The organism is Streptomyces sp. NPDC044064 (assembly GCF_056434245.1).
In genome coordinates, this window is record NZ_JBWKFN010000006.1 from 1 (window position 1) to 57,671 (window position 57,671).

Below are 57,671 nucleotides of genomic sequence, written 5' to 3' on the forward strand. Positions count from 1 at the left end.
GTGGGGGGGGTTCTCGTCGGTGCTGGATGTTTGTCTTTCTTTTGTCTCGTCTCCTCCCCCTCCCCCCCCCCCCCCCCCCCCCCCCCCCCCCCCCCCCCCCCCCCCCCCCCCACGGCCGTACCGCCGGCTGCGGCGTACGGCCACGGCTACCAGGCGAAGGCCTCCGGGGACGGCCCCGGACCCGGGAAGATCTCGTCGAGGCCCGCCAGCAGCTCCTCGCCCAGCTCCAGCTCCACGGCCCGCAGGGCCGACTCCAGCTGCTGCGGGGTGCGCGGGCCGACGATCGGGCCGGTCACCCCGGGCCGGGTGAGCAGCCAGGCCAGGGCGGCCTCGCCGGGCTCCACGCCGTGCTTCTCGAGCAGGTCCTCGTACGACTGGATCTGCGCACGGATGCCGGTGTTGGCGAGCGAGTCGGCGGCCCGGCCGGAGGCCCTGCGTCCGCCCTGCGCCTCCTTCTTGATCACACCGCCGAGCAGCCCGCCGTGCAGCGGCGACCACGGGATGACCCCGAGGCCGTACTCCTGCGCGGCCGGGACGACCTCCATCTCGGCGCGCCGCTCGGCGAGGTTGTACAGGCACTGCTCGCTGACCAGCCCGATGGTGCCGCCGCGCCGGGCGGCGATCTCGTTGGCCTGGGCGATCTTGTAGCCGGGGAAGTTGGAGGAGCCGACGTACAGGATCTTGCCCTGCTGCACGAGCACGTCGACCGCCTGCCAGATCTCCTCGAAGGGGGTCCTGCGGTCGATGTGGTGGAACTGGTAGACGTCGATGTGGTCCGTCTGCAGCCGCTTCAGACTGGCGTCCACGGCCCGCCGGATGTTGAGGGCGGACAGCTTGTCGTGGTTGGGCCAGGCGTCCCCGTCGGCGGCCATGTTGCCGTACACCTTGGTGGCCAGCACGACCTTGTCGCGCCGGTCCCCGCCCTTGGCGAACCAGTTGCCGATGATCTCCTCGGTACGGCCCTTGTTCTCACCCCAGCCGTACACGTTGGCGGTGTCGAAGAAGTTGATGCCCGCGTCCAGCGCCGCGTCCATGATCGCGTGACTGTCGGCTTCGTCGGTCTGCGGGCCGAAGTTCATGGTGCCGAGGACGAGTCGGCTGACCTTGAGTCCCGTGCGTCCTAGCTGCGTGTACTTCATGGGCAACCAGCCAACGGCTTGGAGTGCGCTCTATGCAAGCGACTTGGGGTCTAGTCGCGGGGGAAGTCGTCGGTCCTGAGGGTGAGGCCCAGATCGGTGGTGGTCATGTCGATGTCCGCTCCGAAGGAGACCGTCAGCTCGCTGATGTACTCACCGTCCTTCGGCTGGCTGTAGAGGTGGCACTTGCCCTGGTAGGGATCGGCGACGAGGTAGACGGGGACCCCGGCGGTGGCGTAGGCCGTCTTCTTGGGGCCGTAGTCGTTGTGTCCGGTGCCCTTCGAGACGACCTCTGCGACGAACTCGACGTCGCCACAGAGCCAGAGGCCCCCGGGCGTCTTCTCGGCGCCCTCGGCCACCAGGGTCACGTCGGAGCAGAAGCCGTTGAGGTGTCCCGGGTAGTCGATGCGGACGTCCGACTTGACACGCTTGCGCGGGTACTTGGTGCGCAACTGCTCGACGATGTCCAGGATGATCTCCCAGTGGGTGTCCCGCTGCGGCGACATGAAAATGGCCCCCTCGACGATGTCGACCTTGTATCCCTCGGGGGTGGTCCGCTCGAGCGACTCGAACAGGTCGTCCAGAGTCGGCTCGCCGCTCTCCTCGGCCATCTCGATCCTGTCTTCAAGGACGGTCATCGTGGCGCTCCTCCCCGGCTGCCCCACGGACAGGTGCAGCCGCGCATTTCAACGATACGCACCGTGACCGGGAGACGCCGGAATCAGGTCAATCTGTTCCGGCCGCGTACGCCTGTCCGATTCCCCACGCCTCCCACATCGCCGCCGCGAACGCCCCCGCGATCCGGTGCTCCCCGCTCGCGTTGGGATGCGTCCCGTCGTAGGTGTCGGCGTGGATGTCGTACGACTGCGGCGGCGAGGCCAGCAGGACCGGCGACCGCGGCTCGTCCAGGTCGGCGACCGCCTTGGCGAGCAGGACGTTGAACCGGTCCACCTGCTCGGTGAAGGCCGCGTCCGCCTGGGCGCGGATGTTCGGGATCACCGGCAGCAGCACCATGCGGATGCGCGGGCGGGCCGCACGGGCGCAGGTGACGAAGGCCCGCACGTTCTCCGCCGTCTGCTCGGCGTTCGTGTAGAAGCCCAGGTCGATCAGGCCGAGCGAGACCAGCAGCACATCGGGCCGGTGCTCGCGTACGGCCTCCCCGATCAGCGGAGCCATGTGTAGCCAGCCTTCGCCCCAGCCGGCCAGATGGGCACGGGGGAAGCCGGGTTCGGCGTAGGCGCACGACGTCGGTGCCTCGGCCGTCTTGTCGTACAGCTCCTCGCGCGGGCCGACGAAGGTGAACGGTCCGCCGTACGACTCGCACAGGTGTCGCCACAGCCGGTAACGCCATGTGTGCTCGCCCGCGCTCCCGATCGTCATGGAGTCGCCCACGGGCATGAACCTAAGCATCCGCTCATAATGGACGATCACGGCAGTGTGTGGAGTGTGAGGCCCACCACGCCCCCTGAACCCCCGGAGGGGATGGCAGGCTTGGTGTCATGCGCCGACCGTTCGCCCTGCTCGCCGGGGTCCTGCTCGCGGGTGCCTGCGCGCTGCCCGCCTCCGCCGCCGAAGGTGACAGCACCGGTGATCAGGGGTTCACCATCAAGGACCCCCGGATCACCGAGTCCAGCGGCCTGGCCGCCTCTCACCTGCACCCCGGTATCTACTGGACGCACAACGACAGCGACGACGGGCCGTACATCTACGCCGTGGACAGCGCGACCGGGAAGACCGTCGCCACGGTGACCCTGCGCGGCATCGGCTCCCCGCGCGATGTCGAGGCCATCTCCATCGGGCCGGACAACCAGATCTACGTCGGCGACATCGGCGACAACCTCGACGGCAAGTGGCCGTACGTCTGGATCTACCGGCTGCCCGAGCCGAAGGTGCTCAAGGACCAGACGGTCCGGGCCACGCAGTACGTCGTGAAGTACTCCGACGGGGCGAGGAACGCCGAGTCGCTGATCGTGCACCCCAGGACCGGGCGGGTCTACATCATCGACAAGAAGGAGGACGGCGGGCATCTCTACGAAGGGCCCGCGCAGCTCTCCACCACCGGCGCGAACATCTTCAAGCCTGTCGCCGCGATCGACCTGTGGGCCACCGATGCCGCCTTCTCCCCGAACGGCCGACAGCTCGCGGTCCGGGGGTACTTCGGCGGCATCTACTACGACTGGAACGGCGGGAAGATCGAGCGGCGGGGGCGGCTGGACGTCCCCCTGCAGGGGCAGGGGGAGTCGGTCTCGTACTCCGCCGACGGCACCAGGCTGATGTACGGCAGCGAGGGAGCCGACAGTTCGGTGGAGGCGCAGGACGCGCCGGCCGGCGCGGCGAGCAAGAAGCCCTCCGGCAACGGGAGTTCCGCCTCCGACGGCGCGGGCGGGACCGGCACGGGCAACAGCGGGAGCGTCAAGGTCGGGGCCGTCGTCGTGGTCGTGGGCGCGGCCGCCCTGTTCGGGTTGCGGCGGCTGCGGCGCAGGCGCTGAACCGGCGGGTACGGCGTCGTCGCGTTCTTCAACTCCCTCATCGATCAGGCGCATTGGCCGGTCGGACGCACTGACCGAGACCGGTTGCCGTCGTTGACATGACGTGAGGGCCGTGTGGCCTGTCGTTTTCCTGTGGATACATCCCGGATGCGTCCGGGGAGAGGAGACGTCGGTGGGGGACGATGACCGCGCTGAAGGAGCCTTCGGCGATGCGGCCTTCGGTGACACGGAGGGCTTCGAGCCGCTGTCGGGAGAGCTGCGTCCTGAAGTGCGTGAGCTGGCCGAGGCGTTGCGCCGCCTGCTGAAGGGCTCGGGGAAGTCGCAGCGGCAGTTCGCGGTCTGTCACCACATCGGTGTCTCCACGGTCTCGCGCTGTCTGAGCGGGGAGCGCATCCCGGACAAGCACTTTCTCGACGGGTTGATGAAGTCGGCCTGCAAGGCTCACGGCAAGGAGGTCGGCGAGGGGCTGCAGGGCCTGATGTACCGGCTGCACGGGGACGCGTTGCTGGCCGAGGACCCGGCCCGGTACCGGGAGCAGATGGCCAGCGACCGGCTGGAGGACGCCGTTCTGCGCGAGGAGGAGGCGCAGCTGGAGGTCCGGGAGCTGAGGAAGTCCGCGAAGGGGCACAAGCAGCAGCTGTGGGCACTGGAGTCCCAGCTCCGTCAGCTGGAGGCGGCGGAGCGGCAGGAGCGGGGCTCCTTACGGGCGGATCCGGAACGGCACCGGATGCGCAAGGAGGAGCTGGAAAAGGCGTGCGCACGGCTGCGGGACCAGGTCGCTCGTCTGGAGAGGGCGCTCGAGGAGGCGGAACGGGAACGGGACGCCGCGCGGAAGCGTTGCCGGGAGCTGGAAGCCGAACTGGCCAGGGCCGCCGAGGTGGCCAGGACCCAGGCCGACGAGTTGCTTCAGGAGGCGGCGCTCGGAGCCACTAAGGTCCGGCCTTCGGTGCTCAGGAGATCAGCGGCGCTGCGCCAGTTGAGAGAAGCCGTGCAGCGGATGGCCGAGGTCCGGCTGCCCGAGCTGGCCGAGCAGCTGTCGCAGGAGCACCCGCAGGATGTGGACATCGTGGTGCGGCCCATCGGCATCCACAGCCTGGACGACATCGGGCAGACGGCCCAGGCGCTCGACACCGTCCACCGCGCCTACGTACAACTGGCCGTCGACCAGGCCCTCCTGCGGAGCAACGTCAACGCGATGTTCGTCAACCTCTCGCGCCGCTCCCAGAGGCTGATCCTGCGCCAGTTGTCCCTGATCTCCGACCTGGAGGAGTCCGAGACGGACCCGGACCGGCTGTCGTCGTTGTTCGGGCTGGACCACCTCGCCACCCGGATGCGCCGCAACTGCGAGAACCTCCTCGTGCTCGCCGGTGAGGAGCCCGGTCGCAGCTGGACCCGGCCGGTCCCGGTGGTCGACGTGCTCCGCGCCGCCGCGTCCGAGGTGGAGCAGTACGAGCGCATCGAGCTGACCGCCGTGCCCGCCGTCGAGATCACCGGCCGTGTGGTGACCGACCTCGTTCACCTGCTCGCCGAGCTGCTGGAGAACGCGACGTCCTTCTCCGCGCCGCAGACCAGGGTCAAGGTCACCGGTCACGCGCTGCCCGACGGCCGGGTGCTGATCGAGATCCACGACACCGGTGTCGGTCTCTCCCACGAGGAACTCGCCGAGGTCAACGAGCTGCTCGCCTCGCCGCCCACCCCGGACGCGTCGGTCGCCCGTCGCATGGGTCTGTTCGTGGTCGGCCGGCTGTCCCGCTGCCACGGCGTCCGTGTCCAGCTGCGCCCGTCCGGCACCGGTGGTACGACCGCGCTGGTCATGCTGCCCGTCGGTGCCATCGAGAACGGCGGCGGGTCCGTCACCTCTCAGCGGGAGCCCAGCTACCTCGACAACGGCGTCGCCCCGCCGCCCACGGCCCACCTGTTCACCATCTGCGACTCCGGCCGTCTGGCCATCGAGCGTCCGCACTCGTAGGCGGCGGTGCCCGGCATACGGCGAGGGGCGCCCCGGCGGACCCGGGGCGCCCCTCGCGACGTACGCAGGAAGAAGGTCAGAGCTTCTCGATCACGTAGTCGACGCACTTCGTCAGCGCCTCGACGTCCGCCGGGTCGATCGCCGGGAACATCGCGATGCGCAGCTGGTTGCGGCCGAGCTTGCGGTACGGCTCGGTGTCCACGATGCCGTTGGCGCGCAGCACCTTGGCGACGGCGGCCGCGTCGATCTCGTCGGAGAAGTCGATCGTGCCGATGACCTGGGAGCGCTTGGCCGGGTCCGTGACGAACGGAGTGGCGTACTTGGACTCCTCCGCCCAGGTGTAGAGGCGGGTCGAGGAGTCCTTCGTGCGGGCCGTGGAGAAGGCCAGACCGCCCTGGCCGTTGAGCCACTCCAGCTGCTGGCCCAGCAGGAACAGGGTGGCGAGAGCCGGGGTGTTGTACGTCTGGTTCTTGCGGGAGTTGTCGATCGCCGTCGGGAGCGAGAAGAACTCCGGGACGTGGCGGCCGGAGGCGTGGACGCGCTCGGCGCGCTCGATCGCGGCCGGGGAGAAGACGCCGATCCACAGGCCGCCGTCGGAGGCGAAGGACTTCTGCGGGGCGAAGTAGTAGACGTCCGTCTCGGTGATGTCGACCGGGAGGCCGCCGGCGCCGGAGGTGGCGTCCACGAGGACGAGCGCGCCCTCGTCGGCGCCGGCCACGCGCTTGATCGGCATGGCGACACCGGTGGAGGTCTCGTTGTGGGTGAAGGCGTACACGTCGACGCCCGCCTCGGCCTGCGCCTCGGGGTGGGTGCCCGGGTCGGCGGCGATGACGGTGGGCTCGGCCAGCCAGGGGGCGAGCTTGGCGGCCTTGGCGAACTTCGAGGAGAACTCACCGAAGTTGAGGTGCTGGGACTTGTTCTCGATCAGTCCGTGGGTGGCGATGTCCCAGAAGGCGGTGGACCCGCCGTTGCCGAGGATGACCTCGTACCCCTCGGGGAGGGAGAACAGGGAGCTGATGCCTTCGCGGACCTGGCCCACCAGGTTCTTGACCGGGGCCTGGCGGTGGGAGGTGCCGAGCAGAGAGCTTCCGGTGGCGGCGAGTGCCTCGAGGGCCTCGGTACGCACCTTGGAGGGGCCCGCGCCGAATCGTCCGTCGGCGGGCTTGATGTCAGCGGGAATCTGGATGTCGGCCACGAGTCGGAGGGTATCGCCCAGGCGAAACGGGACGGAACCGTGTCCGTCCGATGAGACAAGATCGCTGAACTGTGGACTTGTGAGGTTGTACGACGAAACCTGCGGGGCTGTGGAAAAGTTACGGTGACTGTGCGTGATCGGATGCATCCTGGACGCATGACGGATCTTTCGGGCCTGGAGGCGGAGCTGCGCGGGGTCGTCCGGGGCGAGGTCGGCTTCGATGTCACCGCCCGGGCGCTCATGACCATGGACGCGTCCAACTACCGGCGGGTCCCGGCGGGGGTGGTTGCCCCGCGGGACGCCGAGGACGTGGCTGCGGTGCTGGAGGTGTGCCGGGCACGCGGAGTGCCGGTGGTGGCGCGCGGCGGGGGCACCTCGATCGCGGGGCAGGCGACCGGCACGGGCGTGGTGCTGGACTTCACCCGGCACATGAACGGCCTGCTGGAGCTGGACCCGGCCACCCGCACGGCCGTCGTCCAGCCGGGTCTGGTCCTCGACCGGCTCCAGGAGGCCGCGGCCCCGCACGGCCTGCGCTTCGGCCCCGACCCGTCCACCCACAGCCGCTGCACGCTCGGCGGAATGATCGGCAACAACTCCTGCGGCTCCCACTCGGTCGCCTGGGGGACGACGGCGGACAGCGTCCGGGAGCTGTCCGTCATCACCGCGCGCGGCGAGCGGCTGCGGCCGGGCCATGACTGGGCCGGAGCGCCGGACGGGCTGCGCGCCCTGGTGGAGGGCGACCTGGCCCGCCTGCGCACCGGCTTCCCCGACCTGCCCCGCCGTATCTCCGGGTACGCCCTGGACGCCCTGCTCCCCGAGAAGGGCGCCGACGTCGCCCGCTCCTTCTGCGGCTCCGAGGGCACCCTCGGCATCCTCACCGAGGCGGTCGTAGCTCTGGTGGAGGCGCCACGGGCACGGGCCCTCGCGGTGCTGGCGTACGGCGACGAGTCCGGCGCCGCCGAGGCCGCCGCCGGACTCCTGCCTCTCGGACCGCTCACGGTGGAGGGCATGGCGGCCGACCTGGTGCGCTCGCCGGCCGGGCTGCCCGAGGGCGGCGCCTGGCTCTTCGTGGAGACCGGCGGGCAGACACCGGCCGAGGCACGCGCGCGTGCGGAGGCGATCGTCCGCGCGGCCGACGTCGTCGACTCCCTGGTGGTCACGGACCCGGCGGCCCAGCGCACCCTGTGGCGCATCCGCGAGGACGCTTCGGGCACGGCGACCCGCATGCCCGACGGCAGGGAGGCCTGGCCCGGCTGGGAGGACTGCGCGGTGCCCCCCGCCCGGCTCGGCCCCTACCTCAGGGACTTCCGCGCCCTGCTCACCGACCACGGCCTGCGCGGCACTCCGTACGGCCACTTCGGCGACGGCTGCATCCACGTCCGCATCGACTTCGACCTGCTCACCGAGGCGGGCGTCGGCCGCTTCCGGCGCTTCTCCGAGGAACTGGCCGACCTGGTCGTCGCCCACGGCGGCTCGCTGTCCGGGGAGCACGGCGACGGCCAGGCCCGCGCGGAGCTGCTGCCGCGGATGTACGGCGAGGAGACGGTGCGGCTCTTCGAGCGGGCCAAGGCGCTCTGGGACCCCGACGACCTCCTCAACCCCGGCATGCTGGTCCGCCCGGCCCCGCTCGACACCAACCTCCGTTTCTCCGTCCTGCCCCGCCGCCCGGTGGACGTGGCCTTCGGCTATCCGGCCGACGGCGGCGACTTCGGCGCGGCCGTCCGCCGCTGCGTCGGCGTCGCCAAGTGCCGTACGACCGCGGCCGCCGGGCCCGCCGTGATGTGCCCCTCCTTCCGGGCGACCGGCGAGGAGGAGCACTCCACCCGCGGGCGCGCCCGGCTGCTGCACGAGATGCTCGCGGGCGAACTGGTCACGACGGGCTGGCGCTCCACAGAGGTCCGGGACGCCCTGGACCTGTGCCTGTCCTGCAAGGGCTGCCGCTCGGACTGCCCGGTGGGAGTCGACATGGCCACCTACAAGGCCGAGTTCCTGCACCACCACTACGAGGGCCGACGCCGCCCCGCCGCCCACCACACGATGGGACGGCTGCCGCTGTGGCTGCGCTGGGTGGCACGGACGCGCACGGCCCCACTGCTCAACACACTCGCGTCCCTACGCCTGCCGGCCCGGGCAGGCAAACGCCTGGGCGGAATCGCACCGGAACGGCAGATCCCGAGGATCGCCCGGGAGCCGTTCACCCGCTGGTGGCGACGGCGGAAGCGGCGCACCACGGGGGACCCGGTCGTCCTGTGGCCGGACACCTTCACCGAGCACCTCTCGCCCTCGGTCGGACAGGCGGCCGTCCGGGTGCTGGAGGCCGCCGGCCTCAGGGTGGTCCTGCCGCCGTCCCGCCCGCTCGGCGGCGCGGTCTGCTGCGGCCTGACCTACGTCTCCACCGGCCAGCTCGACCGGGCCCGCGCGGTGCTGCGCCGCACCCTGGACCTGATGGAACCGGTGCTGCGCCGGGGCACCCCGGTCGTCGTCCTCGAACCGAGCTGCGCGGCCGCCCTCCGCGGCGACCTGCCGGAACTCCTGCACGACGACCCGCGAGCGCCCCGGCTGGCCTCGTCGGTCCTCACCTTCGCCGAGGCACTCGAACGGCACGCCCCCGACTGGACCCCGCCCGCCGTCGACCGCCCGGTCGCCGGCCAGACCCACTGCCACCAGCACGCGGTCCTCGGCGACACCGCCGACCGGAACCTGCGCGCGTCCGCGGGCCTGACCGGCGAGCTGAGCGGCGGCTGCTGCGGACTCGCGGGCAACTTCGGCTTCGAGAAAGGACACTTCGAAGTGTCGAAGGCGTGCGCCGAGGAGCAGCTGCTGCCCTCGGTACGGGAGGCGCCGCAGGGCGCGGTGATCCTGGCGGACGGCTTCTCGTGCCGCACCCAGCTGGAGCAGCTGGCGGGGGTGCGGGGGCGGCATCTGGCGGAGGTGCTGGCCGAGGGGCTGGAGAAGACGGAGAAGGAAACGGGGGCCGGGAAGTGACCGAGGAACACGGCCGGCTGGCGGTCCTCTCGGACATCCACGGGGTACTCCCCGCCCTGGAGGCGGTCCTGGCAGAGCCCGAAGTGGCCGCCGCCGACCGCATCGTCCTCACCGGGGACATCACGGCGGGCCCCCAGCCGGCCGAGGTGCTGGACCTGCTGCGGTCGTTGGGTGAGCGGGTGCTGTGGGTCGGCGGGAACGCGGACCGGGAGCTGGTGGAGTACCGGCGGGGCGAGCGCACGGAGATCCCGGATCCCATCGGCCCGTTCGCGGCGCGGGCGCTGCGCGAGGACCAGGTGGACTTCCTCGCCGCGCTGCCCGGAACCCTCACCCTGCGCGTCCACGGCCTGGGCAAGGTGCTGTTCTGCCACGCCACCCCGCGCGACGACGAGGAGGTGGTGCTGGTGGACTCCCGCCTCGAGCGCTGGACCGAGGTCCTCTCCGGCCTCGACCCGGGCATCGGCACGGTCGTCTGCGGTCACACCCACATGCCGTACGTCCGCCTGGCCCACGGTCGTCTGGTGGTCAACCCGGGCAGCATCGGCATGCCGTACGGCCGTCCGGGCGCCCACTGGTGCCTCCTGGGCCCCGGAGCCGATCTGCGCATGACGCCGTACGACATACCGGGGGCGGTGGCCAGGCTCACCGCCGAATGTGCGTACCCGGAGATCGCCGGCTGGGCCGACTTCTACCTGAACTCCCGGGTGACGGACGCGGAGGCGCTGACCGCGTTCGGGCCGAGGGACGGCAGGGAAGCCTCCGGGATTTCGTAGCGGCGGATTCATAGGCTGGCGGAACCGAGCGACCCCGAAGGAGCCGAGTCCGCATGACACCCCTCCGCCTTCAGGCCATCAGCCGCGCCGAGCACCTGTCCTTCGTGGCCTCCCTGCCGTCGGTCAGCCACATGCAGCTCCCGTCCTGGGGCGATGTGAAGCCCGACTGGCAGGCGGAGAGCCTGGGGTGGTTCGACGGGGACGGGCGGCTGGTGGGTGCCGGACTGGTGTTGCTGCGGCCGTTGCCGAAGGTGAAGCGGTATCTGGCGTACCTGCCCGAAGGGCCCGTCATCGACTGGCACGTGCCCGACCTGGAGCGCTGGCTGGAGCCGATGCTCGCCCATCTCAAGAGGCGCGGCGCCTTCTCCGTGAAGATGGGGCCGCCCGTGGTCGTGCGGCGGTGGAGTCCCGAGGCGGTCAAGGCCGCGATCGCCGACCCGGGCGCGCACCGGCTGCGGGACACGGAGCCGACGTCGGCCGAGCCGCGCGCCGAGGAGCTGGCGGAGCGGCTGCGGGGTATGGGCTGGCGGCAGGCCGAGGCGGGCGGCGAGGACGGGTTCGCCGCCGGGCAGCCCCGATACGTGTGCCAAGTGCCGTACACCGGGCGCTCGTTGGAGGACGTCCGGAGCGGGCTCAACCAGCAGTGGCGGCGCAACATCAAGAAGGCCGAGAAGGCCGGCGTGCAGGTCGTGCGCGGGGGATACGAGGACCTGCCGGTCTTCTACGGCCTCTACACGGAGACCGCCGAGCGCGACCGGTTCATCCCGCGCCCGTTGCCGTACTTCCAGCGCATGTGGACGGCGCTCGCCGCCGAACACCCCGACCGGATGCGGCTGTACCTCGCGCGCCACGAGGGTGAGGTGCTCGCCGCGGCCACCATGCTGATCGTCGGCGGCCACGTCTGGTACTCCTACGGTGCCTCCACCAGCCGCAGGCGCGAGGTCCAGCCCAACAACGCCATGCAGTGGCGGATGATGGCCGACGCCCACGAACTCGGTGCCCACGTCTACGACTTCAGGGGAATCACCGACACCCTGGAGGAGTCCGACCACCTGCTCGGGCTGCTCCGCTTCAAGGTGGGCGCGGGCGGCGAGGCGGTGGAGTACGTGGGGGAGTGGGACTTCCCGCTCAACCGGCTGCTGCACAAGGCGCTCGGCGTCTACCTGTCCCGGCGCTGAGCCCCGGCTCTCAAGGCCGCTCTCAGGTTCGTGCCCGGTTCATAAGAGAATTCTCAGGTTCGGCGGCACTCCTCAGGAATCACCAAGGTACTCCCAGGTACTCACAGCACCCCTTTGCCATTTTTGCCGTTCGATGCCTCGGGTGGCGTGTAGGTTCTTCGACATCGGGTTCCGGACGCGGAATTCCCGGACCATAGAACTGCGAAACACTAGGAGTCGGAATGAGCTTCAAGAAGCTTGCCCCGCTGCCCCCGAAGCCCAAGTCGAAGCAGCTCCCGCCGCCGCCGAAGCCGAAGCCCCGGAAGCACGCCCCCAAGCCGCTGCCCAAGCCGCTGCCCGGCCGGGACCTGTGATCCGACGCTGATCCGAAAGGGGTCGACGGTGCACCGTCGACCCCTTTCCGTCCTCATTCGGAAAGGTGCTTCGGAAAGGAATTCCGGTGACTGTGGACAGTGCAGAATTCGAGTACGAGACACCTGTAATTCCAGCCCGGACGGCTTTCCGTCGTTTCTGGCCGCTGACCAGGGGACTCAGGAAATGGCTGCTGCTCGTCTGGGTGTGCACGGTGCTCGCCGCGCTCGCCGAGACCGAGGCCATCCTGCTCTTCGGCGACCTCACCGACCACGCCCTGCAGAAGGGCTCGTTGGCCGCGTTCTGGAGTCCGGCCGTCAAGTGGCTGGGCGTCGCCGTGGTCGGCGCTCTGGTCGCCTACACGGGCAACTCCCTTGCCGCGTGGGCGACCGAGCGCTTCGTGATGCGGCTGCGCGAGCACGTCTTCGACCATGTCCAGCAGCTGCCCCCGCACTTCTTCCAGCGCCACCGCCAGGGCGATCTGCTCTCCCGTCTGACCAGTGACGTCGAGGCCATCGAGACGATGGTCGTGTCCGGCCTGGTCGGTGCCGCCTCGGCCGCCTTCTCCGCCCTCTTCTACGCGGCCGCCGCGTTCTGGCTGCGCTGGGACCTGGCCGCCGCCACCTTCGTCCTCGCGCCCCTGTTCTGGCTGGCCGCCCGCCGCTTCTCCGGCTCCATCAAGGACGTCTCCCGCGAGGGCCGGGTCGCCGACGGCGCGATCACCTCCGTCGTCGAGGAGTCCCTCGGCAACATCGTGCTCACCCAGGCCTACGACCGCCGGGACGCCGAACGCCGGCGGCTGGGCGAGGAGGCGAACGCCTGGTTCCGCGCCTCGGTCCGCTCCACCCGCCTCAACGAGGCCTACGAACAACTCGTCCAGGTCATCGAGACGGTCTGCGTGCTCGCCGTGATCGGCATCGGCGCCTGGGAGATCTCCACCGGCCGGATGACCCTCGGCCAGCTCCTCGCCTTCGCCGCGTTCCTCGGCTATCTGTACCCGCCCGTTCGGGGCCTGGCCCAGCTCGGGCTCACGGTCACCGCGGCCACGGCGGGCGCCGAGCGGCTGATCGAGATCCTGGACGTGCGGCCCTCGGTCACCGACCCCCGGCGGGGCACGGAGACCGGCCGCCCGGACGGCACGATCGAGGTCCGCGACATCTCCTTCCGCTACCCGGGCGCCGACCGCACGGCCCTTGGAGGACTGTCCTTCACGGTCAGCCCCGGCGAACTGGTGATCGTCACCGGCCCGAGCGGCGCAGGAAAGTCCACGGTCTCCAAGCTCCTGCTCCGCTTCTACGACCCGGATGCCGGCGAGGTCCTGCTGGACGGCGTCCCGCTGCGCGACTTCCCGCTGGCCCGCCTGCGCGAGTACGTCACCCTCCTCCCGCAGGAGACCCTGGTGCTGCACGACACGGTCCGCGCCAACATCGCCTGCGGCCGGCCCGGTGCCAGTGACCAGGCCATCGAGGAGGCGGCGCGGGCGGCCGACGCGCACGACTTCATCGTCCGGCTCCCCGACGGCTACGACACCAGGGTCGACCCCAACTCGGCCCGGCTCTCCGGAGGCCAGCTCCAGCGCCTGGCCATCGCCCGCGCGATCCTGCGTGACGCCCCGGTCCTGGTCCTGGACGAGCCGACCACCGGCCTGGACGCGATGGCCGCCCGCCGGGTGGTCAAGCCGCTGCGCCGCCTGATGACCGGCCGGACGACGATCATGATCACCCACGACCTCAACCTCGCCCCCGACGCCGACCGCATCCTCGTCGTGGACCGCGGCCGCATCGTCGAGACGGGCCGCCACGAGGAACTGCTCGCACGGGGCGGGGCCTACGCGCGGCTGCACCGCTCGCAGAACAACGCGGTGACGGACACGGCCGAGCTGCGACTGCCGCTGTTCGAGGAGGCACAGCCGCCCGCGCCGGCGCCGGTGTACGAGTATGCGCCGGTCCAGCAGTACTCGTACGGCCACGGCCACGGCTACGACCCGTACCCCGCCCAAGCCGCGCCGTGGCCCCAGCCTGCGCATGAGGAGCCCTGGTCCGGCATCTGACCGCCACGCATCTCAGCATCCAGGACAGCTACATAAAGGGTTCACACTCCTGACGAGGTCTATTACCCTGGACTCGGTAGTACATCGAGATGAACAAGATCTGATCCGAGCCAGCCCCCAGGACCGCCCGTGAGCACCCCCAGCGCCACCGCACCCTCGACGCAGCACGCGCCCGCACCCTCAGGTGGCGCCCCGGGCCGCCTCGGCTCGCTCGGACCCGTCGGGCTGGTGCTGGCCGGCGGGATCTCGGTCCAGTTCGGCGGTGCGCTCGCGGTGACCCTGATGCCGAGGGCCGGCGCACTCGGCGTCGTCACCCTGCGGCTTCTCGCGGCGGCCGTGGTCCTCCTGGTGGTCTGCCGGCCCCGGCTGCGCGGTCACTCGCGCACCGACTGGGGCACGGTGGTCGTCTTCGGCATCACCATGGGCGCGATGAACGGCCTCTTCTACGAGGCGGTCGCCCGCATCCCACTGGGCCCCGCGGTCACCCTCGAAGTCCTCGGCCCGCTGGCCCTGTCCGTCCTGGCGTCCCGCCGCGCGATCAACGCGGTATGGGCGGGCCTCGCCCTGGCCGGCGTCTTCCTGCTCGGCGGCGGAGGCTTCAGCGACCTCGACCCCACCGGTGTCGCCTTCGCCCTGGGCGCCGGCGCCATGTGGGCGGCGTACATCGTCTTCAGCGCCCGTACGGGCCGCCGCTTCCCGCAGGCGGACGGACTGGCCCTCGCGATGGCCGTGGCGGCCGTGCTCTTCCTGCCGCTGGGCATCGCCGAGGCGGGCACCCGTCTCCTCGACCCCACCACCGTCGCCCTCGGCTCGGCGATCGCGCTGCTCTCCTCGGTGCTGCCCTACACCCTCGAACTCCTGGCCCTGCGCCGCCTGCCCGCCTCCACCTTCGCCATCCTGATGAGCCTGGAACCGGCCATCGCGGCGACGGCCGGCTTCCTGATCCTCGGCCAGGCCCTGTCCGCCACGGAGGCCGCCGCGATCGCCCTGGTCATCGCGGCGAGCATCGGCGCGGTACGCACCCAGGTGGGCCGCGGGAAGATCCGGGCGCAGACGCCGGAGGCCTGACACCCGCTCCGCGGCCGGGTTCGATCGCCCGGCCGCTTCCTGGCCGGGCCCAGCCGTCAGTCCCCCGGGCGCTCCCTGCTACCGGGCTCAGTGAGCCGGCTTCTCCCGCACAGCGCTCAGCCGTCCGCCTTCTCCCACACCGACACGTGCTGCCGGCTCTCGCTCGTGAACGGCTCCCTGCTCCAGCCGTCCCAGCGCTCGCGCAGCCGCAGCCCCGCGAGCCGGGCCATCAGATCCAACTCCGCCGGCCACACGTACCGGAACGGGACGGACAGGTACGTGGCGTCGCCGCCCACCACCCGCACATGGTGCGAGCTCATCGACTGCGTCGCCACGTCGTACAGGTCGAAGCCCAGCCGCCCGTTCTCCACCCGGAACGGCACCGCGTTCTGCCCGGGCGGCAGCCGGCGCAGGTCGGGCACCATGACCTCGACGACGAAGCGGCCGCCGGGCCCGAGATGGTTCGCGGCGTTGCGGAAGCAGTCCACCTGGGCGTCCTGTGAGGTCAGGTTCATGATCGTGTTGAAGACCAGGTAGGCGACGGAGAAGTCCCCGTCCACCCGCGTCGTCGCGAAGTCCCCGATCGTCACCCCGATCGCCGCACCGCCCGGCTTGTCGCGCAGCCGCTCCACCATCGCCCGGGACAGGTCGATGCCGTGCACCTCGACCCCGCGCCGGGCCAGCGGCAGCGCGATGCGTCCGGTGCCGATGCCCAGTTCCAGGGCCCGGCCGCCCTCACCCGTCAGCTCCGCCAGGAAGTCGACGGCCGGGTCCACGACCTCCGGCTCGAACATCTCCCCGGACGACTCGTCGTACCGCGCCGCGACCGCTTCTCCGAAGTAACCGTCCTCATCGAGCACCGGCCGACGGTACTGCGGCGACGGCCCGCCATGCGCGTGGTTTTTCCGAGGCGGCCGCACAGCCTTGGAACTGGGCACCGATCATTCGTCAAGTGAATCGAATAGAGTTCATTCGCACGTGTGATGTGTAACGGGCTGCTACAGGAAGGCGGTTGACGGGGGATGGGCTACGTCCTGCCGGGATGGCTCGACGAGATCCTGGACTTCATCGGCATCAACTTCCCGAACGTGGACGAGGACGACTACCGCGAGATGGCCGACGCCATGCGGGACTTCGCCGACAAGTTCGAGGGGCACGGGGCGGACGCGCACAAGGCGGTGGAACGCATCCTGGCCTCGTCGCGGGGCTGGGCCGTCCACTCGATGCAGTCCCACTGGTCCCAGGTGAAGGCGGGCCACCTGGACAAGATCCCGGAGCTGGCGAGGCTGTTCGCCGAGGCCTGTGACGTGGTCGCGGACGTCATCTTCGGCATGAAGACCAAGGCGGAGGCCGAACTCGCCATCATGGCAGGCTCGGTGGGCCTCTCCATCGGGTTGTCGTTCGTCACCGGCGGCCTGTCCGCCGTCCTCGGCGCGGCCGAGACCGCAGCCATGCGGAAACTGGTGAAACGAATCATCGACGAAGCGGTCGACCGCATCGTGGACGAATTGATCGCCCGGGTCACCGAGCCGGTCAACGCCAAGCTCGAGGCGATGGTCGAGGACGTGGTCCTGAACCTCGCGGAGGACGCCTTCTCCCTGCCGCCCGACCCGGCCGGCGCGGGCGGTGGCGGCGGTGCCGGCGGGCACGGCCACGGCCACAACGGCATGCAATTGGCCTCGGCAGGCGGCGCGGGCAGCGGCTTCGTCCTCGCCTCCGCAGGCGGCGGCGGTGCCGGCGCGGACCTGCACATCGACCACGACGAGTTCGAGAGCGGCGCCGGCAAGGTCTCCTCGCATGGCAGCGAGTTGCACCTGGCCAGCTCCTCCCCACTCGGCCGCGCCAAGGGCGCCTTCGGCCGTACGAGGGGTAAGGACCCCTTCACCCAGGCCTTCGACTCGGTCCTCGAAGGCGCTTTGCACGGCTCCGAGAAGGCCCTCGGCAAGATCGCCAAGCATGTCACCGAGACCGTTCCGGACCGGGTGAAGGCGGCCTCGCGACTGCACAAGCACAACGACCACGGTGTCCGGGACAAGGTCGACTCGATCGGGCTGGGGAAGGGCGACCACGGCCGCGGCGGCTCCCACGACCGGGGCACCGGCGAACGGAGTACCCGGACCAGGCCCGATTCCCTGCAGGGCGCCTCGGCGGACCCGCGCCGCAACGCCATCCCGCTGACCAAGAAGAGGTGCGAGAACGACCCGGTCGACGTCGCCACGGGCGAGATGACGCTGACCGACACGGATGTGGCGCTGCCCGGCGCGTTTCCGCTCGTGCTGCGGCGAACGCATCGGTCGGAATACCACTACGGGCGCTGGTTCGGGCGCAGTTGGGCCTCCACACTGGACGAGCGCATCGAGCTGACCGGCTCCGGGGCGGTCTGGGCCCGCGAGGACGGCTCGCTCCTCGTCTTTCCGCGGCTGCCGGCCGAGACCGATGCGGAGGGTGTGGTGCCGTCGGAAGGCCCGCGCCTGACATTGACGGTCGAAGACCGTCACGACGCCACCACCACCTACCGCATCACCGACCCGGCGTCCGGCGTCGTGCGCCTGTTCACCGGTAGCCCGTACCACGCCTCGTCCGCCTACTGGCTGACCAGGATCGAGAACCGCAACCACGTCGGCATCACCATCGAGCGCGAGAGCGACGGCGCCCCGGGCGCGGTGGTGCACGAAGGCGGATACCTCGTGCTGGTGACCGTGGCGGACGACCGGGTCGACGCGCTCTCACTGCGTACTCCGTCCGGGCCGGAGACGGTGCGACGCTTCGGCTACGACGTGCACGGCAACCTCGAGACGGTGGTCAACTCCTCCGGTCTGCCTCTCCGGTTCACCTACGACGAGGACGCCCGCGTCACGTCCTGGACGGATCGCAACGACTCCAGCTTCCGTTATGTGTACGACGAGCAGGGGCGCGTCGTGCGCACCGTCGGCCCCGACGGCTTCCTCTCCTCGTCCTTCGCCTACACCAGGCACCCGGACACCGGCGACAGGATCACCCGCTACACCGACTCCACCGGCGCGGTACGGGTCTTCCACGTCAACTCCCACCTCCAGGTGGCCGCCGAGACCGACCCGCTCGGGCACACCGCATGCTTCGTGTTCGACGCCCAGGACCGGCTCATCGAGCACACAGACGCACTGGGCAACACCACTCGTCTCGAACGCGACGGGAACGGCAACCTCGTCGCTCTCACCGCTGCCGACGGTGTCCGGACCACCGCGACGTTCAACGAACTCGGCCTGCCCGTGACCGTCACCGAGCGCGGCGGCCGCGCGCGCCACCACGAGTACGACGCGCGCGGCAACCTGATCGCCGTCACCGAACCGGACGGGTCCCGCACCGAGTACGAGATCGACGGGCACGGCCATGTGACGGCCATCCGCGACGCCGCCGGACGGGTCACCGGGATCCGGACCAACTCCGCCGGCCTGCCTGTCGCGGTCATTGCACCCGATGGCGCCCGTGCCACCTTCGTCCGGGATGCATTCGGCCGCGTCACCGGGGCCACCGACGCCCTGGGCGAGACCCTTCGGCAGGGCTGGACGGTCGAGGGCAGGCCCGCCTGGCGCCAACTGCCCGACGGTACCCGGGAGGAGTGGACCTGGGACGGAGAGGGCAATCTGGTCAGCCACATCGACCGGGCCGGACGTACCAGCGCGCACGCCGTCACCCACTTCGACCGCCCTGCGGCCACCCACACGGCGGACGGCGGTGACTACCGCTTCACCCACGACACCGAGCTGCGGCTGAAGACCGTCACCAATGCCCAGGGTCTCGAGTGGCACTACCACTACGACGCGGCGGGCCGCCTGACGTCGGAGACGGATTTCGACGGGCGCACCGTCGCCTACGAACACGATCCGCTCGGCCGCCTGATACGCCGCATCAACGCCGCGGGGCAGTCGCTCACGTACGAACGCGACGTCATGGGCCGGGTCGTGAGTCTGCGCCACGACGACGGCTCCGCGTCAGTCTTCACGCGTGACGTCGTCGGCCAAGTCGTCCAGATCAACAACCCCCACGCCCGCATCGACCTCGAACGCGACGTGATGGGCCGCATCGTGTCCGAGTGCGTCAACGGCAACACCCTCACCCGTGCCTACGACGCTCTCGGCCGCCCCACCCACCGCCGCACCCCGTCCGGTGCCGACAGCACCCTCACCTACGACGAGCGAGGGCTGGCCGCGTACACGGCGGGCGAGCACACGTTCCGATTCGAGCGCGACGCGCTCGGCCGCGAGACCGCGCGGCGCCTGGACGGCACACTCACCCTGCGGCAGGACTGGGACCCCGTGGGCCGGCTGGTCGGCCAGTCGCTCACCGGTCCGCAGGACACACTTCTGGAGCGGTCCTACTCCTACCGCGCCGACGGCACCCCGGACACCGTCGAGGACAGTCTCACCGGGCGGCGCAGCTACAGCGTCGACGAGGCCGGCCGAATCACGGCCGTCAGCGCACGGGGCTGGAGTGAGCGCTACGCGTACAACGCAGCCGGTGACCAGACCCACAGCGTCCTGCCGACGGGCGCGCCGGGCCAGGACGCCACCGGGGACCGCCACTATGCGGGCAGCCGGGTCACCCGGGCCGGTCGTACCCGCTACGAATACGACGCCCAGGGACGCCTCGTCCGGCGCCGCACCACCACCCTGAGCGGAAAGACCCTCACCTGGACCTTCACGTGGGACGCCGAGGACCGCCTCACCCAGGTCGAAGCTCCCGGGGACTCCCACTGGCGCTACCTGTACGACGCCCTGGGCCGCCGCATCGCCAAGCAGCGCATGGACAGCCAGGGCCGGATCGCGGAAGCCACCACCTTCTGCTGGGACGGGGCCCAGCTGGCCGAACAGCAGGGCAACGGCATCACCCTGGTCTGGGACTACGTGGGTCTGCGTCCGCTGGCCCAGCGCGAGTCCAAGGCCGGCCGCACGCAGGAGGAGACCGGCCGGCGCTTCTTCGCGATCGTCACGGAACTCTCCGGAGCTCCCGGCGAACTCGTCGCGCCCGACGGCTCCCTCGCGTGGCGCGGCCGGAGCACGGCTTGGGGCGCCACCCAGTCCCACCGCACGGCCACGGCGTACACCCCGCTGCGCTACCCGGGCCAGTACTTCGACCAGGAGACCGGCCTCCACTACAACGTCAACCGCTACTACGACCCCGACCTCGGCCGCTACGCATCCCCCGATCCACTGGGCCTGGCCCCGGCCGTCAACCACTACGCCTACGTACCCAACCCGCTCACCCTGGTGGACCCCCTGGGGCTCGCGGGCTGCGAGGCCGACCCGACCTGGGGAGGACGCGTTGTATGGGTCGAGGACGAGCACGGCCGTCCGTACGAGATGCACGCCACGATCACGAGGGCCATGCTCGACGAGGGAACCGATGCGCGGCAGTCCATTCGGCCGCCAGGGTTCGTGCATGGGACGGATCACAACCAGGGCCGTGGGCACATGCTGGCTCGTATGCTCGGCGGATCGGGTGATATTCCGGACAACCTCTTTACCATTACCCAGAATCCCACCAACTCGCCTCATATGCGGGATCTGGAGCAGTCCATATACGACGCCGTGGACAAGCGCGACGGGGAGATCGTGCAGTACAGCGTCTACCTCGAGTACACGGATGACGAGAAGACCTCGGTGCCGAAATGGATCACCATGGAAGCTGACGGGCACAAAGGGTTCAATCTCCAAGCCGACTTCGAGAACCCCGACCACGCCGCACAGCAGAACCGACGCAGACTGGGTATCGAATGACCTCCTCCATCGACGACCTCATCCGACTCTGCCCGCCGCCGACTGCGCCCCCTTCCGTCGACTGGGCGGCGATAGAGGCGCGACTCGGCATGCCGCTCCCCGCGGACTACAAGCGACTTGCGTCCGTCTACGGTCCCGGACGCTTCGCCGATTTCATCCACATCTACCATCCACTCGGATACACCCAGTACGTCGACCTCACCGGCCCCATGCCTGCCCGTATCCGGGAACAGCTCCAGAAGGACTACGAGCAGGGGACGCATCCCGTGCCGTACGACCCGCGGCTCCTGTTTCCCATGGGGGCAACCGACAACGGCGAGCATCTCTTCTGGGTCGGCGCTCCGCCGGACTCGCCGGATGCCTGGCAGATCGCCGTCAACGAGGCTCGTGGGCCTCGCTGGTTCAGCTTCGCCGGCACGCTCTCGGCGTTCCTCGTGGCCGTTCTGAGCGGAGAGACGGCCGTACCCATGTTCCCGAAGGACCTTCTTCAGGGAGACATCGGCTTCACGGCTTCCGTTCCGAGCGAAGGAGTGCCCCCCATGCCTCGCGTTCGTCCGCCCGTCAACCCTGACGACATCCGAGCATGGGCCAGGGCCAACGGCTACGACGTTCCTCTCCGGGGCCGCATCCCCGCAGCGGTCCGTGACGCCTGGGAACGGGCCACGGGAGACAGCTAAACCTGATCGAGCCACGCCTACATCAATGTGCCGCCGAAGGTGAAGGGCGGTCACGCGGAGCAGAACATCCTCGCCTACCTCCACCCGTTGAAGGCGGGGAAGGAGAAGCCGGACTGGCTGCCCACCCACGGCGTCGCATCCAATAGCGTGTGCACGAACTTCTGCTCCCCCTCGCCACCACCATGGACTACGCACGTACCAACGCCGAACTCCTCGCGGAGGAAGAACTCCCGGGGCGCACCGCCCGCGCCCGCGAGAACCTCGACACCTTCCTGGTGCGCCACCAGGCCTGCTGGCTGGTCGCGGAGCACGGGGGCGAGATCGTGGCGGGCCGGGTGGCCGCGGAGGGCTCCCGGGTCTTCGCCGAGCGGCGACGCCTCCCCTCCACCGAACCCGGCGCGTCACGGGGATTCGTGTCGCCGCTGCCCGACGGCGGGCTGGCGGTGGCCGTCAACGGGCGCGTCACGGTCTACGACGCCGATGCGCGGGTGCGGTGGACGCATGATTTCGAGCCGTGGCCCGACGCGAAGACCGGAGGCCCCGCATGCGTCACCGACGGCGGGGGCAGCCGCCTGCTCGTCACGACCACCGGGCCCGGCATGACGGACCGCTCCTATCCCGGTGACCGGTGTGTCGTCCTGGAGCTGAGCGACGGCCGGACCGTCACGCACACGACGCTGCCCTCCGCGAGCGCGGGCTACATCTTCCAGCAGTCGCTCACGGATCCCGCGCAGATCTTCCTCGACGCCCTGCAGGACGACACGTTCTACTCACGCATGCTGACCCTGGAGGGCGACACCGTACACGCCGAACCCTTCGGCGACGACGAACCGTTCGCCGGAGTGAGCCTCGACGGCGCGGTCCTCCAACTGGACGTCGGAGGTGAGTGGATGAGCCGCTGCGAAGTCGGCTCGGACGAGGTCCTGGTCGAAGCCGAGGACGTCCTGCCCGAAGGCCTGCGCTTCGTCGGCCAACGCCCCGGCTTCCTCGACCGGGAGCGCATCGTCGTGGCCGTCGCCGAGGAGGAGGGCGCGGAGGACAACCGTCACCTGATCCTGGACGGCCGCACGCTCCAGCCGGTCTGCGAACTCGACTACCCCGGCACCACCTGTTCCGATCCGCTCGCCCTCGGCGACGGCACCTGGCTGACCACGGAGGGGGACCTGGTGCGCAGATGGCGGGTGGCCGGCTCCGAGTGACGCCGTCAGTCGCCGGATCAGCCCTTCACCGACTCCAGGAACGCCGACCAGGCACGGGCCGGGAACACGAGGGCGGGGCTCTGCGGGTTCTTGGAGTCGCGGACGGCTGTGCAGGGGGTGAGATCGGCGACCTCCACACAGTCACCGCCGGTGTCGCCGCTGTACGACGACTTACGCCACGCTATGCCCGTCAGGTTCAGGGTCGTTCCCATACCGTTCCTCCATTACGCGGGCGATCAGGGCCGCCGAGTCGTCCATGGAGAGGGCGGCCGCTTGCAGGTGATCGTAACGGACCGAACCCTCCTTGAAAGCTTGTGGATTGGCCGTCATGTGCCCTTGGAGGAAGTCCTCGGTGTAGACGATGTCGGGGTCTTTCTCGAAGCGCAGAAGATTGAACGAACCCATCAACCCTGTGTGCGCCCCGGCCTCGAACGGCAGCACTTGGATGTCCAGCCAGGTGCGCTTCCGCATTTCCAGCAGGTACGTCAGTTGTTCCCGCATGACCTCCCGGCCGCCGACCTCCTGATGCAACACCGCCTCGCTCAGCACCACCCACGCGACTGGAGGTTGATCACGGTCCAGGATGCGCTGGCGATCCAGACGAGCGGCCACCTTGCCGTCGAGATTGCCGTCGTCCCGGATGCCGAGCACCGCTCTTGCGTAGGCCTTTGTCTGGAGAAGCCCGTAGACCAACTGCGCCTGGTACGTGGAGATGTACGCCGCCTTCGCCTCCATCTCCGCATACGGCTGAAACCAACTGGGCAACTGGCTCCGCAGCACCAGTCCGACCAGCCTGGAGAACAACCCATCCGTCCCCAACGCCGCGTCGAGCCGCTCGGAGAAGTCCCGTTGCGGCACCCTCGTCGCCGTTTCGATCTGGCCGATCAGCGACCCCGTGCAGAAGACGATCGAACCGAGCTGCGCCAGCGTCAGCCCCGCCGCCTCCCGCGCCCGCCGCAGCTCATAGCCGTAGTAGTCCAACGGCGACGCGCTCGGATCCAGTTCACGGCTGCGCACACCATCACCTCCCCTCACTGACGGTAGCGGTGTCCGTGCTCACCGGAGTCGGTGATCGGAGAACGTCACCCTGTCCCGGGACCCGCCCGAGTCCGGCGGATCGTGCAGCCCGTCCGGCAAATTAATGCAAGCATGCTTGATTGTTTCTCGGGCCGCTGCCATGCTCCCTGCCATGGCCGACCCGACGCCCGTCATCGACGACCTGCGTGCCGAAAGCGACGAACTCGACCTGCTTGTGGCCGAGTTGAGTACCGAGCAGTGGAGGCTTCCGACTCCCGCGCCCGGCTGGACCGTCGCCCACCAGATCGCTCACCTCGCCTGGACCGACCGCTCGGCGCTGCTGGCCGTCACCGACGCCGACGCCTTCCAGGCGCTGGTCGAGAAGGCGCTCACCCGTCCCGGCTCGTTCGTCGACGAGGGTGCGGAGGAGGGCGCCCGGCTCCCGGTCGCGGAGCTGCTGTCGACGTGGCGCGCGGGACGATCCGCCCTGGACGCGGCTCTCCGCGAGGCGCCGGCCGGCGCTCGTTTCCCCTGGTACGGCCCACCCATGTCGGCCGCCTCCATGGCCACCGCCCGGCTCATGGAGACCTGGGCCCACGCACTGGACGTCGCCGACGCCCTGGGTGTGGTGCGCCACCCCTCCGACCGGCTCCGGCATGTGGTCCGGCTCGGGGTGCGGACCCGCGACTTCGCCTTCGGGGTGCACGGACTGACCCCGCCGGCCGAGGAGTTCCGTGTCGAACTGACCGCACCCTCCGGCGCCCTGTGGGCCTTCGGTCCCCAAGACGCCCCGCAACGCGTCACCGGCTCCGCCCTCGACTTCTGCCTCCTGGTCACCCAGCGCGCCCACCGTGCCGACCTCGCCCTCCACGCCGAAGGCCCGGACGCCGACCGCTGGCTCGGCATCGCGCAGGCCTTCGCGGGCCCGCCCGGCACCGGCCGCCCGCCCAAGGAGGACGGCCGGTGAACCCGTTGCGCATCGGCAACTTCTCCGGCTTCTACGGGGACCGCGCGGACGCCCTGCGCGAGATGCTCACCGGCGGCGAGGTCGACGTCCTCACCGGCGACTATCTCGCCGAGCTGACCATGCTGATCCTCGGCCGGGACCGGCTGAAGGACCCGGCCGCCGGATACGCACGCACCTTCCTGCGGCAACTGGAGGACTGTCTCGGCCTCGCCCACGAGCGCGGGGTGCGGATCGTCACCAACGCGGGCGGTCTGAATCCGGCCGGACTCGCGGCCGCTGTGCGGCAGGTGGCGGACCGGCTCGGCATTCCGGTGCGGGTCGCCCATGTCGAGGGTGACGACCTGACCGCCGAACATCCCGGCGCCCTCGCCGCCCATGCCTATCTCGGCGGGTTCGGGATCGCCGAGTGCCTGCGGGCCGGTGCCGACGTCGTGATCACCGGCCGGGTGACCGACGCGGCGCTCGTCACCGGGCCCGCCGCCGCCCACTTCGGCTGGCAGCCCACGGAGTACGACCGCCTCGCCGGGGCCGTCGTCGCCGGGCATGTGCTGGAGTGCGGGACACAGGCGACCGGCGGGAACTACTCCTTCTTCCGTGAGGGTGACGTACGCCGCCCCGGCTTCCCGCTCGCCGAGATCCACGCGGACGGCAGCAGTGTCATCACCAAGCACCCCGGCACCGGCGGCTTCGTCGACGTCGGCACGGTCACCGCGCAGCTGCTCTACGAGACCGGCGGCGCCCGGTACCTCGGCCCCGACGTCACCACCCGGCTGGACACCGCACGGCTGAGCCAGGAGGGACCGGACCGGGTGCGGATCGAGGGGGTGCGCGGGGAGGCGCCCCCGCCGACGCTCAAGACCGGACTCAACCGGCTCGGCGGCTTCCGCAACGAGGTCGTCTTCGTGCTCACCGGACTCGACATCGAGGCCAAGGCGGATCTTGTGCGGGAGCAACTGGGCGACGCGCTCACCAAGTCGCCGCCCAAAGAGGTCCGTTGGGAACTCGTCCGCACCGACCGGGCCGACGCCGACACCGAGGAGACGGCCGGTGCGCTGCTGCGGCTCGTCGTACGGGACCCGGACCAGCAGGTCGTCGGGCGGGCGCTGAGCGGAGCCGCCATCGAGCTGGCGCTGGCCAGCTACCCCGGGTTCCATGTGCTGGCGCCACCTGGAAAGGGCGCACCCTATGGGGTCTTCGAGGATGTGTACGTCCCCCATGGTGCCGTCGACCATGTGGCGGTCCTCCACGACGGGCGCCGGGTGGCCGTGGCACCGGCCCAGGACACCCTCGTGACCGACGACCTGCCGCAACCGCCGCTCCCCGAGCAGCTCCCGCCCGGGCCCGTCCGCCGTGCCCCCCTCGGCCTCGTCGCCGGTGCCCGCAGCGGGGACAAGGGCGGGAACGCCAACGTGGGGGTGTGGGCGCGGTCGGAGGAGGCCTGGCGGTGGCTCGTCCACGAGCTGACCGTGGACAGGTTCCGGCAGCTGATCCCCGAGAGCCGGGAGCTGCCCGTCGCCCGGCACGTGCTCCCGAACCTGCGTGCCCTCAACTTCGTCGTGACCGGCATCCTCGGTGCCGGCGTCGCCGCCCAGCACCGCTTCGACCCGCAGGCCAAGGCCCTCGGCGAGTGGCTGCGCTCCCGCCACCTGGACATCCCGGAGGCCCTGCTGTGACCGTTCTCGAGACGGCCCTGGACACCCAGCATCCCGACTACCAGGCCCACCGCGAGGCCATGCAAGAAAAGCTCGCCGGCCTGGAGGCCGAGCACGCCAAGGCGCTCGCGGGCGGCGGTGAGAAGTACGTCCAGCGGCACCGTAAGCGCGGCAAGCTGCTCGCCCGCGAACGCATCGAGCTGCTCCTCGACCCGGACACCCCGTTCCTGGAGCTGTCCCCGCTGGCCGCCTGGGGCAGCGACTACACGGTCGGCGCCTCCCTGGTCACCGGAATCGGCGTGGTCGAGGGCGTGGAGTGCCTGATCACCGCCAACGACCCGACCGTGCGCGGCGGTGCCAGCAACCCGTGGAGCCTGAAGAAGGCCCTGCGCGCCAACGACATCGCGCTCGCCAACCGGCTGCCCTGCATCAGCCTCGTGGAGTCCGGAGGTGCCGACCTGCCGTCCCAGAAGGAGATCTTCATTCCGGGCGGCGCCATCTTCCGGGACCTCACCCGGCTGTCCGCCGCCGGCATCCCGACCGTCGCCGTCGTCTTCGGCAACTCCACCGCCGGCGGGGCGTACGTCCCCGGCATGTCCGACCACGTGATCATGGTCAAGGAGCGGGCGAAGGTGTTCCTCGGCGGGCCGCCGCTGGTGAAGATGGCGACCGGCGAGGAGAGCGACGACGAGTCGCTCGGCGGCGCCGAGATGCACGCGCGCGTGTCGGGCCTCGCCGACTACTTCGCCGTGGACGAGCAGGACGCCCTGCGCCAGGCCCGCCGGGTCGTCGCCCGCCTCAACCACCGCAAGGCGCACGGCGATCCGGGCCCGGCGGCCCCGCCCAAGTACGACGAGGACGAACTGCTCGGCATCGTCCCCGGCGACCTGAAGATCCCCTTCGACCCGCGCGAGGTCATCGCCCGTCTGGTCGACGCCTCCGACTTCGACGAGTTCAAGCCGCTGTACGGGACGAGCCTCGCGACCGGCTGGGCAAGCCTGCACGGCTATCCGGTCGGCATCCTGGCGAACGCCCAGGGCGTCCTGTTCAGCGCGGAGTCGCAGAAGGCCGCCCAGTTCATCCAGCTCGCCAACCAGCGCGACATCCCGCTCCTGTTCCTCCACAACACCACCGGCTACATGGTCGGCAAGGAGTACGAACAGGGCGGGATCATCAAGCACGGCGCGATGATGATCAACGCGGTCAGCAACAGCAGGGTCCCGCATCTGTCGGTGCTGATGGGCGCGTCGTACGGCGCCGGCCACTACGGCATGTGCGGGCGGGCCTACGACCCCCGCTTCCTGTTCGCCTGGCCCAGCGCCAAGTCGGCCGTCATGGGCCCGCAGCAGCTCGCGGGCGTGCTCTCGATCGTCGCCCGGCAGTCGGCGGCGGCGAAGGGGCAGCCGTACGACGAGGACACGGACGCGGCCCTGCGCTCCATGGTGGAGCAGCAGATCGAGTCCGAGTCGCTGCCGATGTTCCTGTCCGGGCGGTTGTACGACGACGGCGTCATCGACCCGCGCGACACCCGCACCGTCCTCGGCCTGTGCCTGTCCGCGATCCACACCGCCCCCTACGAGGGCGCCCGCGGCGGCTTCGGCGTCTTCCGGATGTGAGGCTCATGATTTCGACTCTGCTGGTCGCCAACCGGGGCGAGATCGCCTGCCGGATCTTCCGCACCTGCGGTGAGCTGGGAATCCGGACGGTCGCCGTGCACTCGGACGCCGACGAGAACGCGCTCCACGCGCGCGTGGCCGACACGGCGGTACGGTTGCCGGGGGCGACGCCCGCCGAGACGTATCTGCGCGGCGACCTGATCGTGAAGGCGGCGCTGGCCGCCGGCGCGGACGCCGTGCACCCCGGGTACGGCTTCCTCTCCGAGAACCCCGAGTTCGCCCGTGCGGTCCTCGACGCGGGCCTGGTCTGGATCGGGCCGCCGCCCGAGGCGATCGAGGCGATGGCGTCCAAGACACGCGCCAAGGAGCTGATGGGGATCGCACCCCTGGGCGAGGTCACCGAGGCCGACCTGCCGGTGCTCGTGAAGGCGGCCGCCGGTGGCGGCGGGCGCGGGATGCGCATCGTGCGCGCCCTGGAGGAGCTGCCGTCCGCACTGGAGGGCGCGCGCGCCGAGGCCGCGAGCGCCTTCGGCGACGGCGAGGTCTTCGTCGAGCCGTACATCGAGGACGGCCGCCACGTCGAGGTGCAGATCCTCGCCGACACCCACGGCACCGTCTGGACGCTCGGCACCCGCGACTGCTCCCTGCAGCGCCGCCACCAGAAGGTGATCGAGGAGGCTCCGGCACCGGACCTGACCCCCCGGCTCACCGAGGAGCTGTACGCGCTGGCCGTGCGCGCCGCCCGGTCCGTGTCCTACACGGGCGCCGGCACGGTCGAGTTCCTGGTCGCCGCCGGCAGGGCCCACTTCCTGGAGATGAACACCCGCCTCCAGGTCGAACACCCCGTCACGGAAGCGGTCTTCGGCCTCGACCTGGTCGCCGAACAGCTCCGCGTCGCCGAGGGCCACCCCCTCCCCGCCGAACCGCCCCGCGCACAGGGGCACGCCGTCGAAGCCCGCCTGTACGCCGAGGACCCCGCCCGCGACTGGGCCCCGCAGACCGGCACTCTGCACCGCCTCGCCGTACCCGCAGGCAGCCGCCTCGACACGGGCTACACCGACGGCGACACCATCGGCGTCCACTACGACCCGATGCTCGCCAAGGTCGTCGCTCACGCCCCCACACGCGCGGAGGCGATCCGCAGACTCGCGGGCGCGCTGGAGCGAGCGGACCTCCACGGCCCGGTCACCAACAGGGACCTGCTGGTGCGCTCCCTGCGCCACACCGAGTTCGTGAGCGCCCGCATGGACACCGGCTTCTACGACCGCCACCTCACCGACCTGACCGAGCCCGCACCCGCCCCGTACGCCCCCCTGGCCGCCGCCCTCGCCGACGCCCACGGCCGCTCCCGCTTCGGCGGCTGGCGCAACGTGGCGTCCCAGCCGCAGATCAAGCGGTACGAGATGGCGGGCGAGGAGCACGAGGTCCGCTACCGGCACACCAGGGACGGCCTCGCGGCCGAGGGAGTGCGGGTCGTGCACGCCGACGCGCGCAGAGTCGTACTCGAAGCGGACGGCGTACAGCGCAAGTTCGACGTCACACGCTACGGCGACCAGGTGTACGTCAACGGATCCCGCCTCACCGCCCTGCCCCGCTTCCCCGATCCCACCGCCCAGCTCGCCCCCGGCTCCCTGCTGGCTCCGATGCCCGGCACGGTCGTGCGCATCGCCGAAGGCCTGGTACAGGGCGCGGCCGTACAGGCGGGCCGGCCCCTGATCTGGCTGGAGGCGATGAAGATGCAGCACCAGATCGCCGCGCCCGTCACCGGAACGCTCAGCGCCCTGCACGTCAGGGCCGGGCAGCAGGTGGAGCCGGGCATGTTGCTCGCCGTCGTACAGGAAACCTCTTCTTAGGAGCCCCATGACTCCCGTCATCGAGTCCGAAGAGCACAAGGCCCTCCGGGCCGCCGTCGCCGCCCTCGGCAAGCGTTACGGCCGCGACTACCTCACCCGCACCGTCGCCGAGGGCAAGCCCCTCACCGAACTCTGGTCCGAGGCCGGCAAGCTCGGCTACCTCGGTGTCAACCTCCCGGAGGAGCACGGCGGCGGGGGCGGCGGCATCACGGAACTCTCCATCGTCCTGGAAGAGCTGGGCGCGGCGGGTTCCCCGCTGCTCATGCTCGTGGTCTCACCCGCCATCTGCGGCACAGTGATCTCCCGCTTCGGCACGGAGGAACAGAAGCGCACCTGGCTGCCCGCCCTCGCCGACGGCACCCGCCTCATGGCCTTCGGCATCACCGAGCCCGACGCCGGCTCCAACAGCCACCGCATCACGACCACGGCCCGCCGGGACGGCACCGACTGGCTCCTCAGCGGCCGGAAGGTCTTCATCTCCGGTGTCGACATGGCGGACGCCGTCCTGATCGTCGGCCGCACCGAGGACGCCCGCACCGGAAGCCTCAAGCCCTGCCTGTTCATCGTCCCGACGGACGCCGAGGGCTTCCAGAAGCACCCCATCGACATGGAGCTCGCCGCCGCCGAGAAGCAGTTCGAGCTGGTTCTGGACGACGTACGACTCCCCGCCGACGCGCTCGTCGGTGGGGGCACCTCCCACGCTTTCGGCAGTGGGGGAGAGGACGCCGGCCTGCTCCAGCTGTTCGCCGGACTCAACCCCGAGCGCATCATGACCGCCGCCTTCGCGATCGGCATGGGCCGCTACGCCCTCTCCAAGGCGATCGAGTACGCCCGCGACCGTACGGTCTGGAAGGCCCCCATCGGCGCCCACCAGGCGATCGCCCACCCCCTGGCGCAGGCGCACATCGACCTGGAACTGGCCCGGCTGATGATGCAGAAGGCGGCCCATCTGTACGACGCCGGCGACGACGTCGGCGCGGGCGAGGCCGCCAACATGGCCAAGTACGCGGCCGGGGAAGCCTGCGTGAAGGCCGTCGACCAGGCCGTGCACACCCTCGGCGGCAACGGCCTCACGCGCGAATTCGGACTCGCCTCGTTGATAACTGCCGCGCGCGTGGCTCGTATTGCTCCGGTGAGCCGGGAGATGATTCTCAACTACGTCTCCCACCAGACCCTGGGCCTGCCCAAGTCGTACTAGGCCGCAGCCGCAGCAGCCGCTTGGAGGAACCGTGTTCCGCAGCGAGTACGCAGACGTCCCGCCCGTAGAACTCCCCATCCACGAGGCCGTCCTGGGCCGCGCCGCCGAATTCGGCGACCAGCCGGCCCTCATCGACGGCACGGACGGCACCACCCTCACGTACGAGCAAGTGGACCGGTTCCACCGGCGGCTGGCCGCCGCTCTCGCCGACGCCGGCGTACGCAAGGGCGACGTCCTCGCCCTGCACAGCCCCAACACGATCGCCTTCCCGACCGCCTTCTACGGGGCCACCCGCGCGGGCGCCTCCGTCACCACCGTGCACCCGCTCGCCACACCCGAGGAGTTCGCCAAACAGCTCGACGACAGCGGCGCCCGGTGGATCGTCACCGTCTCCCCACTGCTGGAGTCCGCCCGCCGGGCCGCCGAACTCGCGGGCGGCGTACGGGAGATATTCGTGTGCGACAACGCACCCGGACACCGCTCGCTGATCGACATGCTCGCCTCCACCGCACCCGAACCGCAGATCGACTTCGACCCCGCCGAGGACGTCGCCGCGCTGCCGTACTCCTCCGGCACCACCGGCGTCCCCAAGGGCGTCATGCTCACCCACCGGCAGATCGCCACCAACCTCGCCCAGCTGGAACCCCCCGTCCCGGCCGGCCCCGGCGACCGCATCCTCGCCGTGCTGCCGTTCTTCCACATCTACGGCCTCACCGCCCTGATGAACGCCCCCCTGCGCAAGGGCGCCACGGTCGTCGTCCTGCCCCGCTTCGACCTCGAGACCTTCCTCGCCGCCATCGAGAACCACCGCATCACCGGCCTGTACGTGGCCCCGCCGATCGTCCTCGCCCTCGCCAAACACCCGGCGGTCGCCCGCTACGACCTCTCGTCCCTGAAGTACGTCATCAGCGCCGCCGCCCCCCTGGACGCCGCCCTCGCCGCCGCCTGCGCCGAACGCCTCGGCCTGCCCCCGATCGGCCAGGCCTACGGCATGACCGAGCTGTCGCCCGGCACCCACGTCGTCCCGCTCGACGCCCTGCACCACGCGCCCCCCGGCACGGTCGGCAAGCTCATCGCCGGCACCGGGATGCGGATCGTCTCCCTGGACGACCCCGGCAAGGACCTCGCCCCCGGAGAGCCCGGCGAGATCCTCATCCGCGGCCCCCAGGTGATGAAGGGCTACCTCGGCCGCCCCGACGCCACCGCCGACATGATCGACGCCGACGGCTGGCTGCACACCGGGGACATCGGGCACGTCGACGCCGACGGCTGGCTCTTCGTCGTCGACCGCGTCAAGGAACTCATCAAGTACAAGGGCTTCCAGGTGGCCCCCGCCGAACTGGAGGCCCTCCTGCTCACCCACCCCGGCATCGCCGACGCCGCCGTCGTCGGCGGCCGCAACGAGGACGGCAACGAGATCCCGCACGCCTTCGTCGTCCGCCAGCCCACCGCCGCCGACCTCAGCGAGAACGACATCATGCTCTACGTCGCCGAACGCGTCGCCCCCTACAAACGCGTCCGCCGCATCACCTTCATCGACACCGTCCCCCGCGCGGCCACCGGGAAGATCCTGCGCCGCCGGCTCAGGGAGCACACATGAGCGCACTCGTCGGACGCACACGCGCACGCGGCGTCGAAACCCTCAGCCTGGACTCCACCGGCACCCGCAACGCCCTCTCGGCCGCCCTCGTCGCCGAACTCACCGAGGCCCTGACCGACTGCGGCAAGGACCCGGACGTCCGCGCGGTCGTCCTCACCCACACCGGCACCACCTTCTGCGCCGGCGCCGACCTGCGCGACCCACCCGACCCGGACGCCTTCGTGGGCCTGCTCCGGCAGATCGTGGAACTGCCCAGACCCGTGCTCGCCCGGATCACCGGACACGTCCGCGCGGGCGGCCTCGGCCTCCTCGCCGCCTGCGACATCGCCGCCGCCTCCACCGCGGCCACCTTCGCCTTCACCGAGGTCCGCATCGGCGTCGCCCCCGCGGTGATCTCCCTCCCGGTGATCCCGCGCACCGACCCCCGCGCCCTCGCCCGCTACTACCTCACCGGCGAACGCTTCGCCCCCGCCGAGGCCGTACGCCTGGGCCTGCTCACCACCACCGCCGACGACGTCGACGAAGCCCTGGCCCCCGTCCTCGACGGCCTGCGCCGCTCCTCCCCACAGGCACTGGCCGAGACGAAACAGCTGCTCACGGCTAGGGTGCTGGAGACGTTCGACCGGGACGCGGCCCAGCTGACCGCGCTCTCGGCCCGGCTGTTCTCCACCCCCCACGCCCGGGAGGGGATGACGGCCTTCCTGGAAAGACGGGATGCGGCATGGGTGGTGTGAGTACGGCGGAACGCGACCGCGTACCCAAGCAGGACCGCAGCCGGGCCACCCGGCAGCGGCTCCTGGAGGCCGCCGTGGCCTGCCTGGCCGAGCACGGCTGGGCAGGCTCCACCGTCTCCGTCGTCGCCGAACGCGCCGGCGTCTCGCGGGGCGCCGCCCAGCACCACTTCCCGACCCGCGAGGACCTGTTCACGGCCGCCGTCGAGTACGTGGCCGAAGAACGCTCCACCGCCCTGCGCGCACTCTTCCCGGACGGCGCCGCAGACCGCCGCGCCGTCGTCTTCGCCCTCGTCGACCTCTACACCGGCCCCCTCTTCCGCGCCGCCCTCCACCTGTGGGTCGCCGCCTCCGACGAGGAGCAGCTGCGCCCGCGCGTGACCGAGCTGGAGGCCCGCGTGGGCCGCGAGACCCACCGCATCGCCGTCGACCTGCTCGGCGCCGACGAGTCCCGCCCCGGCGTCCGGGAGACCGTCCAGGGCCTGCTCGACATGGCCCGCGGCCTGGGCCTCGCCAACCTCCTCACCGACGACACCGCCCGCCGCGAGCGCGTGCTCGCCCAGTGGGCACTGGTGCTGGAGGAATCACTGGGCTGAGGCGACACCGGGCCGGCGGGGTCGTTGCGGGAGCGCGTTACCCTTGGGCCCATGCCTCCGATGCTCGTTCGCCGCCGCCACGTGGACTACGTGCGCGTCACGAGCATGGGCTGTCGGCCTTCCGCCTGACCCAGCCCCCTTTTCTTTCTTTTACGGCATTCCGGGCGCCGCCCCATCCTCGGCGGCCTGCCCGTGGCCCACACACCCTGTGGACGCTCCCATGACGACGCATTCCGCGACGACCCCGTCGTACGACCAGCTCCCGATCATCGACCTGTCCGCCGCCGACCGCGGCCCCCAGGCCCGTGCCCTGCTCCACGCCCAGCTGCACAGCGCCGCCCACGACGTCGGCTTCTTCCAGCTCGTCGGACACGGTGTGACCCGGGCCGAGACCGACGCCCTGCTCACCGCCATGCGCGCCTTCTTCGACCTCCCCGAGGCCGACCGGCTCGCCCTCGACAACGTCAACTCCCCGCACTTCCGCGGCTACACCCGCACCGGCGACGAGCGCACCGGCGGCGCCCGCGACTGGCGCGACCAGCTCGACATAGGCGCCGAACGCCCCGCCCACGTCCCCGGACCCGGCGAGCCCCCCTACTGGTGGCTGCAGGGCCCCAACCAGTGGCCGGCCGCCCTCCCCGCACTGCGCACGGCGGCCCTGCACTGGATCGACAAGCTGAGCGCAGTGGCCCAGCGCCTCCTGCACGAGCTCCTCACCGCCATCGGCGCCCCCGCCGACTTCTACGACCCGGTCTTCGGCGACCACGCCCACCCGCACCTCAAGCTCGTCCGCTACCCCGGCAGCGCGGGCGACGGCACCGACCAGGGCGTCGGCGCCCACAAGGACTACGGCTTCCTCACCCTGCTCCTGCAGGACACGGTCGGCGGCCTCCAGGTCCACCGCGAGGACGGGCTCTTCCACGACGTACCCCCGCTCGAGGGCGCCTTCGTCGTCAACCTCGGCGAACTCCTGGAGGTGGCCACCAACGGCTACCTGATCGCCACCAACCACCGGGTGATCAGCCCGCCCGGAGCAACGGAACGCTTCTCGGTCCCGTTCTTCTACAACCCCCGCCTGGACGCCAGGGTCGAGCCCCTGCCCTTCCCGCACGCGTCGACGGCCCCCGGCATCACCACCGACCCGGCCAACCCCCTGTTCGCCGAGTACGGCTACAACGAACTGAAGGGCAAGCTCCGAGCCCACCCACTGGTGGCGGAACGGCACCACGGGAGCCTGCTGACTCCGGCGTGATCGACTCGGTAGGAGTGCGGGACTGGATCGATCTGTGGATCCGCCGCGTGGGCGCGACAAGCCACAACGCGCCCACGCGCCCCCGAACACCTCTCTCAGTGGGCGATGTCCGCGTACCCCTCGATCTCCTGCGGGCTGCGCGCCGCGGGGCCGACGTACCGGGCGGACGGCCGTACGAGCCGGCCGGTCCGCTTCTGCTCCAGGATGTGTGCCGACCAGCCGGCGGTCCGCGCGCACGTGAACATCGACGTGAACATGTGCGCCGGCACCTCCGCGAAGTCCAGCATGATCGCGGCCCAGAACTCGACGTTGGTGGCCAGCACCCGGTCCGGCCTGCGGTTGTGCAGCTCCTCCAGGGCCGCCTTCTCCAGCGCCTCCGCGATCTCGAAGCGCGGCGCGCCCAACTCCTTGGCGGTACGGCGCAGCACCCGCGCGCGGGGATCCTCGGCCCGGTACACCCGGTGGCCGAAGCCCATCAGCCGCTCTCCGCGGTCCAGGGCCTGCTTGACGTACCCCTCGGCGTCACCCGTCCGCTCGATCTCCTCGATCATGCCGAGCACTCGGGAAGGGGCGCCGCCGTGCAGCGGTCCGGACATGGCGCCGACCGCCCCGGAGAGGGCCGCGGCGACGTCCGCGCCGGTCGAGGCGATGACGCGCGCGGTGAAGGTGGAGGCGTTCATGCCGTGTTCGGCGGCGGACGTCCAGTAGGCGTCGACGGCCGCGACGTGCTTGGGGTCCGGCTCGCCGCGCCAGCGGATCATGAAGCGCTCGACGACCGAGTGGGCCTTGTCGATCTCTCGCTGCGGCACCATCGGCAGGCCCTGCCCGCGCGCGGACTGGGCGACGTACGACAGCGCCATGACGGCGGCGCGCGCGAGGTCGTCGCGGGCCTGGCCGGCGTCGATGTCGAGGAGCGGTTTCAGGCCCCAGACCGGGGCGAGCATGGCCAGCGCGGACTGTACGTCCACCCGGATGTCACCGGAGTGGACCGGGATCGGGAACGGCTCGGCGGGCGGCAGCCCCGGGTTGAAGGCGCCGTCGACCAGCAGCCCCCACACGTTCCCGAAGGAGACGTGCCCGACCAGGTCCTCGATGTCGACGCCGCGGTAGCGCAGGGCGCCGCCCTCCTTGTCGGGTTCGGCGATCTCCGTCTCGAACGCGACGACTCCTTCGAGCCCGGGTACGAAATCGGACATCAGGCGGCTCCTCGTGAAAGTGTCGGCGGCGGTCACCCCGGTGATGCCCCGATCAGCCGGTGGTCACCCAAACCGCAAGGGAGACAAGCACGATAACCCCGAGTGCCATAGTTGGGGAGCCCACACGACACTGAGTGCCACGTGCGTTCGATACGGCAGGATGACCGCGTGACCGACAGCGACTTCAGCCCCGACCCCCTCGTCGATCCCGCCGCCATGCGCAAGCAGTACCAGGCCGCCGGCCTCGACGAGAAGGATCTCGCCGCGCACCCGATGGACCAGTTCTCCCGCTGGTTCGAGGACGCCGCCCGGGCTGCTCTGCACGGGACGCTGTACGAGCCCAACGCGATGGTCGTCTCCACGGCGGACGCGGCGGGCCGGCCCAGTTCCCGCACGGTCCTGATGAAGCAGTACGACACCGACGGCTTCGTCTTCTACACGAACTACGACTCCCGCAAGGCCCGGGAGCTGGCCGACAACCCGTACATCTCGTTGCTCTTTCCGTGGCATGCGATCGCCCGCCAGGTGATAGTCACGGGTGTCGCGCGCCGTACGGGCCGAGACGAGACCGCGGCGTACTTCCACACCCGCCCGCACGGCTCGCAGCTGGGTGCCTGGGCCAGTGCACAGTCCTCGGTGATCTCCTCCCGGGACGAGCTGGACGCCACGTACGAGGAGCTGGACGCCCGCTACCCGGAGGGGGAGCAGGTGCCGGTTCCGCCGCACTGGGGCGGGTTCCGGATCGCGCCGGAGACGGTCGAGTTCTGGCAGGGGCGCGAGAGCCGGCTGCACGACCGGCTGCGGTATGTGGCCCGGCCGGACGGGGCGTGGGACGTGGAGCGGCTCAGCCCCTGAAGGCGCTGGCCCCCCTGAACGCAGACGACCCGCGAGCTCGGTTCCTCCATATCGCGGAGGAGCCGGCCGGACGTACCGGCGAGCTCGCGGGTCGGGTGACTGCGTTGGATTAGGCCGGCTGCGTGTTTCTCACACGCTGGTCCGGCACCGCACATCGTGTGGTGGCAGGCCGCTAGCCTGCAGCCACCTCTTCTGTCCGGTATTCACACATCTGCCGAACCACCTCCTTTCCGAAGTAGCGCCCACTCTAGGAAGTGGCCTCCGGACGCTCAACTGTTTTTTTGAGAGATTGACGGTGCGGCTTCTGGTTGCGCCGTGTAGCCGTACCCGTCACCTCGCTGCAAAAGCCGCAGATTGCGGTGCCTGACGTTGAGTCGGCCAGCGGACGTGGTCAAGCTGTGCTGCCCATTGGCACGGACCGCGATGCGCCCGACCCACGTACCTGCCCACCTGCCACTCGGCATAGTGGCTCGTACCAGGTCTCCGGTCATGTATCCGAAGTGCTGCTTGGCGCGCGCTCGCCGCAGGCGGGGGAATCCATACCGATCCGGCGTGGTGCGAGCGTATGAGCCGCGACCAGTGGCCTTGACGACCAGTACCCGATCGGGGAAGCGAGCGATCGTGTCCCCACTCCCGTGATCAAGGTGGCCGACACACAGGGCGTCCAAGGTGTGCGTTTTGCAGAGCCCCGTGGCGTCGCGGTTCGCCTTGGTGAGATGCCCTGGCCAGGCGTGTACAGGTTTGCCAAGGGCTTCCAGGGCCGACGTAAGCCGTAGCTGGATCGCATTCATGGCAGCGGCGTCCCGGAGTGGGGCCTTCGTCTGTTCGAGGATCCGGGCCAGGAGGTCGGGCCGGTGGGCGAGGAAGGACTCGATGGACCGGCTGCCTTTGGCTTTGTTGCACGGGATGCAGGAGAGGACGAGGTTCGAGACCCGGCTGGATCCTTGTCGGCTGCGAGGGCGTACGTGCTCGATGTTCAGTGGTACGCCAGTGGCGCCGCAGTAGGCGCAGGCGCTGTCCCACCTGGCATGCAGGTAGGAGCGTGCAGTGGTTCCCGCCAGGGGGCCTTGCGCGTACTCCGCACCGTAGAGCGGTCTGCCCGCGCTCATGGAGTGGGTGTCGAAGGCAGTGCGTTCCAGATGGATGTGGGTGACGGGTGCATAGCGGCACAGGCGGTTGGCGATGGAGAAGGTGGTGTCGACGCGGTGACGCAGAGAGGGCGGGAGCCATCCTTCGGGGCGGTCTCTGTTCAGCGAGCGTGGTGTTCGGTAGCGGCAGTTGGCGGAACGTCGCCTGCGTCGATAGCCCGCGCGCTGTTGCATACAGCTCTGGATCTGCGCGCCTCGATGGTGGAGCTCGACCGAGACGAGCCCGCGTCGGACAGTCACGGTGGTGCCGTCTTCGGCGGGCTCCTTCTTCTCGTCGGTGAGGACGAGACCAGTGCCCTTGGAACCGGGGTCGATGCGTAACTGCACGCCGTCGACTTCTGAGTCGGCCAGTGTGCGGTCTTTCAGGCGGATGGCGAAAGGCGCCTGACGCGCGACTGCCGCCCGCCCCTTGCCGAGGAGTTCTCGTGCTCGTGCAGGGTGACAGGGCATGAGCGGATGCCCGTCCTTGGAGAGGACGAAGACCCTGCTCGCGCCGGTCCCGCCCGAGTACGACGGGTTGTGCGTGGGAGCGTCACCGCTCCCGTTCTCTGCCGCCTTCGCTGCCTGGGCAGCGCTCTTGGCGTGACGCCGACGGGTTCTGGTGCCGTGCCCGTCGGTCTCCCCTCGCCCATGTTCCCTGCCGGTGCCCCGCGCGGTGGCGGGGTGTCCGTGAGCCGTTTCGTCCCTGCTCCCGGGGGTGTCTGCTCTCGCGGATTCCAGAGCAGGCTGCTGAGGAAGCACAGCCTGGTGGGTCTGCTCGCCTGCAGGAAACGTAGTCATCGGGGGTTCACCTCCCTGATCTTCGGATCGTGATGACTAGGGCTGGTCACCCGACGGTGTTGCGACCGGGGAACGAGTGACCTCCCTTCTCTACGTGGAGACGAAATTAGTGAGTGCGAAGCAAGCCGTTGGACTGACCAGCCTCAAGTCGCTCGATAGTGCGAAGGTGGCGAGATTCTCGAACGAGTCAGCGATGCGAGCGGTAGGGGGCGGCCCTACGGAATGCGTTTGACGCGAGACGCCCGGACCGATTCGCTGCACGTGTGACTGATCTTCGTATCGAAGCCGTAGAAAGCGACGCCGAGCTCGAACAATGGCGCCACGTCCACAACGTCATCGTGCCGCCCGCCGCGATGTCCCTGGAGGACGCCCGGGTGCGCCGTGAGCGGTACCGGCTGGAGAACGCGTATCTGGGGGACGTGCTCGTGGGGTGTTCCACGGTGCGGCCGCCGGTCGGGGAGGAGGGCGTCGCGACGGTCATCGCGCGCGTGCTGCCCGAGTTCCGGCGGCGTGGCTTCGGTACGGCGCTGTACGAGAACGGGCTCGCCCGCGCGCGCGTGCTGGGTGCGGGGGCGGTCGAGACATGCGTGCTGGCCGTGAACGAGGACGGGCTGCGGTTCGCCGAGCGGTGCGGGTTCGTGGAGATCGACCGGTACGTGCTGGACGGGGAGACCGACGAGTGGGTCGATCTGCGGCTGGAGCCGCGGTCCGGTGCCGGGCATTGATTCCGTCAATCTGCGGGAACAGGATGTGGGCTGTGTCACGTTCCAGTTGAATGAAGGCCAGTGAGCGAACCGAGCGCCGCAGATGCGCCGACGCAGCCTCCAGGGGGTCCAGGTGAGTGCTTCCCGGCGGAGTGGGACCACCGACGAGCTGGGGCCGGACGAGCCCGAGCGGGACGGTCCGCAGAGCCATGACGGGGCCGACGGGCCCGACGGGCCGGAGGACTCCGGGGGTTCCGATCTGCTCGCCGCGCTGCTGGACGGCATGGACGCGGCGCTGTGTGCCTTCGACGCGGACGGGGTCGTCACGCACTGGAACCGGGAGGCCGAGCGGATTCTGGGCTGGACCGCGGCGGAGGCGGTCGGGCGGCACGGGTTCGCCGGATGGGCGGTGCGCAGCGCGGACGCCGAGGACGTGCAGGCGCGGCTGATGTCGGCCATGCACGCGCCCGGCCGGCAGGTTCATGAGTTCGCCCTGGTCACGAAGGACGGCGGGCGGGTTCTCGTGCGGACCCAGTCCGCTGCCGTCCGGGGGCCGGACGGGAAGCCGGCGGGTCTTTACTGCGCGTTCAGCGAGGTGCACGCGCAGATCGATCTGGAGCGGTCCATCGCGTTGAGCGAGGCGCTGTTCGAGGACGCGTCCTGGGGTGTCGTGCTCGTCGACGCTGATCTGCGTCCGGCTGTCGTCAACGCGCACGCGGCTCGCGCGCTCGGTATCGGGCGTACGTCCGCGCTCGGGCGGCCGCTCGGCGAGCTGCTGGCGCAGGGCGTGGAGGAGCTGGAGAGTGCGCTGACCCATGTGCTGGCCGAAGGCGCGCCGCCCGCGCCCGCCGAGATGTGGGTGACCGTGCGGGTGCCCGAGGGCGAGAAGCGGCGCTGCTGGCGCAGTGGGTTCGTGCGGTTGGCCTCGCCGCTCGCGGAGGAGCCCGTGCCGCTCGGGGTCGGCTGGCTGTTCCAGGACGTGACGGAGGCCAAGCAGGGCGAGCAGGAGGCGGCCCTGCTGCGGTTCCGTACGAATCAGCTGCACCGGGCGGCCCGGGCCGCCGCCGAGTGCGAGGACCCGGCGGAGGCGGCCACCGTCCATCTCGATTTCGCGCTCGCCGGTTTCGCCGACCATGCCCTGCTCGACCGTGTGGCGGGCGCTCCGCGGGCGGAGGGGGACGAGGCGGTTCCGGTGCGGCTGGTGCGGCTCGCCGCCACGCCCGCGGGTGCGCCGGGGCCGAGTCTGCTCTCGGGGGCGGCCGGGCTGCCGCTGCGGTACGAGGAGGGGCATCCGGCGCTGACCTGTGTCGAGCGGGCCGGGTCCGTGCGTGCGGATGCCGGGTCGATTCCGGCCGAGCGGGCGCGTGAGTGGGCGCTGGCCCGGCAGTGGCCCGAGGACGCGGTGCACGCGCTGTGCGTGGTGCTGCGCAGCCGGGGGCGGACGCTGGGGGTGGTCACGTTCCTGCGCGGGGCCGGCCGCAGCCGTTTCGAGCGTGCGGACGCGGCCTACGCGGAGGATGTGGCCGTACGGGTCGCGGCGGCGCTGGACCTGGCGGAGGCGGTGCGGGAGAAGCCGGCGGAGCAGTAGCCGGTGCCGCTAGCCGCGCGAGCGGCCCTTGCTCAGTGTCGGTAGAAGATCCGGTCGCCGTACTCGGTCATGACGCGCCGGTTCCAGTCGTGGCCGCCGTCGACGTTGCCGGAGCGCAGCAGCGGGGGTTCGATGCCGCGGTCGGCGAGGGTGGCGGCCGTGGTGGCCATCATGGCCTGCATGAGGGCGGCGGTGACCACGGTGGAGGCCGGGGCGAACGGGGCCGGGATGGTGTCGAGGGTCAGTTCGGCGTCGCCGACGGCGATCTTCGAGTCGAGGACGATGTCGCAGTGGTCCTTCAGGAAGGTGCCGGAGCTGTGCCGGGACTCGGTCTGCGCGGCGTAGGCCACGGAGGTGACGCCGATGACCCGTACGCCGAGGGTGCGGGCGCCCTGCGCCATCTCGACGGGCAGGGCGTTGCGGCCGGACAGGGAGATGATCACGAGTGCGTCGCCGGCGCGGAGCGGGGAGGAGTCCAGGACGGCGCTCGCGAGTCCGTCGACGCGTTCCAGGGCGGAGCCGAGGGTGGCCGGGGTGACGTCGACGCCGACGACTCCGGGGACGGCGAGCAGGTTCATCAGGGCGAGTCCGCCGGCACGGTATACGACGTCCTGGGCGGCCAGCGAGGAGTGTCCGGCGCCGAAGGCGAACAGGCGGCCGCCGGCGGCGACGGTGTCGGCGAGCAGGGTGCCGGCCGCGGTGATCGCCTCGGCCTCCTCCTCCCGGACCCGTTGCAGCAGGCCGATGGCGGCGTCGAAGAACAGGTCGGCAGGCGTGCCGTCGCTCATGCGGTGCCCCTTCGCAAGCGTCTGTGTCGCGGATCACCGTGCGGTCTGGACCAGTGTGGTGTCAATACGGGGGTGCACGGACGGGTCATGCGTCGGGGCAGTCTTCACCGGGCGGTTTCCGCGGTGCGGCACGGTTGTCAGTGGTATCCGGCAGAATTGAATCCAGGGCCAGCGCACGCGCCGGAGAGCGGCGAGCTTCCGGCAGAGGTAATCGAGGGGCACGTATGTCCGGACTGATCGACACCACGGAGATGTATCTCCGCACCATCCTCGAACTCGAAGAGGAAGGCGTCGTCCCCATGCGCGCCCGCATTGCGGAGCGGCTGGACCAGAGCGGGCCGACGGTGAGCCAGACCGTGGCGCGCATGGAGCGCGACGGTCTGGTCTCGGTGGCCAGCGACCGGCACCTGGAGCTGACCGACGAGGGCCGCAGACTGGCCACGCGTGTGATGCGCAAGCACCGCCTCGCGGAGTGTCTGCTGGTCGACGTCATCGGCCTGGAGTGGGAGCAGGTGCACGCGGAGGCCTGTCGCTGGGAGCACGTGATGAGCGAGGCCGTGGAGCGCCGGGTGCTGGAGCTGCTGCGGCACCCGACTGAGTCGCCGTACGGCAACCCGATCCCGGGCCTGGAGGAGCTGGGCGAGAAGGACGGGGCTGACCCGTTCCTGGACGAGGGCATGGTGTCGCTGGCCGATCTGGACCCGGGCGGCGAGGGCAAGACGGTCGTCGTGCGCCGTATCGGCGAGCCGATCCAGACCGACGCCCAGCTGATGTACACGCTGCGCCGCGCGGGCGTGCAGCCCGGTTCGGTGGTGAGCGTGACGGAGTCGCCCGGCGGTGTGCTGGTGGGCAGCGGCGGTGAGGCGGCCGAGCTGGAGGCGGACGTCGCCTCGCATGTGTTCGTGGCCAAGCGCTGAGCATGAGAGGGCCCCGGCGCCGTGTGGCGCCGGGGCCTGTCCTCCCCTGTGCTGACCCGGAGCCCCGAGCTCTCAGGGTCAACCCCCTCGGACCGTTTTTCCCCGAGCGGTCCGCCTCCCGCCAGAAAGATCCCCTCGGCGGCGGCGATCATTCACCGAAGGGTGTCACTCGAATGAGGGGTGTTGTCCGCAGAGGCAGTATTTTCGAATAGGTATTCGATAGTCTGCGGCGGCAGTACGAGCGACAGTACGACTGCGACAACGGCAGTACACCGGTACGAGGCAGGCGGAGCTGGGGGTGCCAGGCCGATGGCACGGCGTATCGATGTGGCGGGTGCGGGCGGGGTACGCCTGGCCGCGTGGGAGTTCGCGGACCCGCCCAAACCGGGGGCGGAGCCCGGGGCTCCGGGGGTGCTGTTACTCCACGGCCTGATGGGCCGCGCCTCGCACTGGGCGTCCACCGCCCGCTGGCTCGCCGAGCGCCACCGCGCCGTCGCACTCGACCAGCGCGGCCACGGCCGGAGCGACAAGCTCCCGCAGGCCGCGTACACCCGGGACGCCTACGTCGAGGACGCCGAGGCCGCCCTCGAACAGCTCGGTCTCGCCCCCGCCGTCCTCATCGGCCACGCCATGGGCGCCCTGACCGCCTGGCAGCTCGCCGCGAAACGCCCCGACCTGGTGTGCGGCCTGATCATCTGCGACATGCGGGCCTCCGCGCTCGGCTCGGCCTCACAGCGCGAATGGGCCGACTGGTTCCGGTCCTGGCCCGTCCCCTTCGCCACGCTCGCCGACGTCCGCAAGTGGTTCGGCGAGGACGATCCCTGGGTGGAGCGCCCCCAGCCCGCCCGCGGCGCCTTCTACGCCGAGGTCATGCACGAGTCCGCCGACGGCTGGCGGCCCGTCTTCGAGCCGGAGCAGATGCTCGCGACCCGGGAGAGCTGGGTGTACGACGCGCACTGGGAGGAGCTGGCCCAGGTCCGGTGTCCCGCGCTGGTCGTCCGTGGCCTCGACGGTGAGCTGGGGCGGGCCGAGGCGCAGGAGATGGTGCGGGTTCTGCCCCGCGGGGAGTATGCGGAGGTGGCCGACGCCGGGCACCTCGTCCACTACGACCAGCCGGTGGCTTGGCGGTTGGCTGTGGAGCCGTTTCTTGAGGCTGTGCCGGCGGATTGAGCGCCGTTCGCGTTCTCGTCCGCGTGGTTTCTTCGCGTTGGCGGGTGCGGGTTCGTCGTGGCTGGCCGCGCCCACGCGGCGGTAGCCGCATGTCAAACGCAGCCCCGCGCCCCTGGGCCGGTTGTCGGCGCCCCGTGTCGGAAAGGCGCCGTCAGCCCTTGCTGACCGCCGTCAGGATCTCCGGTAGGCGGGTCGCCGTTCGGGGGGCCGCCAGCCTCAGCCCCAGCAGTGTGACCGTTGCGCCATAGCCGGCCCCGGCCGGCAGCAGCACCCAGCTCCACGCCTCCCCGTCGGTGCTCACGTTCAGCCAGATCGTCAGGGTGATCACGGGGGAGCAGAGCAGGGCCGCTGCGACCATGCCGCCGAAGACCGAGATCCAGGCCAGGCCGGCCTGGCCCGGGGCCACGTTCTTGTGGCCCTCCTGGGGGATGGAGTACGGGAAGCGGGCCGAGGTCCAGGCGCCGGTGGCCAGCATCGCGCCGAGGAGCGCGAGGGAGAGCCCCAGCGCCTCGGGGAGCCGGTCCCAGGCGTCCAGCAGAGCGGTGGTCAGGACGGTCACGAGGGTGGCGTACGGGAGGGTGACCACCAGCAGGGCCAGCGCCCGCCCGCGCAGCTCGGCGTGCGCGTCCTTCGCCGAGGAGATGGTCAGGGCCACCATCCAGAACGCGGAGGTGTCCTGCCCGAACTGGTTGTACATCTGGATGCCGAGCATTCCGGCGGCGAAGCACGCGAAGTAGACCGACCCGGTGCCCTGCACCGCGTTGAACACCGGCACGATCAGCCCGATGGCCAGCGAGGTCACCCACGCGGCCTTGGTCTTCGGGTCGCGCCAGATGTAGCGCAGGGTGCGCTCCATGACCGTGCCCGTGCGTCCGCCGGGCAGCAGCCGCCTGAGCCCCGCGGAGGAGGCGCGGACCGGCGCCCCGGCGTCGGAAGCCTGGAGGGTGGACCCTCCCCCAGGTTTTCGGCTTCGCTCAAGCAGGGTGGACCTGTCGGGCGAGGTCATCAGCCGGGTCAGACTTCGCGCCCAGACGGCGACCAGCAGGGCCAGCCCGGCGACCGACAGGGCGAGTTGGGCGAGGGCCGTGCCGTACGATCCCTCGCTCGCCGACCGTACCGCCCCGACGGCCGAGGCGGGCGGCACCCAGGACAGCACGTCCGCCGCCGGCTGCAGCTGTCCGAGACCTGCCGAACCGAGCCGCTGCGCACCGAAGTTGAGCAGCTGTGCCCCGACGGCGATCACCAGACCGCTCAGCACGGCCAGATCGCGCCCTTTCCTGCTGGTCAGCAGCCGTACGTTGGCTGCGGCGACGGTGCGCGCGAGCGCTACGCAGACCAGCAGCGCGAGGACCACGGCGACGACGGAGACGGCGTACCCCGCTGTCCCGTGCGCCACCGACAGCACGCATCCCACCAGCACCAGCAGCGTGAACAGCGGCCCGATACCGACCAGCGAGGCGGCCAGCAGGGCCCGGACCAGCGGCCGGGGGCGCAGCGGCAGCATCACCAGCCGCGTGGGGTCCAGCGTCTCGTCACCGCTGGGGAAGAACAGCGGCATCACCGCCCAGCCGAGCGCCAGCACGGCCGTACCGGGGACGGCGACCGCCTCGGCGTGCGCATGCCCGCGCAGCGCGACCAGGCCGAGCAGTTGCAGCAGTGCGAACAGCAGGGCGACGACGGCCGAGGCGACGAACGCGGCCCGCCGGCCCGCCGACTGCCTCAGCCCGCCTCGCAGCAGCGACAGCTTCAGCCGTACGACGGTGGACGTCAGGCTCGTCATCGGGCCGCCCCGCCGCCCAGCCAGTCCAGATCGGAGGCGGTGTCCCGGCCGTGCGCCCCCACCAGCTCCAGGAAGGCCGACTGCAGGGTGGGATGCTCCCCGCGGACCTCGGCCGGCGTGCCGGTCGCCCGGATGCGGCCCGCCGCCATGACGGCCACCCAGTCGCACAGCGACTCGACCAGCTCCATCACGTGCGAGGAGAACACGACGGTGGCGCCGGAGGCGGTGTAGCGCTCCAGCACGCCCCGGATCGTCTGCGCGGACACCGGGTCGACGCCCTCGAAGGGTTCGTCGAGGAACAGCACGTCGGGGTTGTGGAGGAGCGCGGCCGCGAGCCCGATCTTCTTGCGCATGCCGGTCGAGTAGTCCACGACGAGCTTGTGCTGCGCACCGGCCAGGTCGAGCACGTCCAGCAGCTGTGCGGCCCGCTTGTCGACCTCGGCGCCGGGCAGCCCCCGCAGCCGCCCGGAGTATCCCAGCAGCTCCCGTCCCGACAGCCGCTCGAACAACCGCAGCCCCTCGGGCAGCACCCCGATCCGTGCCTTCACGGCCACCGGGTCCCGCCACACGTCGCGCCCGACGACCTCGACGGACCCCTGATCGGGCCGGAGCAGCCCGGTCACCATCGACAACGTGGTGGTCTTCCCGGCCCCGTTGGGCCCGACCAGTCCGATGAACTTCCCGGAGGGAAGATCGAGGTCGATCCCGCCCACGGCGACCTGCTGCCCGAACCGCTTCCAGAGCCCTCGCACACGAACCGCAGCCTCTGCCATGCCAGAACCCTACGGTGGGCCATTGCCTTCAGGGGCGCCGGACCGTGCCCGGTATGCGGCTCCGCCGCGTGGGCGCACGTCAGCGATCCCGGCCGCACGCGTAGGCCAGCGGCGAGATCAGCTCCTCCGCGTCCGGCAGCCATCGGTTCGCCGGCGTGGGCCGGCAAACCCACTGCACCGCGCCACGCGAGCCGAAACGGGTCGGCGGAGCGGCCACGTAGCTCCCCTCGCCGAGCGGCATGAGGTCCAGCGAGGCCAGCGACCACCCCAGCTTCCGCACCAGGTCGGGAATCTTCACCGAGCCCCCCGGCAGCACGAAGAACTGAACGCGGCGGTCAGGAGTGAGTGTCACCGGGCCCAGGGTCAGCTCCATCCGCTCCATGCGGGCCAGCGCCAGGAACCCCGCGCTCTCCGGCACGGACAACGCGTCGAACGTACGCCCCGTGGGCAGCAGGATCGACGCCGTCGGCAGCTTCTGCCACATCCGGCGCGCGACGGTCGCACTGCCGGTCGCCTGCGTCGCCCAGTCGGGGCGCGTGGGGTGCGCACCCGGCGCGGGGCAGGAAGCATCGCCGCACGAGCAGCGCTGCGCCCCGTCGACGGCTTCCAGCCAGGCGCCCGGGAACAGGTCCCAGTGGCGCTCCTCGGCGTAGCGTACGGCGGTTTCCAGCAGTGATTCCCCGCGCTGCTGCGGAATCTGAGCGGCTTGCGTGCCTGCGATCGTCTCTTCCACGTTTCACTCAACTCCCGCACTCACCTGGAGTTACGGCCGACGCGTGGGCAGGGGAGGAGCATCGACTCCGCGGCCGGGGCGCACGGGTGCACGAGTGGGGGCGCGCGGGAGGAAGCGGGGCGTGGGATGGGTAGTCAGGGGTGGGGGTGGCATCAGCCTTTACCCCGGCAAACCGCACATGTCACGCATTGACGGTATGTCAGCTGGGCAGTGATCTTCCGGACCGGATCCTTCCGGCCGGATCTTCACGCTCCAGGGGTTCGCAGGGGGTAGCACATGGCTGCAAGGCCTCTCGTTGCGAGGCAGCCGAACGAACGGCTGCAGGCACTCATCCAGGAAGCGGGGTGCTCGAACGCCGGGCTGGCCCGGCGGGTCAACATGTGCGGCGCCGAGCACGGTCTCGACCTGCGCTACGACAAGACGTCCGTGGCCCGCTGGCTGCGCGGCCAGCAGCCGCGCGGCCGGGCCCCGGCGATCATCGCGGAGGCGCTCGGGCGCAAGCTCGGCCGTACGGTCACGATCGACGAGATCGGCATGGCCAACGGCAAGAACCTCGCCTCGGGGGTCGGCCTCCAGTTCTCGCCGACGGTACTGGGGGCCATCGAGCAGGTCTGCGAGCTGTGGCGCAGCGACGTGGGGCGGCGGGACTTCCTGTCCGGCTCCTCCGTCGCCGCCTCCGCGCTGGTCGAGCCCAGCCGCGACTGGCTGATCTCCATGCCGGACGCCCAGGTGGCCCGGCAGGCGGGCCCGCGGGTGGGCCAGGCCGACGTGGCCGCCGTACGGTCCATGACCCAGGCGCTGGTGGACCTCGACCACCAGTACGGCAGCGGTCATGTGCGCCCGGTCGTCGTGCACTACCTCAACAGCGTCGTCTCGGGGCTGCTCGCGGGGTCGTACCGCGAGGCGGTCGGCCGCGACCTCTTCGCGACCGTCGCCCGGCTGACCGAGCTGGCGGGGTACATGGCGGTCGACACCGGGCAGCCGGGCCTGGCCCAGCGGTACTACATCCAGTCGCTGCGTCTGGCGCAGGCGGCCGGCGACCGCGGCTACGGCGGTTACATCCTGGCCGCCTCCATGAGCCACCTCGCCGCGCAGCTCGGCAACCCGCGCGAGATCGCCCAGCTGGCGCGGGCCGCACAGGAAGGGGCGCGCGGACGGGTCACCCCGCGCGCGGAGGCGATGTTCCACGCGGCCGAGGCCCGCGGGCACGCCCTGCTCGGTGACGTCCGGGCCGCGCAGGCCGCCTCCGGGCGGGCGGTCTCGGCGATGGAACAGGCGGACGCCGCCTCCGGCGACGACCCGGTGTGGATCGCGCACTTCGACGAGGCCTATCTGGCCGACGAGCTGGCGCACTGCCACCGCGACCTGGGACAGGCCGAGGCGGCGGCGCGATACGCCGAGCAGTCGCTGGCCGGACACCCCGAGACCCGGGCCCGGCGCCGCGCCATCGGCTATGTGCTCCTCGCCACGGCCCAGGTGCAGCAGCGCGAGATCGAGCAGGCCTGCAGCACCGGGACGAGGGCGGTGGAACTGCTGGAGACACTCCGGTCCAACCGGGGCGCCGAGTATCTGGAGGACCTCCAGCAGCGCCTGGAGCCCTTCCGGGACGAGGCGGTCGTGCGGGAGTTCGGGGCCCGTCTCGACCTCCAGCAGGCCGCCTGAACAGCGGCCCCGTGGTTGCGTGAACGCACGGGAAACGGCATCAAGGCCCAGAATGGTTGCCATATGCACCGAACCGCGGGGCTGTTCTGTTACTGGTGTCACAAGGAAGAAGATCGCTCCCTGAGCTGCGTGGCACCCGGCTCGGGGGACCCGGTAGCGTGAGCCGACGATTCCGAAGGTCCCCCATTCGTAGGAGTCCCGGTGACGCAGAGTGGACAGGGCGAGGAGCCCTCGGCGCGACCCGCGCACGAAGGCATCGTGCTGCCCTCCGACGGAGGCGAGCCCCTGCTGCCGGGCATGGCAAGCGCCCCCGCCCCCGCCCCCGCGGCCCCGACCGGCGGCCAGGCCTGGGGCGGTGCGTGGGGCCCCGGCGCCCAGCAGGCACCCCAGCCGGACCAGGGCTGGCCCCCGGCGGCCGCCCAGCAGTGGGGCACCCCGGACCAGCAGCAGCCCGCGGGCAACGGCCCCGGCCCGCTGCCTCCCGAGGGCGCACCGGCTCCGTCGTACGGCGACCATGCCTACGGCTCCGCGGGCCAGGCGCAGGCCTATGGCTCCGCGGGCCAGGCGCAGGCCTATGGCTCGGCAGGGCAGGCGCAGGCCTACGGCGGTGACCAGCAGCCCCAGTACGGCGGCGGTCAGCAGCAGTACGGCGCCGGGCAGCAGCCCCAGTACGGCGGCCCGCAGCCCCAGGGGGCGGGCCGGCCGGCCGCCTACGGCACCGCGGACCCGTACCAGCAGCAGTACCCGGCCTCGGCACCCCTGCCGCCCGCCGACACGTACGCGGCGCACGGTGCCGCAGCCCAGGGCGCGACCCTGCCGCCCGCCGTACCGGAGGCGTACCCGGCCGCGTCCCTGCCGCCGGCGGCCGACGGCGCGACCCAGTACATACCGCCGGTCCCCGGGGGCGCCGCCCCCATGCCCGGCCCGGGCGCGGCTCCCGCGTCCATGGACGAGGGCGCGACCCAGCTCATACCGCCGGTCCCGGCGGCCCCGGTCGACGAGGGCGCCACTCAGCTCATACCGCCGGTGGCGGCCGGCGCGCTGCCGCCCGAGTCCACCGGTGAGGAGACGCGGTACCTGGGGCGCGTGCCCCAGGCGGCCGCCCCCTCCGACGCCGATGCCACCCAGTACATCCCGCCGTTCACCGGCCAGGCGCCGGGCGGGGAGCGGCAGCCGCCCGCCGAGTTCGACAACCTCTTCCGCTCCGGGCCGGCGGGCGGGGAGAGCCCGGCCGGCTCCACGCAGCAGATGCCCCGCGTCCAGCCGAACGGCTACCCGGGCCCGGCGCGGCCGTCGTACATCCAGCCCATCGACATGAACGAGGACGACGGCGGGCGCCGGGGCGGCCGTACCGGCTCGCGGGTGCCGCTGTTCGCCGCCATCGGCATCGTCATCGTCATCGTCGGCTTCGGTGTCGGCGCGATGTTCAGCGGTGGCGGCGGGGACAAGGGCAACGACAAGAAGACCGTCGCCGCCGCCTCCCCGGCCACCCAGAACTCCGCCTCGTCCGGCGCCGACCCCGCCCAGCAGCAGGCGGCCGCCCTGGACAAGCTGCTCGCCGACAGCGGCAGCAGCCGCGCCTCGGTGATCCAGGCGGTGGCGAACGTCCGGCAGTGCAACAACACCGGTCAGTCCGCCTCCGACCTGCGCGACGCGGCCAAGCAGCGCACCGACCTGGTCACCCGGCTCGGCAAGCTGTCCGTGGACAAGCTGCCGAACAACACCGAGCTGACCGCCGCCCTCACCAAGGCCTGGCAGGCGTCCGCGGCCGCCGACAACCACTACGCGGCCTGGGCCGACCAGGTGGGCGGCGGCCGGAAGGGCTGCCACAAGGGCCAGGCCCGCGGCACCGCGCAGACCCAGGCCGGCAACCGGGAGAGCGGCACCGCCAGCGCGGAGAAGGTGAAGGCGGCGGCGCTGTGGAACACCATCGCGCAGAAGTACGGCCTGACCCAGCGCCAGCCGACCCAGCTGTGAGCCGGGCGGCCGCCGGGGCCTGCCCCGGCGGCCGGGTCAGTCCAGTTCGGCGTTCTCCAGCGTGCCCGTCATGTCGGTGATCCCGTCGAAGCCCGAGCCCGCGGTCTTCCTCGCCGCGACCAGCCGGCCGTCCTTGACGACCTGGAGGGTCACGTCGGCGTTGACGAGCCGCGGGAAGCCGACCCCGGCGAGCTTGCTCTCGTAGGGCCAGTGCAGGGTCGGGGTGAGGCCGCCCGTGGACACCTTCAGGCCGTCGTCGAGGGTGTGCCGCACGGTGTCGGAGCTCACCTCGCCGCCGCCGATCTTCTCCAGGACGGCCTTCAGCACGGTGTAGGCGATCCAGGTGGTCTGCACTCCGGCGTCCGCGGGGTCGATGCGGTTGTCGCCGAAGGCCTCCTCGTTGATCACCTTCTTCATCTGGTCCCAGCGCGGGTCGGACGACACCGGGTACCAGCCGGTGATGTACGACCCTTCGTAGGGCCCCGATGCGCCGCCCGTCGAGTTGATCACCGTCTGGTCGACGCTGCCCAGTACGGTCGCGGTCCGCACCGAGGGGTAGCCCTCGCGGGCCCGCCGGAAGGAGTCCATGAAGATGTCGGTGCGGTCCCCGAGCGCGGGCACCACGCACCCCTTGCGGAGTGTGTCCTTCGTCGCGTACTTCAGTGCGTCGTCGACCTTGCCGTCGTACTCGGTGGCGTTCTCGGCGGCGAGCTGGTCGCCGGCCGGGGCGTGCCCGCCCTCCTTCAGACCGGAGTTGAGCAGCGCGGGCAGCTGGTCGCCGGCGATGCTGTCGGGACGGACCAGGGAGACCGGGCCGCAGGAGGCGGCGAGCGCCCTGCCGAGACCGGCCAGGAGGGCGGGCTGGCCCCCGTTGACCGGGTACACCATGGGGCCGGTGAACTCCTCGCTGGTGACGCCGTAGCCGCCTATGTAGGGGATGCCCGAGCTCTCCAGCGGGGCGAGGAAGGAGTCGCCGAACTGGCTGTACGAGCCGACCACCGCGACCACGTCCTCGGCCGCCGCGCGCCGGGCACACTTCGCCGCGCCCACGCTGTCGTTGTGGTCGTTGCAGGTCAGGACCTCGAGCTTGCGGCCGTTGATGCCGCCGTGGGCGTTGATCCACTTGCCGTAGGCGTGGGCCATCGCGGGCATGCCGGGCTTGTTGGTGGAGTCGGTCTTCTGGGGCGCCCAGGTCATGACCTTGATCGGGCCATCCCCGGAGCCCCCCGTGGCACCGGGGATGGCCCCGCATCCGGCGGTGAACGACGCACACACGGCCAGTGCCCCCGCCGACAGGGCGGTGGCTCTGACGGGCCGGGAGAGGAAGGGGAGGAAGGTGCTGCGGATACGTGGCCTGCCGGTCATGGACAAGCACGATTCCGTCACATCACTAACCGGGGAGTGACCCATGGTCAACGAAAGGTGACATTGAGGTGAATTACAGGGGCCTGTGAGACTGGTGTGGCGAGGAACGTACGATCGATGACCGTGCAAGGTTCGGAGAACTCTTCCCGTCGCGGCCGTCGCTCCTCCACCATGGGCGGCATGCCACTGAACAACATGCCGTGGTGGCGCTGGCGCAGCAATGTGCGCTCCGCGCTGCACATGCTCTCCGACCAGGAGTTCCAACGCGACGTCTGGCTGGCCGGCGTCGACGGGTACGGCGACGTCACCGACGCCGTGTACCGCCTGGTGGAGGACACCTGGCTGGACAACTGGTCCGCCGAGAAGTACGTCGGCACGATATTCCGCGACTCGCAGGAGGCGGCGCTCGTCGACACCGCCGTCCTGCGGGTGCTGAGGATCATGCACCAGGTAGGCCCGGACGCGCCGGTCTCCGCCTACGTCGACCACCACGGGTGGCCGGAGGCGGTGCGGGCGGCCCGGGACGCGCACCTGCGCCTCGCGGCGAGCGACGGCGACGATCCGGACGCGCCTCCGCGGAGCCTGGAGGTACTGCGGATCATGACGAGGGTCGCGTAGGGACGGGCCGGAGCCTTTCGGGACGGCGACCGCGCGGCGGGCCGTCCCGGTCGTCCCGACCCGCGGGACGATTGCCCACGGCGCGTGGCCGTATGGGACCCTGTGGTGCATGAACGAGCAGTCCGCCCCGGCCGCCGCCCCGGCCGACCAGTACGTCCTCACTCTCTCCTGCCCGGACACGAAGGGCATCGTGCACGCCGTGTCGAGCTACTTGTTCATGACCGGCTGCAACATCGAGGACAGCCAGCAGTTCGGCGACCACGACACGGGACTGTTCTTCATGCGCGTCCACTTCTCCGCGGACGCGCCGCTGACCGTGGAGAAGCTGCGGGCGAGCTTCGCGGCGATCGGTGACAGCTTCCACATGGACTGGCAGCTCAGCCAGGCCGAAGAGAAGATGCGCATCGTCCTGATGGTCAGCAAGTTCGGCCACTGCCTCAACGACCTGCTCTTCCGCGCCAGCATCGGCGCCCTGCCGGTGGAGATCTCGGCCGTGGTCTCCAACCACACCGATTTCCAGGAGCTGGCGGGCTCGTACAACGTCCCCTTCCACCACATCCCGGTGACGAAGGAGAACAAGGCGCAGGCCGAGGCGCGGCTGCTGGAGATCGTGCGCGAGCAGAACGTCGAACTGGTCGTCCTCGCCCGCTACATGCAGGTCCTCTCGGACGACCTGTGCAAGCAGCTCAGCGGCCGGATCATCAACATCCACCACTCCTTCCTGCCGAGCTTCAAGGGCGCCAAGCCGTACCACCAGGCGCACGCGCGGGGCGTCAAGCTGATCGGCGCCACCGCCCACTACGTGACCGCGGACCTCGACGAGGGCCCGATCATCGAGCAGGAGGTCGAGCGGGTGGGCCACGGCGTGACGCCGGACCAGCTCGTCGCCATCGGGCGGGACGTGGAGTGCCAGGCGCTGGCGCGCGCGGTGAAGTGGCACGCCGAGCGCAGGATCCTGCTCAACGGGCGCCGCACGGTGATCTTCGCCTGAGCCGTGCCCTCTAGGCTTCGGGCATGACCTCACAGGCGTACCTCTCCGAACTGTTCTCGCTGGACGGCCGCGTCGCCGTGGTCACCGGCGGCAGCTCCGGTATCGGCCGGGCCATCACCGGGGCACTGGCGCGGGCGGGGGCGAGCGTGGTGGTCGTGGCGCGCAAGGAGGCACAGCTGGCCGCCACGGTCGACGAGCTGACCGCCGACGGCTGCCGGGCCGCCTGGGTCAGCGCCGACCTGAGCACCCGCGAGGGCGTGCGCGCGGGGGCCGAGGAGGCGGCCGGGAAGTTCGGGGAGCCCGACATCCTCGTCAACTGCGCCGGGATCAACCTGCGGCCGCCGATGGGGGAGCTGGGCGAGGAGGTGTGGGACACCACCATGGCCGTGAACCTGGAGGCGCCCTACCTGCTGGGGCAGCGGTTCGGGCCCGGCATGGCCGAGCGGGGATACGGCCGGATCATCCACATCACCTCCCAGCAGGCGCACCGTGCCTTCGTGCAGAGCGGTGCCTACGGCGTCTCCAAGGGCGCGCTGGAGTCACTGGCCCGCTCCCAGGCCGAGGCGTGGTCCCCGTACGGCGTCACCGCCAACACCCTCGTGCCGGGCTTCGTGATGACCCCGCTGAACACGCGGCTTTCCTCCGACCCGGAGCGGGTGGCGGCACTGGCCGCGCGCACGATGGTCGGGCGCAACGGGGTGGCGGAGGACTTCGCGGGGGCGGTGGTGTTTCTGGCGAGCGGCGCGTCTGCCTATGTCACCGGGCAGGCGGTCTTCGTGGACGGTGGATTCTCGGTGCACTGAGCCGCCGGCAGTTCGGCTGTCCGGTCGGCTGCGGGTGCGTGGGGGCTGGTCGCTCCCCCAAGTTCTCGGCTTCGCTCGAACAGGGGGCACCCCCATCGCGGCGGAGCCGCACATCGATACAGCCCCGCGCTTCTGGGGAGATGCGGTGCCGTCGGCCGCACAGGCGCCGTATCCACGCAACGGCACCCCGCAAGCGCGGGCAGGCGCAGCCCACCCCAGCCCGGCCCTCGCACCGGCAAGCTGCGCAGCCGAGTTCACATCCGGCTGAGCCCCGCGGCGGCGAACAGCACGTCCCTGATCGCCTCCCGGTCGCCCACCTGCCCCGCCGCAGCCTCCTCCGGAGGCACGTGTCCCGCCGCAAGCCGGCAGAACTCCACGCCGTCCAGGGCGACATGGGCCACCTCGAACTCCGCGGAGCCGACCGCGCCGGGCGAGTCGAGCGGGATCAGCCACTCGCCGCCGGCCGCCCCCTCGATCTCGAGCCGCAGGCTCCGCCCCGGCGCCCCCGCAGGAACGAGATGCGGGGTCTGCCCCGGCGCGGACAACCCCGCCCGGCGCCGCTCGGCCAGCGCCACCGGCAGCATCCGCGCCGCGAGGTCGATCATCTTGTTCAGGTGACGCGGCGCGGGCGGCTCGTACGGATAGTCCACCGCCTCCGCGATGTCCTCCGCGTGCACCCAGCACTCGAAGGCGCGGTCCAGCATGGCGTCGTGCAACGGCAGTTCGAAGGGGCCGTAGGGCACCGCGAGCCCGCCGACGGTGCTGCCCGTGAAGGACACCGTCCGTACGAGGTTGTGGCTCTGCTCCCGCCACGGCCCCCGCACGGACCGCGTCGGCGGAAAGTGGGACGCCCGCCAGAACGTCTCGGTACGCTCGGCCGGCCCCGCGGCGCCCTGCGCGCCGGTCCCGTCCGTCTCGCCCGCCTCGGTCTTCGCACTCTTCGCGAAGACCGCCGCCAGCGGATCCTCCAGACCGAGCGCCGCCGCGACCAGCCCGTCCACCGACAGCAGATGCGCGATCACCCCGGCCACGGTGGTGCGACGACTCGTCGGCGCGTCACCCTCGAACCACCGCAGCCGCACCGGCGCATGCCACTCCGCGTCGCCGAAGTCCTGCAGCAGTGCGTCCAGCCGCGCGCTCTCGGCGTCGTAGGGAGCCGCCCACCCGGGCACCGGGATGCGCGGCGGCCGGCGGTCGAGGCAGCTCTCCAGGACGCGGGTGCGCAGGGCAGGGTCCAGGTCGAGGCTCTCGGGCTGGTGCAGCAGACCGACCGCTCCACGCAGCCGCAGCGCCTCCTCGGCGCAGGCACCGCAGCTGCCGAGGTGTTCCTCCACGGCAGCCGTCTCGGCCGCCGAGCAGGCGGCCAGGGCCCAGGCGCCGAGGAGCGACTTCAGGACGTCGTGCGACAGGTCGAGCGGCACGGGCGGAAGGTCCCCCAGGTCGGCGAGGTCGGGCAGCGGCATCCCGCTGTCCTCGACAGAGGCGCGGGGCAGCGGTATGCGGGGCGAGCGACCGGTCCCCGGCCCACCGGTCCCCGGCCCACCGGTCCCCGGCCCACCGGCACCCGGCGGCCCGTCACCGGAACCGGCACCGGCACCGGAGCCGTGACCCGAACCGTCACCGGGGCCCGCTCCCGCAGCGCCCTCGTACGCGTCGTCCCCGTCGTGCGCCTCGAACCCTCGCGGCCCGTTCACACCGCACCCCCGTACCCCGGCGGTGTGCCGACGTCATGCGCGGTGGACAGCAGTTGCAGGCCGAGGCGGAGCCGGCGGCGGGCCTCGTCCTCGGTGACGCCGAGGTCGGTGGCGGTCTGGCGGTAGTCGCGGCGCTGGAAATAGGCCAGTTCGAGCGCGGCACGCAGCGGGGCGGGCATGGAGTGGACGATGTAGTCGGCGCGGGCGGCGACCGAGGCGCGGTGCACCTTGCTCTCCAGGCTCTCCAGTTCCTCCGCGGAGCCGCTCTCGCCGCCGGTGAGCGCGGCGGTCTCGGTGGCGCGCAGCCGCTGCACGGCCAGCCGGTGCGTCACCGCGGCGACCCAGGAGCGCAGCGGACCCTCCTTGGGGTCGTAGCTGTCGGGGTGTTCCCAGACGTGGGCGAACACCTCGCGGGTGACGCCGTCGGCGGCCCGTTCGTCGCCGAGGACGCGGTGGGCGAGGCTGTGCACGAGGGAGGCGAACCGGTCGTAGAGCTCGCCGAGCGCGGCGGCCTCACCGCGCGCGAGCCGCTGCTGCATCTTGCGGTCCCAGCGGGGCGGTACGTCCTTCTGCGCCATGCTGCCCCTCCCCTCGCGTCGTCCGGCCCGTCCAGCGTCTCTGCACCCTCATCTCGAATGTAGTCGGCACTCCTGACTACGCACGCCCCTTTGTGTCAATGTGCGCCCCCCGAGGCATCGCAGGTGATAGTGCCCTCTTCACGTAATCTTCACTCAAAGCGTGTCCAACTCCGATCGAACAGGATCGGTAGTGACTGAAACAAGCCCTCTGTTGATCGCCCGCGGTTTCCTCCCCGAAGTTTC

At 71.1% G+C, this 57,671-nt stretch carries 46 protein-coding genes; 30 read left to right on the forward strand and 16 right to left on the reverse strand.

Annotation, left to right across the window (positions count from 1 at the left end):
* Positions 1 to 146: 146 nt before the first annotated feature.
* The 3 genes from AC07DS_RS11535 to AC07DS_RS11545 all read right to left on the reverse strand — a co-directional run bounded on the left by AC07DS_RS11535 (position 147) and on the right by AC07DS_RS11545 (position 2,546).
* Positions 147 to 1,139: an aldo/keto reductase gene (locus AC07DS_RS11535; protein WP_479144240.1), complete on the reverse strand. Its 993-nt coding sequence runs from the start codon at positions 1,137 to 1,139 to the stop codon at positions 147 to 149.
* A gap of 50 nt (positions 1,140 to 1,189) precedes the next feature.
* Entirely contained in the window at positions 1,190 to 1,774 is a 585-nt protein-coding gene (locus tag AC07DS_RS11540) for a Uma2 family endonuclease (protein ID WP_479144241.1), read from the reverse strand.
* A gap of 88 nt (positions 1,775 to 1,862) precedes the next feature.
* Entirely contained in the window at positions 1,863 to 2,546 is a 684-nt protein-coding gene (locus AC07DS_RS11545; protein ID WP_479144242.1) for an SGNH/GDSL hydrolase family protein, read from the reverse strand.
* Between the two features lie 89 nt (positions 2,547 to 2,635).
* On the opposite strand from AC07DS_RS11545, the gene AC07DS_RS11550 reads away from it, so the two are divergent.
* Positions 2,636 to 3,625, forward strand: a complete 990-nt coding sequence (locus AC07DS_RS11550) for a WD40 repeat domain-containing protein (protein ID WP_479144243.1) — start codon at positions 2,636 to 2,638, stop codon at positions 3,623 to 3,625.
* 172 nt (positions 3,626 to 3,797) lie between these two features.
* The gene (locus tag AC07DS_RS11555; protein ID WP_479144244.1) at positions 3,798 to 5,594 is read left to right on the forward strand and encodes an ATP-binding protein; all 1,797 of its coding nucleotides are present in this window, start codon (positions 3,798 to 3,800) and stop codon (positions 5,592 to 5,594) included.
* A gap of 76 nt (positions 5,595 to 5,670) precedes the next feature.
* Here AC07DS_RS11555 and serC read toward each other — a convergent pair whose 3' ends face one another.
* Positions 5,671 to 6,789, reverse strand: coding sequence for a phosphoserine transaminase (gene serC / locus AC07DS_RS11560; RefSeq protein WP_479144245.1), 1,119 nt, complete (start codon positions 6,787 to 6,789; stop codon positions 5,671 to 5,673).
* 156 nt (positions 6,790 to 6,945) lie between these two features.
* Here serC and AC07DS_RS11565 point away from each other — a divergent pair, with 156 nt between their 5' ends.
* The 6 genes from AC07DS_RS11565 (at position 6,946) to AC07DS_RS11590 (ending at position 15,194) form a co-directional block, all read left to right on the forward strand.
* Positions 6,946 to 9,774, forward strand: coding sequence for an FAD-binding and (Fe-S)-binding domain-containing protein (locus AC07DS_RS11565; protein WP_479144246.1), 2,829 nt, complete (start codon positions 6,946 to 6,948; stop codon positions 9,772 to 9,774).
* Positions 9,771 to 10,547: a metallophosphoesterase family protein gene (locus tag AC07DS_RS11570; protein ID WP_479144247.1), complete on the forward strand. Its 777-nt coding sequence runs from the start codon at positions 9,771 to 9,773 to the stop codon at positions 10,545 to 10,547. The genes AC07DS_RS11565 and AC07DS_RS11570 overlap by 4 nt, the downstream gene beginning before the upstream one ends.
* A gap of 53 nt (positions 10,548 to 10,600) precedes the next feature.
* On the forward strand, positions 10,601 to 11,725 hold the full coding sequence (locus AC07DS_RS11575; protein WP_479144248.1) for a lipid II:glycine glycyltransferase FemX: 1,125 nt from the start codon (positions 10,601 to 10,603) through the stop codon (positions 11,723 to 11,725).
* A gap of 221 nt (positions 11,726 to 11,946) precedes the next feature.
* Positions 11,947 to 12,078 (forward strand): hypothetical protein, encoded by a 132-nt coding sequence (locus tag AC07DS_RS11580; RefSeq protein ID WP_479144249.1) that lies wholly within the window; start codon positions 11,947 to 11,949, stop codon positions 12,076 to 12,078.
* Positions 12,079 to 12,170: 92 nt separating this feature from the next.
* Entirely contained in the window at positions 12,171 to 14,126 is a 1,956-nt protein-coding gene (locus AC07DS_RS11585; protein ID WP_479144250.1) for an ABC transporter ATP-binding protein, read from the forward strand.
* 129 nt (positions 14,127 to 14,255) lie between these two features.
* Positions 14,256 to 15,194 (forward strand): EamA family transporter, encoded by a 939-nt coding sequence (locus AC07DS_RS11590; RefSeq protein ID WP_479144251.1) that lies wholly within the window; start codon positions 14,256 to 14,258, stop codon positions 15,192 to 15,194.
* 116 nt (positions 15,195 to 15,310) lie between these two features.
* Here the strand turns inward: AC07DS_RS11590 and AC07DS_RS11595 are convergent, their stop codons facing one another.
* Positions 15,311 to 16,054: a class I SAM-dependent methyltransferase gene (locus AC07DS_RS11595; protein WP_479144252.1), complete on the reverse strand. Its 744-nt coding sequence runs from the start codon at positions 16,052 to 16,054 to the stop codon at positions 15,311 to 15,313.
* A 162-nt stretch (positions 16,055 to 16,216) separates the two neighbouring features.
* On the opposite strand from AC07DS_RS11595, the gene AC07DS_RS11600 reads away from it, so the two are divergent.
* From AC07DS_RS11600 to AC07DS_RS11610, 3 genes are all read left to right on the forward strand, one after another.
* The gene (locus AC07DS_RS11600) at positions 16,217 to 20,950 is read left to right on the forward strand and encodes an RHS repeat-associated core domain-containing protein (protein ID WP_479144253.1); all 4,734 of its coding nucleotides are present in this window, start codon (positions 16,217 to 16,219) and stop codon (positions 20,948 to 20,950) included.
* Entirely contained in the window at positions 20,947 to 21,627 is a 681-nt protein-coding gene (locus AC07DS_RS11605; protein WP_479144254.1) for an SMI1/KNR4 family protein, read from the forward strand. The genes AC07DS_RS11600 and AC07DS_RS11605 overlap by 4 nt, the downstream gene beginning before the upstream one ends.
* Before the next feature lie 149 nt (positions 21,628 to 21,776).
* Complete coding sequence (locus tag AC07DS_RS11610) at positions 21,777 to 22,826, forward strand: hypothetical protein (RefSeq protein WP_479144255.1); 1,050 nt, start codon at positions 21,777 to 21,779, stop codon at positions 22,824 to 22,826.
* Between the two features lie 17 nt (positions 22,827 to 22,843).
* On the opposite strand, the gene AC07DS_RS11615 is transcribed toward AC07DS_RS11610, so the two are convergent.
* Both AC07DS_RS11615 and AC07DS_RS11620 read right to left on the reverse strand, forming a co-directional pair.
* Positions 22,844 to 23,038, reverse strand: coding sequence for a DUF397 domain-containing protein (locus AC07DS_RS11615; protein WP_479144256.1), 195 nt, complete (start codon positions 23,036 to 23,038; stop codon positions 22,844 to 22,846).
* Positions 22,998 to 23,843 (reverse strand): helix-turn-helix domain-containing protein, encoded by an 846-nt coding sequence (locus tag AC07DS_RS11620; protein ID WP_479144257.1) that lies wholly within the window; start codon positions 23,841 to 23,843, stop codon positions 22,998 to 23,000. The genes AC07DS_RS11615 and AC07DS_RS11620 overlap by 41 nt, the downstream gene beginning before the upstream one ends.
* Positions 23,844 to 24,015: 172 nt before the next feature.
* On the opposite strand from AC07DS_RS11620, the gene AC07DS_RS11625 reads away from it, so the two are divergent.
* The 9 genes from AC07DS_RS11625 to AC07DS_RS11665 all read left to right on the forward strand — a co-directional run bounded on the left by AC07DS_RS11625 (position 24,016) and on the right by AC07DS_RS11665 (position 35,308).
* The gene (locus AC07DS_RS11625) at positions 24,016 to 24,810 is read left to right on the forward strand and encodes a TIGR03084 family metal-binding protein (protein ID WP_479144258.1); all 795 of its coding nucleotides are present in this window, start codon (positions 24,016 to 24,018) and stop codon (positions 24,808 to 24,810) included.
* A complete protein-coding gene (locus tag AC07DS_RS11630; protein ID WP_479144259.1) occupies positions 24,807 to 26,483 on the forward strand; it encodes an acyclic terpene utilization AtuA family protein in 1,677 nt (558 codons plus the stop codon). Before AC07DS_RS11625 ends, AC07DS_RS11630 begins: the two co-directional genes overlap by 4 nt.
* Positions 26,480 to 28,078 carry an acyl-CoA carboxylase subunit beta gene (locus AC07DS_RS11635; RefSeq protein WP_479144260.1) on the forward strand — a complete coding sequence of 533 codons (1,599 nt, stop codon included), beginning with the start codon at positions 26,480 to 26,482 and terminating at the stop codon, positions 28,076 to 28,078. Before AC07DS_RS11630 ends, AC07DS_RS11635 begins: the two co-directional genes overlap by 4 nt.
* 5 nt (positions 28,079 to 28,083) lie before the next feature.
* Complete coding sequence (locus tag AC07DS_RS11640; RefSeq protein ID WP_479144261.1) at positions 28,084 to 29,931, forward strand: acetyl/propionyl/methylcrotonyl-CoA carboxylase subunit alpha; 1,848 nt, start codon at positions 28,084 to 28,086, stop codon at positions 29,929 to 29,931.
* 7 nt (positions 29,932 to 29,938) lie between these two features.
* Positions 29,939 to 31,129, forward strand: coding sequence for an acyl-CoA dehydrogenase family protein (locus AC07DS_RS11645; protein ID WP_479144262.1), 1,191 nt, complete (start codon positions 29,939 to 29,941; stop codon positions 31,127 to 31,129).
* Positions 31,130 to 31,160: 31 nt separating this feature from the next.
* Positions 31,161 to 32,729 carry a 4-coumarate--CoA ligase family protein gene (locus AC07DS_RS11650; protein ID WP_479144263.1) on the forward strand — a complete coding sequence of 523 codons (1,569 nt, stop codon included), beginning with the start codon at positions 31,161 to 31,163 and terminating at the stop codon, positions 32,727 to 32,729.
* A complete protein-coding gene (locus tag AC07DS_RS11655) occupies positions 32,726 to 33,463 on the forward strand; it encodes an enoyl-CoA hydratase family protein (RefSeq protein WP_479144264.1) in 738 nt (245 codons plus the stop codon). The genes AC07DS_RS11650 and AC07DS_RS11655 overlap by 4 nt, the downstream gene beginning before the upstream one ends.
* A complete protein-coding gene (locus tag AC07DS_RS11660; protein ID WP_479144265.1) occupies positions 33,451 to 34,056 on the forward strand; it encodes a TetR/AcrR family transcriptional regulator in 606 nt (201 codons plus the stop codon). Before AC07DS_RS11655 ends, AC07DS_RS11660 begins: the two co-directional genes overlap by 13 nt.
* Before the next feature lie 220 nt (positions 34,057 to 34,276).
* A complete protein-coding gene (locus AC07DS_RS11665; RefSeq protein ID WP_479144266.1) occupies positions 34,277 to 35,308 on the forward strand; it encodes an isopenicillin N synthase family dioxygenase in 1,032 nt (343 codons plus the stop codon).
* Between the two features lie 95 nt (positions 35,309 to 35,403).
* Here AC07DS_RS11665 and AC07DS_RS11670 read toward each other — a convergent pair whose 3' ends face one another.
* Positions 35,404 to 36,504, reverse strand: a complete 1,101-nt coding sequence (locus AC07DS_RS11670) for a citrate synthase 2 (RefSeq protein WP_479144267.1) — start codon at positions 36,502 to 36,504, stop codon at positions 35,404 to 35,406.
* A 168-nt stretch (positions 36,505 to 36,672) separates the two neighbouring features.
* Here AC07DS_RS11670 and pdxH point away from each other — a divergent pair, with 168 nt between their 5' ends.
* Positions 36,673 to 37,359: a pyridoxamine 5'-phosphate oxidase gene (gene pdxH, locus AC07DS_RS11675; protein WP_479144268.1), complete on the forward strand. Its 687-nt coding sequence runs from the start codon at positions 36,673 to 36,675 to the stop codon at positions 37,357 to 37,359.
* A 269-nt stretch (positions 37,360 to 37,628) separates the two neighbouring features.
* Here the strand turns inward: pdxH and iscB are convergent, their stop codons facing one another.
* Positions 37,629 to 39,287: an RNA-guided endonuclease IscB gene (gene iscB / locus AC07DS_RS11680; RefSeq protein ID WP_479144269.1), complete on the reverse strand. Its 1,659-nt coding sequence runs from the start codon at positions 39,285 to 39,287 to the stop codon at positions 37,629 to 37,631.
* Positions 39,288 to 39,550: 263 nt separating this feature from the next.
* Here iscB and AC07DS_RS11685 point away from each other — a divergent pair, with 263 nt between their 5' ends.
* Together AC07DS_RS11685 and AC07DS_RS11690 are read left to right on the forward strand one after the other, a co-directional pair.
* Positions 39,551 to 40,012: a GNAT family N-acetyltransferase gene (locus tag AC07DS_RS11685; RefSeq protein WP_479144270.1), complete on the forward strand. Its 462-nt coding sequence runs from the start codon at positions 39,551 to 39,553 to the stop codon at positions 40,010 to 40,012.
* A gap of 112 nt (positions 40,013 to 40,124) precedes the next feature.
* Positions 40,125 to 41,579, forward strand: a complete 1,455-nt coding sequence (locus AC07DS_RS11690; protein ID WP_479144271.1) for a PAS domain-containing protein — start codon at positions 40,125 to 40,127, stop codon at positions 41,577 to 41,579.
* Between the two features lie 32 nt (positions 41,580 to 41,611).
* On the opposite strand, the gene AC07DS_RS11695 is transcribed toward AC07DS_RS11690, so the two are convergent.
* A complete protein-coding gene (locus AC07DS_RS11695) occupies positions 41,612 to 42,367 on the reverse strand; it encodes an SIS domain-containing protein (RefSeq protein WP_479144272.1) in 756 nt (251 codons plus the stop codon).
* A 224-nt stretch (positions 42,368 to 42,591) separates the two neighbouring features.
* On the opposite strand from AC07DS_RS11695, the gene AC07DS_RS11700 reads away from it, so the two are divergent.
* Complete coding sequence (locus tag AC07DS_RS11700; protein WP_479144273.1) at positions 42,592 to 43,284, forward strand: iron-dependent transcriptional repressor DtxR; 693 nt, start codon at positions 42,592 to 42,594, stop codon at positions 43,282 to 43,284.
* Between the two features lie 309 nt (positions 43,285 to 43,593).
* A complete protein-coding gene (locus AC07DS_RS11705; protein ID WP_479144274.1) occupies positions 43,594 to 44,454 on the forward strand; it encodes an alpha/beta fold hydrolase in 861 nt (286 codons plus the stop codon).
* 151 nt (positions 44,455 to 44,605) lie between these two features.
* On the opposite strand, the gene AC07DS_RS11710 is transcribed toward AC07DS_RS11705, so the two are convergent.
* From AC07DS_RS11710 to AC07DS_RS11720, 3 genes are all read right to left on the reverse strand, one after another.
* A complete protein-coding gene (locus tag AC07DS_RS11710) occupies positions 44,606 to 46,234 on the reverse strand; it encodes a transporter (RefSeq protein ID WP_479144275.1) in 1,629 nt (542 codons plus the stop codon).
* A complete protein-coding gene (locus AC07DS_RS11715; protein ID WP_479144276.1) occupies positions 46,231 to 47,007 on the reverse strand; it encodes an ABC transporter ATP-binding protein in 777 nt (258 codons plus the stop codon). Before AC07DS_RS11715 ends, AC07DS_RS11710 begins: the two co-directional genes overlap by 4 nt.
* Before the next feature lie 79 nt (positions 47,008 to 47,086).
* A complete protein-coding gene (locus AC07DS_RS11720; protein ID WP_145876183.1) occupies positions 47,087 to 47,740 on the reverse strand; it encodes a bifunctional DNA primase/polymerase in 654 nt (217 codons plus the stop codon).
* A gap of 276 nt (positions 47,741 to 48,016) precedes the next feature.
* Between AC07DS_RS11720 and AC07DS_RS11725 the strand changes: the two genes are divergently transcribed.
* Together AC07DS_RS11725 and AC07DS_RS11730 are read left to right on the forward strand one after the other, a co-directional pair.
* Complete coding sequence (locus AC07DS_RS11725; protein WP_479144277.1) at positions 48,017 to 49,402, forward strand: transcriptional regulator; 1,386 nt, start codon at positions 48,017 to 48,019, stop codon at positions 49,400 to 49,402.
* 201 nt (positions 49,403 to 49,603) lie between these two features.
* On the forward strand, positions 49,604 to 51,379 hold the full coding sequence (locus tag AC07DS_RS11730; protein WP_479144278.1) for a hypothetical protein: 1,776 nt from the start codon (positions 49,604 to 49,606) through the stop codon (positions 51,377 to 51,379).
* Between the two features lie 36 nt (positions 51,380 to 51,415).
* On the opposite strand, the gene AC07DS_RS11735 is transcribed toward AC07DS_RS11730, so the two are convergent.
* A complete protein-coding gene (locus tag AC07DS_RS11735; protein WP_479144280.1) occupies positions 51,416 to 52,744 on the reverse strand; it encodes an ABC transporter substrate-binding protein in 1,329 nt (442 codons plus the stop codon).
* A 117-nt stretch (positions 52,745 to 52,861) separates the two neighbouring features.
* Here AC07DS_RS11735 and AC07DS_RS11740 point away from each other — a divergent pair, with 117 nt between their 5' ends.
* From AC07DS_RS11740 to AC07DS_RS11750, 3 genes are all read left to right on the forward strand, one after another.
* Positions 52,862 to 53,362 carry an SCO4402 family protein gene (locus tag AC07DS_RS11740; RefSeq protein ID WP_479144282.1) on the forward strand — a complete coding sequence of 167 codons (501 nt, stop codon included), beginning with the start codon at positions 52,862 to 52,864 and terminating at the stop codon, positions 53,360 to 53,362.
* Between the two features lie 109 nt (positions 53,363 to 53,471).
* A complete protein-coding gene (gene purU / locus AC07DS_RS11745; protein WP_479144284.1) occupies positions 53,472 to 54,353 on the forward strand; it encodes a formyltetrahydrofolate deformylase in 882 nt (293 codons plus the stop codon).
* Positions 54,354 to 54,376: 23 nt separating this feature from the next.
* Complete coding sequence (locus tag AC07DS_RS11750; protein WP_479144286.1) at positions 54,377 to 55,156, forward strand: SDR family NAD(P)-dependent oxidoreductase; 780 nt, start codon at positions 54,377 to 54,379, stop codon at positions 55,154 to 55,156.
* A 254-nt stretch (positions 55,157 to 55,410) separates the two neighbouring features.
* Here AC07DS_RS11750 and AC07DS_RS11755 read toward each other — a convergent pair whose 3' ends face one another.
* Together AC07DS_RS11755 and AC07DS_RS11760 are read right to left on the reverse strand one after the other, a co-directional pair.
* Positions 55,411 to 56,850 carry a zf-HC2 domain-containing protein gene (locus tag AC07DS_RS11755; protein ID WP_479144288.1) on the reverse strand — a complete coding sequence of 480 codons (1,440 nt, stop codon included), beginning with the start codon at positions 56,848 to 56,850 and terminating at the stop codon, positions 55,411 to 55,413.
* Positions 56,847 to 57,428 carry an RNA polymerase sigma factor gene (locus tag AC07DS_RS11760; protein WP_385164099.1) on the reverse strand — a complete coding sequence of 194 codons (582 nt, stop codon included), beginning with the start codon at positions 57,426 to 57,428 and terminating at the stop codon, positions 56,847 to 56,849. Before AC07DS_RS11760 ends, AC07DS_RS11755 begins: the two co-directional genes overlap by 4 nt.
* Between the last annotated feature and the right edge of the window lie 243 nt (positions 57,429 to 57,671).

Excerpts from the sequence above, each read along its gene's own strand:
- AC07DS_RS11705 (WP_479144274.1), top strand. The coding sequence starts at position 43,594 with ATGGCACGGCGTATCGATGTGGCGGGTGCGGGCGGGGTACGCCTGGCC.
- AC07DS_RS11700 (WP_479144273.1), top strand. The coding sequence starts at position 42,592 with ATGTCCGGACTGATCGACACCACGGAGATGTATCTCCGCACCATCCTC.
- AC07DS_RS11545 (WP_479144242.1), bottom strand. The coding sequence starts at position 2,546 with ATGCTTAGGTTCATGCCCGTGGGCGACTCCATGACGATCGGGAGCGCG.
- AC07DS_RS11640 (WP_479144261.1), top strand. The coding sequence starts at position 28,084 with ATGATTTCGACTCTGCTGGTCGCCAACCGGGGCGAGATCGCCTGCCGG.
- AC07DS_RS11580 (WP_479144249.1), top strand. The coding sequence starts at position 11,947 with ATGAGCTTCAAGAAGCTTGCCCCGCTGCCCCCGAAGCCCAAGTCGAAG.
- AC07DS_RS11625 (WP_479144258.1), top strand. The coding sequence starts at position 24,016 with ATGGCCGACCCGACGCCCGTCATCGACGACCTGCGTGCCGAAAGCGAC.
- AC07DS_RS11715 (WP_479144276.1), bottom strand. The coding sequence starts at position 47,007 with ATGGCAGAGGCTGCGGTTCGTGTGCGAGGGCTCTGGAAGCGGTTCGGG.
- AC07DS_RS11750 (WP_479144286.1), top strand. The coding sequence starts at position 54,377 with ATGACCTCACAGGCGTACCTCTCCGAACTGTTCTCGCTGGACGGCCGC.
- purU (WP_479144284.1), top strand. The coding sequence starts at position 53,472 with ATGAACGAGCAGTCCGCCCCGGCCGCCGCCCCGGCCGACCAGTACGTC.
- AC07DS_RS11665 (WP_479144266.1), top strand. The coding sequence starts at position 34,277 with ATGACGACGCATTCCGCGACGACCCCGTCGTACGACCAGCTCCCGATC.
- AC07DS_RS11655 (WP_479144264.1), top strand. The coding sequence starts at position 32,726 with ATGAGCGCACTCGTCGGACGCACACGCGCACGCGGCGTCGAAACCCTC.
- AC07DS_RS11535 (WP_479144240.1), bottom strand. The coding sequence starts at position 1,139 with ATGAAGTACACGCAGCTAGGACGCACGGGACTCAAGGTCAGCCGACTC.
- AC07DS_RS11660 (WP_479144265.1), top strand. The coding sequence starts at position 33,451 with ATGGGTGGTGTGAGTACGGCGGAACGCGACCGCGTACCCAAGCAGGAC.
- AC07DS_RS11670 (WP_479144267.1), bottom strand. The coding sequence starts at position 36,504 with ATGTCCGATTTCGTACCCGGGCTCGAAGGAGTCGTCGCGTTCGAGACG.
- AC07DS_RS11615 (WP_479144256.1), bottom strand. The coding sequence starts at position 23,038 with ATGGGAACGACCCTGAACCTGACGGGCATAGCGTGGCGTAAGTCGTCG.
- AC07DS_RS11710 (WP_479144275.1), bottom strand. The coding sequence starts at position 46,234 with ATGACGAGCCTGACGTCCACCGTCGTACGGCTGAAGCTGTCGCTGCTG.
- AC07DS_RS11605 (WP_479144254.1), top strand. The coding sequence starts at position 20,947 with ATGACCTCCTCCATCGACGACCTCATCCGACTCTGCCCGCCGCCGACT.
- AC07DS_RS11550 (WP_479144243.1), top strand. The coding sequence starts at position 2,636 with ATGCGCCGACCGTTCGCCCTGCTCGCCGGGGTCCTGCTCGCGGGTGCC.
- AC07DS_RS11645 (WP_479144262.1), top strand. The coding sequence starts at position 29,939 with ATGACTCCCGTCATCGAGTCCGAAGAGCACAAGGCCCTCCGGGCCGCC.
- AC07DS_RS11540 (WP_479144241.1), bottom strand. The coding sequence starts at position 1,774 with ATGACCGTCCTTGAAGACAGGATCGAGATGGCCGAGGAGAGCGGCGAG.
- AC07DS_RS11735 (WP_479144280.1), bottom strand. The coding sequence starts at position 52,744 with ATGACCGGCAGGCCACGTATCCGCAGCACCTTCCTCCCCTTCCTCTCC.
- AC07DS_RS11725 (WP_479144277.1), top strand. The coding sequence starts at position 48,017 with ATGGCTGCAAGGCCTCTCGTTGCGAGGCAGCCGAACGAACGGCTGCAG.
- AC07DS_RS11600 (WP_479144253.1), top strand. The coding sequence starts at position 16,217 with ATGGGCTACGTCCTGCCGGGATGGCTCGACGAGATCCTGGACTTCATC.
- AC07DS_RS11760 (WP_385164099.1), bottom strand. The coding sequence starts at position 57,428 with ATGGCGCAGAAGGACGTACCGCCCCGCTGGGACCGCAAGATGCAGCAG.
- AC07DS_RS11565 (WP_479144246.1), top strand. The coding sequence starts at position 6,946 with ATGACGGATCTTTCGGGCCTGGAGGCGGAGCTGCGCGGGGTCGTCCGG.
- AC07DS_RS11740 (WP_479144282.1), top strand. The coding sequence starts at position 52,862 with ATGACCGTGCAAGGTTCGGAGAACTCTTCCCGTCGCGGCCGTCGCTCC.
- AC07DS_RS11575 (WP_479144248.1), top strand. The coding sequence starts at position 10,601 with ATGACACCCCTCCGCCTTCAGGCCATCAGCCGCGCCGAGCACCTGTCC.
- AC07DS_RS11695 (WP_479144272.1), bottom strand. The coding sequence starts at position 42,367 with ATGAGCGACGGCACGCCTGCCGACCTGTTCTTCGACGCCGCCATCGGC.
- iscB (WP_479144269.1), bottom strand. The coding sequence starts at position 39,287 with ATGACTACGTTTCCTGCAGGCGAGCAGACCCACCAGGCTGTGCTTCCT.